At 70.9% G+C, this 56,956-nt stretch carries 51 protein-coding genes (1 of these 51 cut by a window edge); 34 read left to right on the forward strand and 17 right to left on the reverse strand.

What is annotated here, in order from left to right:
- Nucleotides 1-285 precede the first annotated feature (285 nt).
- Complete coding sequence (locus ABZ845_RS27190; protein WP_360984400.1) at nt 286-909, reverse strand: hypothetical protein; 624 nt, start codon at nt 907-909, stop codon at nt 286-288.
- 143 nt (nt 910-1,052) lie between these two features.
- Between ABZ845_RS27190 and ABZ845_RS27195 the strand changes: the two genes are divergently transcribed.
- A complete protein-coding gene (locus tag ABZ845_RS27195; RefSeq protein ID WP_360984403.1) occupies nt 1,053-1,562 on the forward strand; it encodes a GNAT family N-acetyltransferase in 510 nt (169 codons plus the stop codon).
- Nucleotides 1,563-1,633: 71 nt separating this feature from the next.
- Here the strand turns inward: ABZ845_RS27195 and ABZ845_RS27200 are convergent, their stop codons facing one another.
- Complete coding sequence (locus ABZ845_RS27200; protein WP_360984406.1) at nt 1,634-2,284, reverse strand: histidine phosphatase family protein; 651 nt, start codon at nt 2,282-2,284, stop codon at nt 1,634-1,636.
- 196 nt (nt 2,285-2,480) lie between these two features.
- A complete protein-coding gene (locus ABZ845_RS27205; protein WP_360984409.1) occupies nt 2,481-3,689 on the reverse strand; it encodes a pyridoxal phosphate-dependent aminotransferase in 1,209 nt (402 codons plus the stop codon).
- 87 nt (nt 3,690-3,776) lie between these two features.
- On the opposite strand from ABZ845_RS27205, the gene ABZ845_RS27210 reads away from it, so the two are divergent.
- Nucleotides 3,777-4,451, forward strand: a complete 675-nt coding sequence (locus tag ABZ845_RS27210; RefSeq protein ID WP_360984412.1) for a winged helix-turn-helix transcriptional regulator — start codon at nt 3,777-3,779, stop codon at nt 4,449-4,451.
- 64 nt (nt 4,452-4,515) lie between these two features.
- Here ABZ845_RS27210 and ABZ845_RS27215 read toward each other — a convergent pair whose 3' ends face one another.
- The 3 genes from ABZ845_RS27215 to ABZ845_RS27225 form a co-directional block, all read right to left on the reverse strand.
- A complete protein-coding gene (locus ABZ845_RS27215) occupies nt 4,516-5,385 on the reverse strand; it encodes a hypothetical protein (protein ID WP_360984415.1) in 870 nt (289 codons plus the stop codon).
- Nucleotides 5,386-5,387: 2 nt separating this feature from the next.
- A complete protein-coding gene (locus ABZ845_RS27220) occupies nt 5,388-6,653 on the reverse strand; it encodes a VWA domain-containing protein (protein WP_360984418.1) in 1,266 nt (421 codons plus the stop codon).
- Between the two features lie 194 nt (nt 6,654-6,847).
- The gene (locus ABZ845_RS27225; RefSeq protein ID WP_360984420.1) at nt 6,848-7,723 is read right to left on the reverse strand and encodes a LuxR C-terminal-related transcriptional regulator; all 876 of its coding nucleotides are present in this window, start codon (nt 7,721-7,723) and stop codon (nt 6,848-6,850) included.
- Nucleotides 7,724-7,966: 243 nt separating this feature from the next.
- Between ABZ845_RS27225 and ABZ845_RS27230 the strand changes: the two genes are divergently transcribed.
- Nucleotides 7,967-9,523 (forward strand): AMP-binding protein, encoded by a 1,557-nt coding sequence (locus ABZ845_RS27230; protein ID WP_360984423.1) that lies wholly within the window; start codon nt 7,967-7,969, stop codon nt 9,521-9,523.
- A gap of 80 nt (nt 9,524-9,603) precedes the next feature.
- On the forward strand, nt 9,604-11,319 hold the full coding sequence (locus ABZ845_RS27235; RefSeq protein WP_360984426.1) for a hypothetical protein: 1,716 nt from the start codon (nt 9,604-9,606) through the stop codon (nt 11,317-11,319).
- Between the two features lie 51 nt (nt 11,320-11,370).
- Here the strand turns inward: ABZ845_RS27235 and ABZ845_RS27240 are convergent, their stop codons facing one another.
- On the reverse strand, nt 11,371-12,894 hold the full coding sequence (locus tag ABZ845_RS27240) for an IucA/IucC family protein (RefSeq protein WP_360984429.1): 1,524 nt from the start codon (nt 12,892-12,894) through the stop codon (nt 11,371-11,373).
- Between the two features lie 76 nt (nt 12,895-12,970).
- On the opposite strand from ABZ845_RS27240, the gene ABZ845_RS27245 reads away from it, so the two are divergent.
- A complete protein-coding gene (locus ABZ845_RS27245) occupies nt 12,971-14,470 on the forward strand; it encodes an IucA/IucC family protein (protein ID WP_360984432.1) in 1,500 nt (499 codons plus the stop codon).
- 88 nt (nt 14,471-14,558) lie between these two features.
- Here ABZ845_RS27245 and ABZ845_RS27250 read toward each other — a convergent pair whose 3' ends face one another.
- From ABZ845_RS27250 to ABZ845_RS27260, 3 genes are all read right to left on the reverse strand, one after another.
- Nucleotides 14,559-15,521, reverse strand: coding sequence for an alpha/beta hydrolase (locus ABZ845_RS27250; RefSeq protein WP_360984435.1), 963 nt, complete (start codon nt 15,519-15,521; stop codon nt 14,559-14,561).
- Nucleotides 15,522-15,920: 399 nt separating this feature from the next.
- Nucleotides 15,921-16,319 carry a VOC family protein gene (locus tag ABZ845_RS27255; RefSeq protein ID WP_360984438.1) on the reverse strand — a complete coding sequence of 133 codons (399 nt, stop codon included), beginning with the start codon at nt 16,317-16,319 and terminating at the stop codon, nt 15,921-15,923.
- Between the two features lie 131 nt (nt 16,320-16,450).
- Nucleotides 16,451-17,494: a YafY family protein gene (locus ABZ845_RS27260; RefSeq protein WP_360984441.1), complete on the reverse strand. Its 1,044-nt coding sequence runs from the start codon at nt 17,492-17,494 to the stop codon at nt 16,451-16,453.
- A gap of 200 nt (nt 17,495-17,694) precedes the next feature.
- Between ABZ845_RS27260 and ABZ845_RS27265 the strand changes: the two genes are divergently transcribed.
- Both ABZ845_RS27265 and ABZ845_RS27270 read left to right on the forward strand, forming a co-directional pair.
- Nucleotides 17,695-18,609: a HipA family kinase gene (locus ABZ845_RS27265; protein WP_360984444.1), complete on the forward strand. Its 915-nt coding sequence runs from the start codon at nt 17,695-17,697 to the stop codon at nt 18,607-18,609.
- Between the two features lie 14 nt (nt 18,610-18,623).
- On the forward strand, nt 18,624-18,935 hold the full coding sequence (locus ABZ845_RS27270; RefSeq protein WP_360984447.1) for a SelT/SelW/SelH family protein: 312 nt from the start codon (nt 18,624-18,626) through the stop codon (nt 18,933-18,935).
- A 1-nt stretch (nt 18,936) separates the two neighbouring features.
- On the opposite strand, the gene aceB is transcribed toward ABZ845_RS27270, so the two are convergent.
- Entirely contained in the window at nt 18,937-20,556 is a 1,620-nt protein-coding gene (gene aceB / locus ABZ845_RS27275; RefSeq protein WP_360984450.1) for a malate synthase A, read from the reverse strand.
- 256 nt (nt 20,557-20,812) lie between these two features.
- The gene (locus ABZ845_RS27280) at nt 20,813-21,421 is read right to left on the reverse strand and encodes a nucleotidyltransferase family protein (RefSeq protein WP_360984453.1); all 609 of its coding nucleotides are present in this window, start codon (nt 21,419-21,421) and stop codon (nt 20,813-20,815) included.
- Between the two features lie 211 nt (nt 21,422-21,632).
- Between ABZ845_RS27280 and ABZ845_RS27285 the strand changes: the two genes are divergently transcribed.
- Nucleotides 21,633-21,920: a DUF5955 family protein gene (locus ABZ845_RS27285; RefSeq protein WP_360984456.1), complete on the forward strand. Its 288-nt coding sequence runs from the start codon at nt 21,633-21,635 to the stop codon at nt 21,918-21,920.
- Between the two features lie 33 nt (nt 21,921-21,953).
- On the opposite strand, the gene ABZ845_RS27290 is transcribed toward ABZ845_RS27285, so the two are convergent.
- Together ABZ845_RS27290 and ABZ845_RS27295 are read right to left on the reverse strand one after the other, a co-directional pair.
- Nucleotides 21,954-22,586, reverse strand: coding sequence for a response regulator transcription factor (locus ABZ845_RS27290; RefSeq protein WP_360984459.1), 633 nt, complete (start codon nt 22,584-22,586; stop codon nt 21,954-21,956).
- Entirely contained in the window at nt 22,583-23,797 is a 1,215-nt protein-coding gene (locus ABZ845_RS27295; protein ID WP_360984462.1) for a sensor histidine kinase, read from the reverse strand. Before ABZ845_RS27295 ends, ABZ845_RS27290 begins: the two co-directional genes overlap by 4 nt.
- Nucleotides 23,798-23,931: 134 nt before the next feature.
- Here ABZ845_RS27295 and ABZ845_RS27300 point away from each other — a divergent pair, with 134 nt between their 5' ends.
- Nucleotides 23,932-24,975 (forward strand): ABC transporter permease, encoded by a 1,044-nt coding sequence (locus ABZ845_RS27300; protein ID WP_360984464.1) that lies wholly within the window; start codon nt 23,932-23,934, stop codon nt 24,973-24,975.
- Nucleotides 24,972-25,640: an ABC transporter ATP-binding protein gene (locus tag ABZ845_RS27305; RefSeq protein ID WP_360984467.1), complete on the forward strand. Its 669-nt coding sequence runs from the start codon at nt 24,972-24,974 to the stop codon at nt 25,638-25,640. The genes ABZ845_RS27300 and ABZ845_RS27305 overlap by 4 nt, the downstream gene beginning before the upstream one ends.
- A 23-nt stretch (nt 25,641-25,663) precedes the next feature.
- On the opposite strand, the gene ABZ845_RS27310 is transcribed toward ABZ845_RS27305, so the two are convergent.
- Nucleotides 25,664-26,461: an IclR family transcriptional regulator gene (locus ABZ845_RS27310; protein WP_360984470.1), complete on the reverse strand. Its 798-nt coding sequence runs from the start codon at nt 26,459-26,461 to the stop codon at nt 25,664-25,666.
- A gap of 336 nt (nt 26,462-26,797) precedes the next feature.
- Here ABZ845_RS27310 and allB point away from each other — a divergent pair, with 336 nt between their 5' ends.
- From allB to ABZ845_RS27340, 6 genes are all read left to right on the forward strand, one after another.
- Complete coding sequence (gene allB / locus ABZ845_RS27315) at nt 26,798-28,138, forward strand: allantoinase AllB (RefSeq protein ID WP_360984473.1); 1,341 nt, start codon at nt 26,798-26,800, stop codon at nt 28,136-28,138.
- A gap of 71 nt (nt 28,139-28,209) precedes the next feature.
- Nucleotides 28,210-29,343, forward strand: coding sequence for an allantoicase (gene alc, locus ABZ845_RS27320; RefSeq protein ID WP_360984476.1), 1,134 nt, complete (start codon nt 28,210-28,212; stop codon nt 29,341-29,343).
- Between the two features lie 52 nt (nt 29,344-29,395).
- On the forward strand, nt 29,396-30,214 hold the full coding sequence (locus ABZ845_RS27325) for an AIM24 family protein (RefSeq protein WP_360984479.1): 819 nt from the start codon (nt 29,396-29,398) through the stop codon (nt 30,212-30,214).
- Nucleotides 30,215-30,620: 406 nt separating this feature from the next.
- On the forward strand, nt 30,621-31,067 hold the full coding sequence (locus ABZ845_RS27330; protein ID WP_360984482.1) for a MarR family transcriptional regulator: 447 nt from the start codon (nt 30,621-30,623) through the stop codon (nt 31,065-31,067).
- A gap of 299 nt (nt 31,068-31,366) precedes the next feature.
- Nucleotides 31,367-32,812 carry an alkaline phosphatase family protein gene (locus ABZ845_RS27335; RefSeq protein ID WP_360984556.1) on the forward strand — a complete coding sequence of 482 codons (1,446 nt, stop codon included), beginning with the start codon at nt 31,367-31,369 and terminating at the stop codon, nt 32,810-32,812.
- 176 nt (nt 32,813-32,988) lie between these two features.
- Nucleotides 32,989-34,824: an alkaline phosphatase family protein gene (locus ABZ845_RS27340; RefSeq protein ID WP_360984485.1), complete on the forward strand. Its 1,836-nt coding sequence runs from the start codon at nt 32,989-32,991 to the stop codon at nt 34,822-34,824.
- 570 nt (nt 34,825-35,394) lie between these two features.
- Here the strand turns inward: ABZ845_RS27340 and ABZ845_RS27345 are convergent.
- Nucleotides 35,395-35,787, reverse strand: a complete 393-nt coding sequence (locus ABZ845_RS27345; protein WP_360984487.1) for a ribonuclease domain-containing protein — start codon at nt 35,785-35,787, stop codon at nt 35,395-35,397.
- Between the two features lie 503 nt (nt 35,788-36,290).
- On the opposite strand from ABZ845_RS27345, the gene ABZ845_RS27350 reads away from it, so the two are divergent.
- Complete coding sequence (locus ABZ845_RS27350; protein WP_360984559.1) at nt 36,291-37,508, forward strand: histidine kinase; 1,218 nt, start codon at nt 36,291-36,293, stop codon at nt 37,506-37,508.
- Between the two features lie 134 nt (nt 37,509-37,642).
- Nucleotides 37,643-38,416, forward strand: a complete 774-nt coding sequence (locus ABZ845_RS27355) for a response regulator transcription factor (protein WP_360984490.1) — start codon at nt 37,643-37,645, stop codon at nt 38,414-38,416.
- A gap of 19 nt (nt 38,417-38,435) precedes the next feature.
- Here ABZ845_RS27355 and ABZ845_RS27360 read toward each other — a convergent pair whose 3' ends face one another.
- Nucleotides 38,436-39,446, reverse strand: coding sequence for a Gfo/Idh/MocA family oxidoreductase (locus ABZ845_RS27360; protein ID WP_360984493.1), 1,011 nt, complete (start codon nt 39,444-39,446; stop codon nt 38,436-38,438).
- Nucleotides 39,447-39,574: 128 nt separating this feature from the next.
- Between ABZ845_RS27360 and ABZ845_RS27365 the strand changes: the two genes are divergently transcribed.
- The 16 genes from ABZ845_RS27365 to ABZ845_RS27440 form a co-directional block, all read left to right on the forward strand.
- The gene (locus ABZ845_RS27365; protein WP_360984562.1) at nt 39,575-40,324 is read left to right on the forward strand and encodes a GntR family transcriptional regulator; all 750 of its coding nucleotides are present in this window, start codon (nt 39,575-39,577) and stop codon (nt 40,322-40,324) included.
- 175 nt (nt 40,325-40,499) lie between these two features.
- On the forward strand, nt 40,500-41,504 hold the full coding sequence (locus ABZ845_RS27370) for a sugar ABC transporter substrate-binding protein (RefSeq protein ID WP_360984496.1): 1,005 nt from the start codon (nt 40,500-40,502) through the stop codon (nt 41,502-41,504).
- Entirely contained in the window at nt 41,501-42,577 is a 1,077-nt protein-coding gene (locus ABZ845_RS27375) for an ABC transporter permease (protein WP_360984499.1), read from the forward strand. Before ABZ845_RS27370 ends, ABZ845_RS27375 begins: the two co-directional genes overlap by 4 nt.
- Nucleotides 42,574-43,470, forward strand: coding sequence for an ATP-binding cassette domain-containing protein (locus ABZ845_RS27380; RefSeq protein WP_360984502.1), 897 nt, complete (start codon nt 42,574-42,576; stop codon nt 43,468-43,470). Before ABZ845_RS27375 ends, ABZ845_RS27380 begins: the two co-directional genes overlap by 4 nt.
- Before the next feature lie 97 nt (nt 43,471-43,567).
- Nucleotides 43,568-44,713 (forward strand): ROK family glucokinase, encoded by a 1,146-nt coding sequence (locus ABZ845_RS27385; RefSeq protein WP_360984505.1) that lies wholly within the window; start codon nt 43,568-43,570, stop codon nt 44,711-44,713.
- Entirely contained in the window at nt 44,710-45,297 is a 588-nt protein-coding gene (locus tag ABZ845_RS27390; RefSeq protein ID WP_360984508.1) for a sugar kinase, read from the forward strand. The genes ABZ845_RS27385 and ABZ845_RS27390 overlap by 4 nt, the downstream gene beginning before the upstream one ends.
- A gap of 106 nt (nt 45,298-45,403) precedes the next feature.
- On the forward strand, nt 45,404-48,217 hold the full coding sequence (locus tag ABZ845_RS27395; protein WP_360984513.1) for a DEAD/DEAH box helicase: 2,814 nt from the start codon (nt 45,404-45,406) through the stop codon (nt 48,215-48,217).
- The gene (locus tag ABZ845_RS27400; protein ID WP_360984516.1) at nt 48,214-50,172 is read left to right on the forward strand and encodes an SWIM zinc finger family protein; all 1,959 of its coding nucleotides are present in this window, start codon (nt 48,214-48,216) and stop codon (nt 50,170-50,172) included. The genes ABZ845_RS27395 and ABZ845_RS27400 overlap by 4 nt, the downstream gene beginning before the upstream one ends.
- Nucleotides 50,173-50,403: 231 nt before the next feature.
- A complete protein-coding gene (gene pcaC, locus ABZ845_RS27405) occupies nt 50,404-51,720 on the forward strand; it encodes a 4-carboxymuconolactone decarboxylase (protein WP_360984519.1) in 1,317 nt (438 codons plus the stop codon).
- A gap of 71 nt (nt 51,721-51,791) precedes the next feature.
- Nucleotides 51,792-52,427: an MBL fold metallo-hydrolase gene (locus tag ABZ845_RS27410; RefSeq protein WP_360984522.1), complete on the forward strand. Its 636-nt coding sequence runs from the start codon at nt 51,792-51,794 to the stop codon at nt 52,425-52,427.
- A gap of 35 nt (nt 52,428-52,462) precedes the next feature.
- Nucleotides 52,463-53,242, forward strand: coding sequence for an exodeoxyribonuclease III (locus ABZ845_RS27415; RefSeq protein ID WP_360984525.1), 780 nt, complete (start codon nt 52,463-52,465; stop codon nt 53,240-53,242).
- Between the two features lie 129 nt (nt 53,243-53,371).
- A complete protein-coding gene (locus ABZ845_RS27420) occupies nt 53,372-53,812 on the forward strand; it encodes a DUF6278 family protein (RefSeq protein WP_360984528.1) in 441 nt (146 codons plus the stop codon).
- Between the two features lie 187 nt (nt 53,813-53,999).
- Complete coding sequence (locus ABZ845_RS27425) at nt 54,000-54,743, forward strand: amino acid ABC transporter ATP-binding protein (RefSeq protein WP_360984532.1); 744 nt, start codon at nt 54,000-54,002, stop codon at nt 54,741-54,743.
- 76 nt (nt 54,744-54,819) lie between these two features.
- Entirely contained in the window at nt 54,820-55,713 is an 894-nt protein-coding gene (locus ABZ845_RS27430) for a glutamate ABC transporter substrate-binding protein (protein ID WP_360984565.1), read from the forward strand.
- A gap of 33 nt (nt 55,714-55,746) precedes the next feature.
- Nucleotides 55,747-56,391, forward strand: coding sequence for an amino acid ABC transporter permease (locus tag ABZ845_RS27435; RefSeq protein WP_360984535.1), 645 nt, complete (start codon nt 55,747-55,749; stop codon nt 56,389-56,391).
- On the forward strand, nt 56,388-56,956 hold the 5' portion of the coding sequence (locus ABZ845_RS27440; RefSeq protein WP_360984538.1) for an amino acid ABC transporter permease. It continues 322 nt past the right edge of the window; 569 of the gene's 891 nt are visible here — the first part of the coding sequence; its start codon is at nt 56,388-56,390; its stop codon lies beyond the right edge, outside the window. The genes ABZ845_RS27435 and ABZ845_RS27440 overlap by 4 nt, the downstream gene beginning before the upstream one ends.

The raw sequence follows: 56,956 nt of genomic DNA on the forward strand, positions 1-56,956 counted from the left end.
CGCAATCTGGCACAACTTCCAGACCGGCCAGGCGGTCAGCCGCTCACTGACCGCCTTCGATCACTGACCGTATTTGGACAGACTCGTCTAGGGTGGAGCGGTTCAAGGATTGGCATGTATGGGTCATGGGAGGGTAATGTTCCGGGTCGAGTGCGGGGCGCCACGTCACGACAACTCGTCCGTGCCTAAGGGCTCGTACGAGGCGGCTCGACGCCGATGCGTGCCTCGCTCGGGTCCCCCGCTCCATGCGGGAGCTCACCGTCGACGGGCGAGCGGCGATAGCCTTCACATACGGCGGGGCGACGCCAGTACGTACCTCGTGCGGGTCCTAGTGTCCGTGTGTTCGCTCACCTGCCAGCCCGTTCTCTCCAGGGTGGCCGCGCACGCGCGCAGTGCCGTCGGATCGTTCTCGTGGACCGCCACGGCCTCCGGCTGCGCGGTCGCGCGTACCCGGTATCCGTCGCCGTCTCCCGCCGCGGGCCGGTGCCCCGCGGCCTCCAGGGCGAGTGCGGCGGCACGCACCAGATGCTTGCGCTCCCAGCCGCACGGCCGGTCCGTGGCGCCGCCCGGATTGGTCATCCGGCGCAACTCCACCAGGCCCTCCCAGGCGCTGCGCACCTCGCGCAGCCGGGCGGGGGTGGTGTCCCCGGCGTCCTCGCCGCCGACGCGGGCGGCGAACACGCCGGAGTCCGAGGCCGCGGGTTCCGGGGCCGCGTCCCTCGCGGGTGCCTCCCGTATGCGGTGACCCGCCGGAGTCAGGAAGTACGCGTGCGGCGGGCGCGGATGCCGGAAGGCGAGGCCCTTCTTCACCAGTCCCGCGAGCTGCGCCTCCGTGCCCCGCAGCCGCCCGGTGCCGGGATCGGCGGCTTCGACGACACGCCGTTGCGCCGCACTCGGTTGTCGTGTCATGGCTGCTCCTCCCCGTTGCCCTCCGCGACTGTGCGTCCGCGGTCACCCGAAGACTACGACCGGGGTCCGACAGCGCCGCCGGTGACGACCGCGTCCGCGGAATCTCCGTTGCGCAGAGGGCACATCCAGGGCATCGTCCTCGCGTGATCGAACTGCGTTCCCTGGGACCTGATGACTGGCGGGTGTGGCGCGAGCTGCGACTGGCCGCGCTCGCCGAGGCGCCTTACGCCTTCGGCTCGACGCTGGCGGAGTGGCAGGGGGAGGGCGACCGGGAGGATCGCTGGAGGGGGCGTCTCGCCATCCCCGGTTCTCGCAATGTCGTCGCGGTGGGCGGTGAAGGTGCCAGGGCGGTCGGCATGGTCAGTGGTGTCCCGGACGAGAGTCCGGACGCCGCGGGGTTGATCTCAATGTGGGTCAGTCCAGCTGTCCGAGGTCACGGAGTGGGCGACCGCTTGATCGGCGAGATCGCGGCGTGGGCCGTTGAGCGGGGGGCCAGGATCTTGCGGCTGTCGGTGATGCCGGACAATCGCGCGGCCCTCGCCCTCTACGAGCGTCATGGCTTCGTGGACACCGGAGAGCCGGGCGACCTGCTGCCCGACGGCGTGCGCAGGGAGTTGGTCATGGCGAAGGATCTTGGTTCCGCATCGTCGTAGTCGTCGCGGCCAGGGTCTTTCGCGGCCTCAGCCCGGGTCGGAGCGGCCGGTTCTGATGCTCGATGCACGGATCAGCGGTCGTCGAGCCCCGCCTCCCCCTCCGACAGAGACCCATGCGAACAGTACGAGTCCGGTCTGACGTTCCACCCGGACACGACATGGCGTCGGTGTTCCGTGCCGAGGCGGCTGATCGTCCCGGTGGAGAGCTGGAACATGGCCCCGGCCGAGGCGGGCAGCCCGAGGCGCCGGGCGGTCAGGACGCGCAGGAAATGGCCGTGCGAGACGACGACCACGCTGCCCTCCGCGTCGCCGAGCGCCGCGTCGATCACGGCGAGCATCCGCTCCGCGCGTGCCCCGACCTCTTCCAGGCTCTCACCGGGGTGCTCGGGCGGGCCGGGCGCGACGCCGTCCGTGAACAGGAACCAGTCCGGCTGGGTCCGGTGGATCTCGACGGTGGTGACTCCCTCGTAGCCGCCGTAGTCCCACTCCGCCAGGTCCGCGTCGACACGGGCCCCGCCGATCCCGGCCAGCCGCGCGGTCTCGTGGGCCCGCTGGGCCGGGCTGACGAACGCCGCCGCGATGTGGTGCCGCGCGATCAGCGGGGCGAGCCGCCGCGCCTGCTCACGGCCCTTCTCGGTCAGCGGAACGTCGGTCCAGCTGGTGTGCCGGCCGGACAGCGTCCATTCGGTCTCACCGTGCCGGACGAGAATGAGGTCGCCCACGCCGTGCCCCTTCCGTGCCCTTCTCTCCGGTTCCGCTCTCTCCGGTTTCGCTCTTCAGCACCGTGGCACGGCTCCGGGCGGCCCGCAGGACGGACTGGGCCAGACGGCTGGGCCCCGCGCCGGGCGGGAACCGGTGGTCGCCCTGGTGCCCTCGACTCCCTGTCCCTGGGCAGGAGGCCGGGCGGGGAGTCTGCCGCTACTGGCGGTACCCGCTGAGGAAGCGGCCGATGCGGCCGATCGCCGCCTCCAGGTCGTCCGCGTAGGGGAGGGTCAGGATGCGGAAGTGGTCGGGAGTCGGCCAGTTGAAGCCCGTTCCCTGGACGACCTGGATCTTCTCGCGCAGCAGCAGGTCAAGGACGAATTTCTCGTCGTCGTGGATCGGGTGCACGTTCGGATCGATGCGCGGGAACGCGTACAGCGCGCCCTTGGGCTTCACGCACGTGATGCCGGGGATCTCGTTGAGCTTCTCCCAGGCCCGGTCGCGCTGTTCGCGCAGGCGCCCGCCCGGTGCGGTCAGCTCGCCGATGGACTGGCGGCCTCCGAGCGCTGCCTGGATCGCGTACTGCGCCGGGGCGTTGGCGCACAGCCGCATGGAGGCCAGCATCGTGAGGCCCTCCAGATAGTCGCGCGCGTGCTGCTTCGGGCCCGTCACCACCAGCCAGCCGGAGCGGAAGCCCGCCACCCGGTGGGTCTTCGACAGTCCGCAGAAGGTGAGGACGACCAGGTCAGGGGCGAGTGAGGCGACCGAGTGGTGTACCGCGTCGTCGTACAGGATCTGGTCGTAGATCTCGTCCGCGAAGACCATCAGGCCGTGCCTGCGGGCGAGGTCGAGGATTCCCGCCAGGACCTCCTTCGGGTAGACCGCGCCCGTGGGGTTGTTGGGGTTGATGATGAGCACGGCCTTCGTACGGTCCGTGATCTTCGATGCCATGTCGTCCAGGTCCGGGTACCAGTCGGCCTGTTCGTCGCAGAGGTAGTGCACGGCCTTGCCGCCGGCGAACGTCGTCACGGCCGTCCACAGGGGGTAGTCCGGGGCGGGGATGAGGATCTCGTCTCCGTCCTCGACCAGCGCCTGTACGGCCATCGAGACCAGTTCCGAGACGCCGTTGCCCAGGAAGACGTCGTCCACGCCGACCTCGAGACCCCGCTCCTGGTAGCGCTGGGCCACGGCGCGGCGCGCGGAGAGGATGCCGCGTGAGTCCGTGTAGCCGTGCGCCTGCGGGAGCATCCGGATCATGTCCTGGAGGATCTCCTCGGGCGCCTCGAAGCCGAAGAGCGCGGGGTTGCCGGTGTTCAGGCGCAGCACGCTGTGGCCCGCCTTCTCCAGCGCGTCGGCGTGCTCGATCACCGGGCCGCGGATCTCGTAGCAGACCTCGCTGAGCTTGCTCGACTGCCGGAACTCCATGAGTCGCTTCCCCTCCGCCAACTGGTGATACTTGGTTTTACCAAGTGGCGGCTTGGAAAGTCCAACACCTTGTCTAGACTGCGTCCCATGTCACCTCGCCGAAGCTACGACCAGTACTGCTCCACGGCCCGCGCTCTTGACGTCGTCGGCGACCGCTGGACCCTCCTGATCGTCCGTGAACTGCTGGCGGGACCGCGCCGCTACACCGACCTGCACGCGGACCTGCCGGGCGTGAGCACGGACGTCCTGGCTTCCCGGCTGAAGGACATGGAGCGCGACGGGATCGCCACGCGCCGCCGGCTGCCTCCGCCCGCGGCGGCCTATGTGTACGAACTCACCGAGCGCGGCCGGGACTTGCTGCCGGTGCTGCAGGCGCTCGGAGTCTGGGGCGCGTCCGCGCTGGCCGAGCGCAGGCCTACGGACGCGGTGCGCGCGCATTGGTTCGCGCTGCCGCTGCTGCGCCTGATCGAGGGGGACGAGGGACGCGAGGGGGAGCAGCTGGTCGAAGTCCGGCTGGAGGAAGGTGTGTTCCATCTGTGGGTGGGGGCCCAGGACGGTCGGGTGTACGGAGACGGGGCGGCGCCGCGGGAGCCCGACGTCAGGCTGACCCTTGATGTGGACACCTGCGAGGAGCTCAGCCACGGCGCTTTGACGCTTGGTCAGGCTGTGCTGGACGGGAGGGTCGTGGTGGCGGGGGAGGGCGCGCTCGCCGAGGCACTGTCAGGGAAGCGGCGGCCCGTTGAGCCGCTGCCCGCGCACTGAGGGCAGTCGCGGAAAGGCCCGCCGGTGGGTGCGACGGGCCTCTCATGCGGGTCTGCGGTGGGCGTCAGGCGCCCGGCGGAACCCGGTAGGGCCGTCCCGAGCCGCGTGTCAGCGCATAGCCGCCGATCCCGGCGAGGGCCGCGAGGACGCCGCCGATCGCGGTCCACACCCAGCGGTCCGACCACCAGCCGGAGGTCCAGCCGTCGTCGGGCTTCAGCGAGGACAGCGTGGCCCCGTCCGAGTCCGAACCGGACGACTCCTGCGAGGTGGTGGCGATGCCCGGCACCACGGGCTGGGACAGCGAACCGTCCACCGCCGCCGAACCGCCCATGTCCTTGGAGTCCACCTGGACCTGGGCGTTGGCCGGGAGCCCCAGATCGGCCGGGCCAAGACCCACGGCGGTCAGCCTGATGTAGTACGTGCCCGGCAGCGGGGCGTCGTCCCACGGTTCCGCCCAGGCGCGAACCGTGCGCAGCGTGCAGGACAGGTCGACGGACGCCGCGTCCTGGGCGACGGTGCGCGTCTGCGCGCCGTACTGACACGCCTGGCGGCGCCGCAGTCCGTCGTACACATCCAGCTGCCAGGTCTGCGAGCCGCTCCGGGACGTCGACGGCAGCTTCACCGTGGCCTTCACGGTGGGCCGCTGCTCGGCGTCCGCCGGGAACGACCAGTACAGGTAGTCGCCCGTGGAGGCGCTCGCCGTGGCCTGCCGGCCCTGCTTGATCTCCGTCGCCGTACGGAACGACGTACCCGCCGAGGTCGGCGCTGCGGCGCTGTCACCGGACGAGTCGCCCGAGGGGCTCGCGGAGGGGGAGGCGTCGGCGGCGGCCGGGTGGGCGGCGACTGCCGGGGTGAGGACGGCGCCGCTCAGCAGGGCCGCCGCGGTCAGGATCCGTCCGAGCCGCGCGATGCGCGCGAAGGGTGCGATACGCATGATCAGTTGCTCCTCCAGATCGCGATCCGCCAGCGCGACACCCAGCCCCACACCAGACCCGCGAGGAATCCGGTGAGGACCAGCGCCCCGAGCAGCCACCAACCACGCCCGAGGCCGAAGGAGGCCACGTCGGCCGCCTGGTCGGGGCCGTCCACGACGTCGACCGTCAGTTCCAGCGGCATGCCCGGCGTGGTCTTCACACCGGCTGCCGGGGAGAAGGAGTCGGCGACCTGGAGGCACACCGTCTCGGCGGGTGCGTCCTCGTCGTCGCTCTTCGCCTTCGGGTAGCGCAGGCCCGTCGACATCACGTCCGTACGGCCGGAGCCGGTCGCCTCGCCGCGCACGATCTCACGTCCGTGTGTGGTGAGCGCCCGCAGCGTCACTCCGTAGTCGGGGCTCACCTGGCGGTCGTCGGAGACGCTCACCGAGGCACGCAGTTCCTGACCGGGCTTCACATCCACGCGATAGAAACGGTGTTGCGCGAACTCCTCGCGGTCCGTGAAGAGGCCGGACTTGAGGGCGGGAGCCGTGGCGCACTGCGCGGTGCCGTCCACGGCGACCGGGGTCACCACCTTGTGCGCCGTACGGTCTACCAACTGGTTGACCTTGTCGGAGAGCTGCTCCTTGTGCTGCACCGAGGTGTACGTGCCGCCGGTGGCTTCGGCGATGCAGCTGAGCTGCTTGTTGAGCTTGCTGTCCGGGACCAGGCCCAGTGTGTCGATGGTGAGTCCGACGCCCTTGGCGGCTATCTCCCGGGCGACCTCGCAGGGGTCCAGCGGGGCGCAGGTGTCCTCGCCGTCGGTGATGAGGACGATACGGCGCGAGCCGTGGCCGCCGTTGAGGTCGTCCGCCGCCTTCAGCAGGGCCGGACCGATCGGGGTCCAGCCGGTGGGCTGGAGCGTGCCCACGGCCGTCTTGGCCTGGGCGCGGTTCAGCGGTCCCACCGGGTAGAGCTGTGCGGTGTCCTTGCAGCCCGTCTTGCGGTCGTTGCCCGGGTAGTTGGCCCCGAGCGTCCGGATGCCGAGCTGTACCTCCTGCGGTGTAGAGTCCACGACCTCGTTGAAGGCTTGCTTGGCCGCGTCCATGCGTGAGCCGCCGTCGATGTCCTTTGCCAGCATCGAACCGCTGACGTCGAGGACGAGATCGACCTTGGGGGCGTCCTGGGCGGTCGTCTCGTCGGCGACGGCGCCGGCCGGGACGGCGATCCCGGCCGCCAGGGCGGCGAGCAGGGCGCAGACTCCTACCGCCAGCCGTTGTCTTGTGATCATCGGCGGATCCTATTGACCGGAGGGGCGGGTTCCAAAACGAGTGGTCAAACTCCTGAAGTCCGGTCGAGGAGACATGGGGGCCGGAGGCCGGGGTGCCGGAGTCGGCGTCGACCGGTGGACCACGTTGTACGGTGATGACCACCGGGACGGCATCGCGCCACACACGGACGCGTTCGGAGTGCGGACGGCACGCTCTACGGGAGCAGCCCGTACCGGCGTGCCGTGACGACGGCTTGCAGCCGGGAGTCGCACCGGAGTTTGCGCATCGCGCTGCGGAGGTGGCTCTTGACGGTTTCCAGCCCGATGCCGAGATCGGCGGCGATGTCGGCGTTCCTTTGCCCCAGGCCGACGCAGGCGAGCACGTCCAGTTCGCGGGGCGAGAGGGGGGAGGGGGCCGGTGTCCGGGTGTCCTGACTGCCCGGGGAGACGGCGGCGAGCCGCTCGCATACCGAACTGATCTGTGCTCGCAGGTCACTGTCCGCCACGTTCTGCGCCAGAACCCGCAACTCCGCGTACGCGGCGCGGACGGTCTCCCACTCGGCCTGTGTATCGCCACGCTGCGTATCCGGTTCCTGCGCACGGTCGTTCAGCCAGGCGCAGCGACGGGCGAGCTCCTCCTCGACGGCAAGTTCCTGTTCGAGGACCCGGGCGGCGTCCGTGACGGCTTGGATGGTCCGGTCGCCGAGCGGAAGTGACTCGCGGATCGCCGCGTAGAGCACCGCGCGGGAGGTGTGGTGCACGACCACGGGTACGGCGACCATGGCGCGGAGTCCTTCGGCCGCGATCACGCTGTCGTAGTCGTGGCTGATCCGGCTGGCGTTGAGGTAGTCGTGGAGGGCGATCGGGCGTCGCAGTGCGGCCACTTTGCCGCCCAGCCCGCGGCCGAAATCGAGCGCTACTCCTCGCAGTGCGCCCATCGTGTGGCCGCTGAAGGCCGCCAGCCGGACCTGCCGGTCACCAGCCACGACACCGCCGAAGGCAAGGGGCACGCCTGTCGCGTTGCGGATGACCGAGAGTGCCTGGTGGGTGAGGGTGTCGCTGCGAGTGCCGGTGCTGCGGTGCGCGACCACGACGCCTCCCCGTCCCGACCGCGCTGGGTGGGCGCGCGGTGCCTCCCTCATCGGAGGGTATCGCGGTTCGCGGGGGAGGCGTGATCCTCGGCTCATCCGTTTCGACGGCGATTTCCGGACGGCAGGAGGGCCGAGGTGACGATGGACAGTGCGGAGCGACGTCTGGATCATTTCCTGGGTGAGGTCAGGGGGCCGGATACCCGCCCGGCCGAACTTTTGTGCGATAGCCATCCGCCGGATGCGGTGGCATTCACCGTCGTCGGGGCCGATCTGGCCGGCCGCGACCTGACGTACGGCTGGCTGAGGACCCGCTCGGAACAGGCTGCCGCCGCGTTGGCCGCCTTGGGGGTGGGCCCGGGGGATCGAGTCGCGACCCTGATGGGCAAAGGCGCCGACCTGGTCGTGACCCTGCTGGGTATCTGGCGCCTGGGCGCGGTTCACCTTCCGCTGTTCACGGCGTTCGGTCCGTCGGCGATCGCCGCCCGGCTGTCGGCCGGCGCCGCGAAGGTCGTGGTGTGCGACACCGGGCAGCGCGCCAAGCTGGAGTCGATCGTAGAAGGCATGGGCGCGCCGATGTGGCATGTCGTGACCGCCGATGCGTCACCTGGCGCGGAGGCGGAGCCCCACGGGCTCGACGCGCTCCTGGACGCGCAGCCGGCCGGCTTTCCGGGGGCCGTGCGTGAGGCGGGGGATCCGCTGGTCCTTCTGTTCACATCGGGGACGACGGGCGCGCCCAAGGCGGTTCCGGTCCCGGTGAGGGCGCTTGCCGCGATCGGCATGTACATGGAATACGGGCTGGACGTGCAGCCCGAAGACGTGTTCTGGAACGCCGCGGACCCCGGCTGGGCCTACGGTCTTTACTACGGCATCCTGGGCCCGCTCCTGACCGGGCGGCGCAACCTCCTCCTGCGGGCGGGCTTCGATCCCGAAATGACGTGGAAGGTCCTGGCGGACTACGGGGTGACGAACCTGGCGGCGGCGCCCACCGTGTACCGCGCCTTGCGTGCCAAGGAGGAACGCGCACCGCGGGGTCTGTCCTTGCGGGCATGTTCGAGCGCCGGCGAGCCGCTGGACCCCGGGATCATCGCCTGGGCGGAGCGACGGCTCGGCGTCCCCGTCCGTGATCACTACGGTCAGACGGAACTGGGAATGGTCATCGTCAACGGGTGGCATCCCGGTGTGCGCCGCCCTCTGCGTGCCGGGTCCATGGGAGAGGCCATGCCCGGGTTCCGGGCCGCCGTACTGGCCGCCTCCGGCGTCGACGAGGCGGCGCCCGGAACCCTGGGGCCGGTGGCCATCGACACGGCCGCAAGTCCGCTCATGTGGTTCACCGGATACACCGACGCCCCCGAACGCACCGCGTCCCGCTTCAGCGCCGACGGCAGGTGGTACCTCACCGGCGACCTCGGCAGGTGTGACGAGCAGGGTTACGTCTACTTCTCCACGAGGGACGACGACGTGATCTTGATGGCGGGTTACCGCATCGGCCCCTTCGAGGTCGAGTCCGCTCTGACCTCCCATCCCGAGGTGGTGGAAGCCGCAGTCATCGGTGCACCGGACCAACTGCGCGGCGAAGTCGTAGAGGCGTACGTCGTCTTCCGCGAAGAGACCGCCGTCACACCGGAACTGCTGCACGAGCTGCAGCAACACGTCAAGAAGCACTACGCCGCCCACGCCTACCCCCGCACCATCCATCCGGTCACCGGACTTCCCAAGACCCCGAGCGGAAAGGTGCAGCGGTTCGCCCTGCGCGAGCAACGCCGGAAGCAACTGGCCGGACCCCGCGAGGACGGCGGATGAGGCGACGGACGAGCTGTCATCGCCGCGAGACGGCGCACTTCGCTTCTGCTCCCATGACCCTTTGAGGAGGTCTTCCACCGATGAACGTCCACACACTCCGGCGGACGATATGGACCACGGCCGCGGCAAGCGCGATGGCCGTGTCCCTTTCGGGCGCACCAGCTGATGCGGCGGCCCGCACCACCTGGTACGTCAGCGCTACGGCGGAGGCCGGGGGCTCCGGTTCCTACCGGGCGCCGTTCCATACCCTGGCCGACGTCGAACGGGCCTCGCGCCCAGGCGACACCATCATCGTCCTGCCCTCTCCCGCGAGCAGTCCGCCGCTGGACGGCGGTATCGCGCTCAAGCCCGGCCAGAAGCTCATCGGCTACGGCCCCAAGGTCACCGCCCAGGCCCTGGCCGCCGCGCCCAGGATCACCAACTCCAGCGGATCCGGTCATTCGGGCGACGCGGTCGAGCTCGCCGACGGCGCGGAGGTCTCCAATCTAGTCATCACCGGCGCCCACCGCGGCGGCGTCTACGGGTCCGACGTGACCGGCGTCCAGGTCCACGGCAACGACATCTCCGGTACGAACACCTCCTGCACCGCCGGCTTCTTCATCAAACCGTTCACCTACCCCACCACCACGGCGGGCGTGGGAAAGTCCAAGCCCGAAGGACACACCAACGGGTGGGCTGGCGTCATGGTCGACGAAGAGCATGCGCGTGGCTCGGTGTCGATCAGCGACAACGTCGTGCACGACGGAGCGTGCGGAGACGGCATCGATCTACGCATATCCGGCACCGCTCACACACACGCGACCGTCACGAACAATCTCGTCACCCGGATGCGCAACGGCGGGGACGAGGACTCCCTGCTGGCCATCGGCATGGCGACCACCGACACCGCTCGACTCGCAGCCGACCTCACCGGCAACACCGAGAGATCCAACGGGGCTTCGGAATCGGATTCAGAAGGGATCTTCGCCTACCCCGGCGGTGCCTCCACCCTCATGGCGGACATCCATCGCAACACCTTCGAACACGGTGTCGGCGGGACCAGCCCCAGCGGGCGCAGCGCGAACGGCATCGAGTTCGTCACCCTCGACGGAAATCCCCACGCGAGCGTGACCGTCGCCGACAGTACTTTCTACGACGACCCCGGCGACATGGTGCAGGAGCTCAACTGGGGGGTGAACTCGGCCATGCGTCTCACCCTCGACCATGTGACCGTCTCCCACACCACCGGAGCCGGTGACATAGGGACCCTGCCGTTCAACAACGGTGACTGCCTCCTGGAGAGCAACGGCGGGTCCGGAACCACCACTTCCCTCCTCATCGCCCACAGCCGGCTGACCGGCTGTGCGAACAACGGCCTTACCGTCCACAGCAACGTCGTCAACGGCAATGCGCCGGCCAGTGACCTCGCCTTCACGGTCGACGACAGCGTGATCCGCGGCAACCGCGCGCACAATCTGCGGGTGAACAACCTCACCCGGCTCACCCGGCTCACCGGCGTGGTCCAGAACAGCGACCTGAGCCACAGCCAAGGCGACAACACCGCGTTCGACCAGAACCACGCCGCGACGACCAGCAGCACCATCGATCTGGGCGGCGGAACACTGGGCAGCCGCGGCCACAACTGCCTGGACTCCGCAGGCCGCTACGCCGCCGAGACGACCTCCTACGACATCATGGCGGAACACGACTGGTGGGGCCGACCCAGCGGACCCATACCCGGTCAGACGGCCATGATCGACGGCACCATCACCACCGGTTTCCCGCTTGACCGCCCCACCCACCCCTGCACGGGGTGACATCGCAGGGGGCGAGGACGGCCGAGCCCGCTGACCGGAGTGGTCGTCGCATCAGGACAGCGGGTTCGGCAGCAGGGTCCACTGGTCCCCGGGCCGTTCCGGGGACAGCCGCATCAGCGTCAACGCCTTGGTGGGAAGCGGCGCTTCACGAAGGGCCGTCACATCGGAGGTGTGCGGCAGCTCCCGTACGGCGGTCCGCAACGCCTCGCGCAGGACGGGTGCGGAACCCGCCGTCGAGGCCAGCGCACCGGCCACGAGCGAGCCGAACAGCTTGCGGCGCAGCGCCGTCTCGTCATCCGTGACCATCCGTGCGGCCAGGCCGTCCGGAGCCGTGACACCGTGCCGGTTGAGCCGTGCCGGGCTCACCCGGATGTCGGCGAGGTCGCGGTAGACCAGCCGTCGTGGAGAGCCGTCGGGCGCGAGCATGACCAGCAGGTTCTGGCCGTGCGCCTCCAGCGCCACGCCCATGTCCAGCAGCCGCAGGCCGACGGCGAGGGCCAGCCGAGTGAAGCCGGCCAGCCAGGCGGGCGAGGAGGGCAGACCGGTGAGGGGAAGGGCGGCCACGGGTACGACGCGCTCTCCGGCCGCCGTGTCCGCGTACGACTCCGGTGGCTCCCGCAGGACCGCCGCGAGGTCGGGAGAGTGGGCGCTGATGGCCCCCAGGGTGCGGGTGACGTGCAGGAGGCCGTCGGTGCGCGCCGCGACCGATTCCACGAAACCGGAGACCGTGAGCGCGGTCTCGACCGACGCGATGGAGATGTCACGCACGGAGGACGTCAGCCGTGCGCTGAGCGTCGTCTTCACATGCGGGCCGTCGTACGGGCCGTCGAGCGCCCCGTCATACGGCAGGGCGAGGGTCCGCAGCGACATGAGCGGGCGCGCGTCCGGGCCGTCCTGCGCCGTCGCGCCGAGCACATGCGCCGTCTGCCAGGGGTGCACCGGGATCAGCGGGCACTCCCCGTCCCACAGCCATTTCGGCCAATCACCCCGTACGAGGCAGTCGTCCACGGGCAGCAGGCCCAGCCTGACCACGGGCCGGTGCTCGGGGCCGTACGCCAGTTGCTCGGCGACGGAGAAACCAGGCCGGGAACGGCAGTTGGGGTGATACGGGTGCCCGTCTACCACCCGCTGCTCCCACTCCCGGCTCGACACCGGTTCGGACGCGCCCAGTTCCTGCTGACCGGCCCGGGACAGCGCCAACGAGGCCGTGCTGTGGTCGAGTTCGGCGGCGAACCCCGCGCCGTGGGGCACTCCGAGCGCCGTCATCAGCTCCGCCGGACGGTCGTACACCCGTTTCTCCAGCCGCACCTCGGTGACGTACGCGGCGGTGGCGTACGGGTCGGCGGGCGGGCCGTGCAGCCGTCGCCCGTCCGACAGCCGGAGCGTGAGTCCGTCGGCCGTCGGCTCCCGCTGGGCGATCCACAGCAGGGGCTCATGGGCCAGCGCACGCCACAGCCTGGTCAGCACGGCGGCGCGAGCGCCGGGGAGCGCGGAGGCGTACGAGGCGGCGAGGCTCGGCCGTACGGCATCGAGTTCACGGGCGAGCCGTGTCTCGGCGGAGCAGGATGGGTACACGGTCGGGCTCCTCACGGAGTGGATCGTCCTGGAAGATCACCACTCATACTGATCGTCAGTGCACCGTACGGAACGAATGGATCGCGTGTACCCCATGCACCCCAGGGACGAGGTCCCCGAGCGCGCCGACGCCTACGCGGCGGCGCCACTGCTCAACTGCCTGCTGCGGGAGGCGGCGGAGCCCACCGGCGAGCCGGGTGTCCACCGCCTGCGCGCGGGCGGGGGGCTGCTGCGCGTACGAGGTGGACGCCGGCCCCGCGACCCCGAACTGCGCATTGACGGGCTCTGGCACCCGCTCACCCACGCCGAGCTGGTCAAACTCACCGCCGACGAGCTGCGCCAGGCGACCGGGGTGTCCAATCCGGAGCTGCCCGTCGAGATGCTCGACAGCCGGGACGCGGTGGCCGCGATCCTCACCGCCCGGACCGGTGCGGCGGCCCCGGACGACCCCTATCTGCGCTCCGAGCAGTCCCTGATCACCGGCCACCCCTGCCATCCCGCCCCCAAGGCGCGCGGCGGCGGCCCGGTGGCGAGCTGGCTGCCGTACGCGCCGGAGGCGCACGCCCGTTTCGCTCTCACCCTTCTGGGCGTACGCGAGGACGCGGTCGCCGAGGAGGGTGACCTGACGGCGCTCGACGCCCTCGGCACCGCCCCGCGCGGCTATCGGCTGCTGCCCGCGCACCCCTGGCAGCTCGGCCTGGTCGCGGGCCGCCCCGAGATCCGGGAGGCGTTCGACGACGGGCGCCTGCTCCGGCTCGGCGAGAGCGCGCGAGCCGTGCTTCCCACGGCGGCGATCCGGACGGTCTACGCCCCACAGGACGACCTGTTCCTGAAGTTCAGCCTGGAAGTGCGGATCACCAACGACATCCGTCGGCTGTGGCGCCACGACCTGCTCGACCTGCGCCGCAAGGACGGGGCGGCGGCGAACGCGTTCGGGGCGTCGCAGAGCCCGGCGGCCTGGCTGAGCGACCAGGGCTACCGTACGGCCGGTTTCGCCTTCGAGGAACTGGCCGTCCTGGTCCGTGACGGTCTGCGCCCGCATGTCCTGCCCGGCGCCACCCCGCTCCTCGCCGCCGCCCTCGTGGAGGACTTCGAAGGCAGCCCGCTCGGCCCGCCCACGGACCCCTCGGCCTGGTGGACGGCGTATCTGCGCCAGGTCGTCCCGCCGGTCCTGGAGGCGTTCGAACGGCACGGCGTCGTCCTGGAGGCGCACCTTCAGAACACGCTCGTCGCGGTGGACGCGACAGGTCTGCCCGTACAGGCGCTCTTCCGGGACGCGGAAGGGGTGAAGCTCCTGACGGACGTGTCCCGCGAGGCCGGGTGGGAGCGGCTCGTCTACTGTCTGGTCGTCAACAACCTCACGGAAGTGGCCGCACTGCTCGCGGAGCACCACCCCGGCTGGAACCCCTGGCCCGCGGCCCGCGCGGAACTGGCCCGCCACCCCGTTCCCGAGATCCCGGCCCTGCTCGCGTCACCCACCCTCCCCGGCAAGACGAACCTCCTGCTGCGCTGGACGGGCGCCGATGGCGCGGACGCACGCTATCTGCCGCTGCCCAACCCGCTCGCCTGCCGCTGAGCGCCGGGGCTCGCCCGGTCGGCCACGGGGTCTCATACGACTCGGCCAGGCAGGTGCGTGCGGAGCCGGCCGCCGAGCCCGCGCGGCCTCAGGGGCAGGCCCTGAAGAACTCGATGAGCGCCGTGGTCACTTCGTCCGGGCGTTCCTGCTGGGTCCAGTGTCCGCAGCCCTCCAGCTCGATGGGCTCGCGCACCAAGCTGGGCATCAGGCGGGGGAGGTTCTGGATGAGTTCGGGTGTGCCGGGGAAGGCGGGCACGAGGTCACGGTCGCCGTACATGTACAGGGCGGGCGTGGTGACCATGGCGTCCTGCCAGGGGGCGGTGAGCTCCCAGTTGCGGTCGAGGTTGCGGTACCAGTTGAGGGCCCCCGTGAAGCCCCGGGAGAAGCTCTCCGTGAGCGCGTCGAGGTCGTCCTCGGTGAACCACTCCGGCAGTACCTCGGGGTCCGCCATGGAATCGAGCCAGCCCTTGTCGGGGTTCACCAGCGGCTGCTTGACCTCGCCGGAGCGGGAAGCGGCGGCGGACGCCGAGTAGAAGAGCTTCCGCAGGGCGGTGCGTACGTCCCTGCCGAACTCGGCGTCGGCGACACCGGGCCTGTTGAAGTAGTTCCAGTAGAAACGGCCGCCGAACCTCTTCTCCATCGCGACGAGCGGAGGCTCCTTCCCCCGGAACGGCGGCGGCACGCTCAGACCGGCCACCCCGCGCACCAGGTCCGGGCGCAGCAGCGCGGTGTGCCAGGCGACAGGTGCGCCCCAGTCGTGGCCGACGACATACGCCCTCTCCTCACCGAGAGCCCGGATCAGTCCGACGACATCCCCGACCAGGTGGAGGATGGTGTACGCCTCCACGTCCTCGGGATGGTCACTGCTCCCGTAACCGCGCTGGTCGGGGGCGACCACACGGAAGCCCGCCTCGGCCAGCGGGCCGAACTGGTGGTGCCAGGAGTGCCACGACTCGGGGAATCCGTGCAGGAGCACCACGAGGGGTCCGCTGCCCTGCTCGGCGATGTGGAGCCGAATGCCGTTCACGTCCATCATCCGATGCTCAACCATGAGCACGAGCGTACGCGACGCGATCTTCGGCCCCGCGGAAGGCGAAGCTGCCCTGCCTCCCGCGGGGCACGGTGAAGGCCGCTGGGTGTCTGACGTTCCGGTTGTGAGAAAGCCGTTGCGCCGGTTCGGGGGCACGGATGAGATCTACCAGCGACATGACCTTCAACTCCGCGAGTGGGAAGCCGTGTTCACTGAACGCCTCACCGTCCGTCGCGCAACCGGCCCGGCCGCGGACCGGTTACGCCACACCCCGCCCGCCACTCGCTGGCAACGGGTGACAGGTTCTGCCGCGTGGACTCCCTCTTCGGGAGGAAGTGACATCGGCTGGGCGTCGGCATGGCGTGAAGCCCGCCACCGCAAGGCAGGCAGGAATCGCCCTCGTTGACGAGGGAGAGCACTTCAATGCCCGTACCGCGTGATTGCTTCCGGTGTGACCGGGGTGAAGAAGTTGACCAAGTTGCCGTCCGGGTCCCGGAACAGCAGCGAACGGTTTCCCCACGGCATGGTCGTCGGCTTGTTCACCACGTCTATGTCGAATTCCTTGAGCCTGTGGTATTCGGCGTCGACGTCGGCGACGCGGAATTCGATGATCACGCTCTGGTTGGTTGCCGGTGGGGGCGCCTGCTCACCGAGCGTCTGGACCGTACGGGTGCCGGCCAGCGCGAGGGTCGCGCTCGGTGTGATGATCTCGGCGAAATCGTCGGTGGACCATTTCGCTGTCACTCGGGTGGCGGTCTCATAGAACTCGACGATTCGGGCGACGTCCCCGGTGATGATGCGAATCGAAGCAAAGTACATGGAAATCTCCAGTGAGAGGTGATGTTCTCTGAGGCGGACAGTACGGTCGATACCGGACAGGAACCGCCCGGTATTCGAAAAATCTTGGGCCGAACGGACCTTCAGCGCGGCTGTCCCTCGGACGGTCAGGACTACGACGGCTGTGCCGACGACGGTGGTGCTGACGTCGGTGGTTCGGCGTCGGCGTATGCGGAGAGCCGACGGGCCAGGTCGCGCACCTGGTCACGCAGGGCATCGGGATGTTCGACGGCGAAGGGACGGTCCAGCCCCGCCAGCAGGGCAGGGAGCCAGTCCAGCCGTTCGGCCCGCAGCTTGACCCGCACCCAACCGGATTCGTCACCCGTCCCGGAGCTTCCATGTGGCGCAGGCCCGGCCGGAATCCCGGTCACGGTGGCGATCCCGGCCGGGAGGCGAGAGCGGATGTCATCGGCTGTGCCGTGGACCCGCAGTGAGACCTCGTGGAGATGGGGAGCCTCCGCGATCCCGGAGAGCACCCGGGCGGCCGGATCGAACCCCGAAGGCACGTCGAAAGCCCCCGCAAGGGCCGTCGCATTCTCGATCCGGTCCAACCGGAAGGTGCGTACCTCGCCGCTCGCGGAATCCGCTCCCGTCACGTACCAGCGCCCGGAGTGGGCGACGATCCCGTACGGGTGGACGGTGCGTCGGCTGTGCCGCCCCTTCCAGGCTGTGTAGTTGAGGGCGACCGGTCGGCGGTGGCGGGCGGCCTCGGCGAGCAGCAGCAGGGTCTCCGTCTCCGGCGTGACCGCCGGACGGGACGGAGCGGTGAAGTCGAGGGTCGCCAGGAGTGCGTCCAGCCGGCGGCCGAGCCGTTCGGGCAGCACCCTGCGAATCTTGGCTGTGGCACTCTCCGTTGCCGCTTCCGGGGCTGCCGCCAGCCCGGCCCGTCGGCCCGTCACCATGCCGAGCAGTACGGCCAGAGCTTCCTCGTCGGTGAGCATCAGCGGCGGCATCCGGTAGCCGGGGGCAAGGTGGTAGCCGCCGTACCGGCCACGCACCGAGCGGACCGGGATGTCCAGGTCGATCAGGTGGTCGACGTAGCGCCGGACGGTGCGCTCGTCCACACCGAGCCGGTCCGCCAGGTCGGCAACGGTGCGGGTACCGCCGGTCTGAAGGATCTCCAGGAGAGCAAGTACCCGGGAGGTCGGTCGGGTCATGCGCGCGATTATTCATCGAATACCGGACAGATTCCGCCCGGTATTCGCTGCGGTATGTGTCCTGGCGCCTCCCGGAGGCAGGAAGCGTCCCACCAGAGCGCCGCATGACCTGTCGCGCCGTGCTCGGCTCGGGCACTCAACCCTGACCGTCACGCTTGCTTACTATGCTCACTGCATGCCGCAGGCCGGAGGAGACGAGCGTGCTGAGAGAGGTCGCTGCCACCCGCTACATCGCGCCCCTGAGGTCCGGCGGTTCCGTGCCCGGCATCGTCGAGGCCGATGATCTGGGGACGTACGTCATCAAGTTCACCGGCTCGGCGCAGGGCGTGAAGGCGCTGGTGGCCGAGGTGATCGTCGGGGAGCTGGCGCGCGGGCTGGGGTTGCGGGTGCCCGAGCTGGTTCTCGCACAGTTCGATCCGGCCCTCGCCGCGCACGAACCGCACCAGGAGGTGCGCGATCTGCTGGACGCGAGCCCGGGGCTCAACCTCGGCATGGACTTCCTGCCGGGCGCACGCGACTTCACCCCCGAAGTCGCCGCCGCCTGCACGGTCGATCCGGTGGAGGCCGGAAGGATCATCTGGCTCGACGCGCTCACCGTGAACGTCGACCGCACCGTGCACAGCTCCAACCTCATGGTCTGGCCCACCTTCGGCACCGCGCCCCCCAAGCTGTGGCTCATCGACCATGGCGCCGCCCTCGTCTTCCACCACCGCTGGGACGCCTCGGCGCCCGAGAAGGCGTACGACTTCCGCCATCACGCCCTCGGCCACTTCGCCCCCGACACGCGGGCCGCCGAGGCCGAACTCGCGCCCAAGGTGACCCGGGACCTGCTGCGGGCCGTCGCCGAGGAGGTACCGGACGCCTGGCTGGCGGGGGAGCCGGGCTTCGCCTCGCCGGAAGAGGTACGCCATGCCTACGTGGACTACCTCGCGGCCAGGGTCAAGGCGTCCGAGGCCTGGCTGCCCACCGACTTCCCCACTCGTGAGGAGGTCGCCGCCGAGGAGGCCCGGCGCGCGGCGCGCACCCGGCGCGGGCGTCCGGACTGGCTCAAGCGGGTCCCGGACCTGCACGGCAAACCGGCCGCGCAACAGGACTGGTCGGTGCACCTGGGATGACAGGGAGGACGGGGATGGCTGAGACGACCGGGGTGCCGGGCATGCGGCGCGTTCACCGCGTCCAGATCGAGTACTGCACACAGTGCCGCTGGCTGCCCCGCGCCGCCTGGCTGGCACAGGAACTGCTCACGACGTTCGAGACCGAGCTGGCGGAACTCTCGCTCAAGCCGGGCACGGGCGGTGTCTTCATCGTGCGGGTGGACGGGGAGACGGTCTGGGACCGCCGTGAGCAGGGCTTCCCGGAACCCACGGCGGTCAAGCGGCTGGTACGCGACCGAGTGGCCCCCGGGAAGTCGCTGGGCCACTCGGAGCGCGCTCAGGACTGAGTCAGCCGGCGAGCTGCTCGTACGCGGGCAGCGTCAGGAAGTCCGCGTAGTCCTCGTCGAGGGCGACCTTCAGCAGCAGGTCGTGGGCCTGCTGCCAGTGGCCCGCCGCGAAGGCGTCCTCGCCGAGCTCGGCCCTGATGCTCGTGAGTTCCCCGGCTGCGACCCTGCGGGCCAGCTCCGGGGTCGCCTTCTCGCCGTTCTCGAACTCGACGCCCGCGTTGATCCACTGCCAGATCTGCGAGCGGGAGATCTCGGCGGTGGCCGCGTCCTCCATGAGGTTGAAGATGGCGACCGCGCCGAGGCCGCGCAGCCATGCCTCGATGTAACGGATGCCGACCTGGACGGCGTTGACCAGGCCCGCATATGTCGGCTTGGCGCGGAGGGAGTCGACGGCGATCAGATCGGCCGCCTTGACGTCCACGTCCTCGCGCAGCCGGTCCTTCTGGTTCGGCCGGTCGCCGAGGACCCGGTCGAAGGACCGCATGGCGATCGGCACCAGGTCGGGGTGGGCGACCCAGGAGCCGTCGAAACCGTCGTTCGCCTCGCGGTCCTTGTCCGCCTTGACCTTCTCGAACGCGACCCGGTTGATCTCCTCGTCGCGCCGCGACGGGATGAACGCCGCCATGCCGCCGATCGCGTGCGCACCGCGCTTGTGGCAGGTGCGGACGAGGAGTTCGGTGTAGGCGCGCATGAACGGGGCGGTCATCGTGACCGCGTTGCGGTCGGGCAGGACGAACCTCGGCCCGCCGTCACGGAAGTTCTTGACGATGGAGAAGAGGTAGTCCCAGCGGCCCGCGTTCAACCCGGAGGCATGGTCGCGGAGTTCGTAGAGGATCTCCTCCATCTCATAGGCCGCCGTGATCGTCTCGATCAGGACGGTGGCGCGGATGGTGCCCTGCGGGACGCCGAGGTGGTCCTGGGCGAAGACGAAGACGTCGTTCCAGAGGCGGGCCTCCAGGTGCGACTCCGTTTTCGGGAGGTAGAAGTACGGTCCCTTGCCGAGGTCCAGCAGGCGCTGGGCGTTGTGGAAGAAGTACAGACCGAAGTCCGCGAAAGCGCCCGGCACCTGCTGCCCGTCCACCAGGAGGTGCCGCTCGTTCAGATGCCAGCCGCGCGGACGCATGACGACGGTCGCCAGCTCCTCGGCGGGGCGCAGGGCGTACGACTTGCCCGTGCCCGGGTCCGTGAAGTCGATGTTCCTGGTGTAGGCGTCGATCAGGTTGAGCTGGCCGAGGACCACGTTCTCCCAGGTCGGCGCGGAGGCGTCCTCGAAGTCCGCGAGCCAGACCCGGGCGCCCGAGTTGAGGGCGTTGATGGTCATCTTGCGGTCCGTGGGGCCGGTGATCTCGACACGGCGGTCGTCCAGGGCCGCCGGGGCGGGCGCCACCTTCCAGGAGTCGTCCGCCCGGATCGCGGCGGTCTCGGGAAGGAAATCGATCGTCGAGGTGCGGGCGATCTCGGCGCGGCGCTCCGCCCTGCGCGCGAGCAGCTCGTCACGCCGCGGGGTGAACCTGCGGTGCAGCTCGGCCACGAAGGCGAGGGCCGCATCGGTGAGGACCTCGTCCTGCCGCGGCAGGGGCTCGGCGGCGACGACGGCCGGCGACGGCGCGGGTGCGGACATGAGCTGTCACTTCCTTCGGCGAGCTGACATTTCGGCGAGCTGACATGAGGACGCGGACCCCGTGAGGCCGCGACACCACGATCCTGCGATGTGGAGGCACGGGGTGCCAGGGGCCCCGATACGCCCTGCGGCGCCCCGGTGAGGGGTCCCGCGCTTCTGAGCAGTGGATACTAGTTTCCTCATGGTGGAAGTTCAATGATCTGTTGATGTCGAGATTCTCAGCTTCGAGGCAAGGTGGCGCTCAGTGCCACCCCGTTCACTCAAGGTGGACCAGGTCGTCCTCCGTGTCGATGTCGTGGGGCCTTGCCACGTCCCCGCACTCCACCAGCGTGATCGTGTCCTCATGGGCCTTGAGGTAGGCCCGCGCCCCGCGGTCTCCCGTCGCCGCCGCCGCGGCGCCGGCCCAGTGACCGGCGCCGAGCAGGACCGGATGGCCGCGTACTCCCTCGTATGCGGCGCAGACCAGCGACATCTCGTCCTCCTGGGCGGCGAGCACCCGGGCCACCGCCTCCGGTCCGATGCCCGGCTGGTCCACCAGCAGGACCAGGGCCGCCGAGGCGCCCGTCCCGGCGAGCGAGCCGAGCCCGGCGCGCAGCGAGGAACCCATGCCCTGCTCCCAGTCCGGGTTGTCCACCAGAACACAGCCGGTCAGGTCCGCCCGCTCCCGTACGGCCCCTGCCGCCGCCCCCAGCACCACATGGACCCGACTGCATCCGGCCGTCCGCAGAACGTCCACGGCCTGCTCCACGAGGGGCCGTCCCCGGTGTTCGAGCAGCGCCTTGGGCCGTCCGCCGAGCCGCCGTCCGCCGCCTGCCGCAAGGAGCAGCCCGGCGACGGGGGTCTTACGGTCTTCGTTGCGCGTCATACGTCCTGCATACCGGACAGGACGCCGACCTCATGGTCTCCTTGGGCTGAATTTCGGTCCGTATGGTGGCGCCCGGCGCGCCGGGTGGCGTTTACTGACCGTCCTCGGTACCCGACTCAACGCCACGACGGGCCGGGCCGCGTGTCGAAGCCGTGCGCACGAACGGGTGCGAGGGGGGAGAGCTGTGTTGCGGAGCTTGGGGCAGAGGCCAGTGACCGGCAGCGAAGAGGACCCGAGGGTGGCGGGGCTGCGGACCGCCGTCTCGCGGCTGCGACGTGAACTCGCCGCGCACCCCGGCGAGTTCGCGGACCGCGGCATAGCCGAGGACGAACTCGCCGCCCTCGCCGCGATGGCCGTCGGCGGCGCCCCCGAGATCCCGCGCCTGCGCAGCTCCCTGTTGTTGATCGCCGGGGCGATCGGCTCGGTCAGCGCACTGAACAGGGGTCTCGCGAACGTACGCAGCGCGGTGGATCTGTTCGGCGAGCCGCCGCGCGTCTGAGGGCACGCCGTACGCGTCCCCCGGGAGCCGTGCCTACCCCTGGCGTCTGATCACGCCCCGTTCCGATGCCACCGCCACCGCCGCCGTACGCGAGTCGACGCCCAGCTTGGCGTAGATATGGACCAGATGGGACTTCACCGTCGCCTGGCTCAGAAAGAGCCGTTTGCTGATCTGGAGATTGGACAGCCCGTCCCGGACCAGTTCCAGGACCTCCAGTTCACGGCGGCTGAGCGCCGCCGCGGGCGTGCGCATGCGCTGCATCAGCCGGTCGGCGACCGCCGGGGCGAGGGCCGAGCGGCCGGCGGCGGCCGTGCGGACCGCGGACGCCAGTTCGTCGGGCGGGGCGTCCTTGAGGAGGTAGCCCGCCGCGCCCGCCTCCACCGCCGCGAGGATGTCGGCGTCCGTGTCGTAGGTGGTCAGCACGAGGACGCGCGGTGCCTGCGTATGCGCGGTGATGGCGGCCGTGGCCTGCGCCCCGTGCATCCCTCCGCCGAACTGGAGGTCCATCAGGACGACGTCCACGCCTCCCGCCGCCGCGAGCTCCACCGCCGCCTCGGCCGTCGCGGCCTCCGCCACGATCGTGAAGTCCGCCTCCGCGCACAGCACGGCGCGCAGTCCGGCGCGGACGACGGGGTGATCGTCCGCGAGGAGCAGCCTGATCGTCATGCCGCGCTCTCCACGGCGGCTCCGGCCCCACTCGTGCCCGTCGGGGTGCCCGTCGCAGGGAGCGGGAGCGTCACCGCCACCGCCGTGCCCTCACCGGGCGCCGACTCCACCGTGAGTGAACCGCCCAGCGACCGCGCGCGGGCCCGCATCGCAGGCAGCCCGAAGCCGCCCTCCGTGTCACGGCGCACCGCCTCGGGCGCGAAACCGGACCCGTCGTCCACCACGTCCAGGGCCACCGCCGTCTCCATGAAGCTCAGCGTGATCTCCACACGCGTGGCCCCCGCGTGCCGCAGGGTGTTGGCGAGCGCGGACTGCGCGATACGCAGCAACGCCACCTCGTAGGCAGTGGACAGCTCCACCGGGGTGCCGCTCACCGAGAACGCCACCTTCGGGGCACCGACGGCCGCGGTCGCCGGCGCGCACAGCCGCCGTAGCGCACCCGTCAGCGAGCCGCCCTCCAGACCCGGTGGCGCGAGGGCGCGTACAAAGCGGCGGGCCTCGGCCAGATTGTCCTGTGCGGCCGACCGGGCCTGCTCGATGTGCGGGGCGGCCTCGGACCCTTCCGGCAGCAGCCGCTGGGCGGCCCGCAGGAGCAGCTGAATGCTTGACAGACCCTGCGCGAGGGTGTCGTGGATCTCGTACGCCAGCCGCTCGCGCTCGGCGAGCACCCCCGCCGCCCGCTCGGCGTCCGCGAGTTCGGCGCGGGTGGCGATCAGCTCCTCGATCAGCTCCTGGCGCCGTTCGCTCTCCCGGTACAGGGCCTCGTAGCCGAACACGGTGGCCACCGCGACGGCCGCGCCCAGCGACGGGCCGATGAAAACTCCGGGAGTGAGGTGCGCGCCGTGCACCAGGAAGCTCGCGATCGCCGCGGCGGCGGTGAGGGCGACCGCGGGCAGACCCCAGCGGGCCGGCAGCAGATGCAGTTGCAGGAAGTAGAGCGGGAACGCTGCCCACAGCCCGTCGGGGGAGAGCGCGAGAAGCACCAGCCAAGCGGCGCTCAGCGCCGCCAGCCACACCGTGGCCGTGCGCCGGGAACGGCGCACCGCCGGGCTGAACGCACCCCAGGCGAAGACCGCCCCCGTGCCGAGCGCCGCCGCCACGGTGGCGGGACCCTGCGCCCGCGTCGCGGCGAGGGCGAGCAGTGCCGCGAAGAGCGCGTAGAGGCAGAGCCGGAGGATGGTGACGACGGAGGAGTACGGGCGCAGGTCCATGGCCCGTCCAGCGTAAGCGGCCCCGGTCCTGCGCCGGTCAACCGAAAGGTTGAAAACGACCGCCCTCCTTCGGCGCGGGCGAAGCGTGCCGCGGGGCGATGCCGCGCCCCTCCCCGGCGCCGCAGGGTGGGGGCATGTTCGTCGCATGGAGAGACCTGAGGTTCGCCAAGGGGCGGTTCGCCCTGATGGGAGCCGTGGTCGTACTGATCACCCTGCTCGTGGGCCTGTTGTCCGGGCTGACCGCCGGGCTCGCCCGGGAGAACACCTCGGCCGTGCTCGGGCTGCCCGCCGACCACCTCGCCTTCGCCGCGCCGCCCGCCGGACGGCCGGTGTCCTTCAGCGGATCCCTTCTCCCGCCGTCCGCGTGGCGCACCTGGGCGACGCGGCCCGGTGTCGTCTCGGCGCAGCCGGTGGGCATCCGCACACTGGACGCGAGTGCCGGGGACCGCACCGCGGCGGTCTCCGTCTTCTCCGTGCCCCCGGACGCGGGCATCGCGCCGCCGGGTGTCGGCCCCGGCCGGGTGGTCCTCAGCGAGAAGGCCGCAGCGCAACTGGACGTACGCGCCGGGGACCGTGTGCGGATCGGCGGTGCCGGGCAACTGGTCGCCGCGGTCGCGGGCCACGCCTCCTACAGCCACACCCCCGTCGTCTGGTCGGTTATTGAAGGAGACCGGGCCACCGTCGTCGCGCTGCGCACGCGCGGTGCCGATCTCGGGGCCGGCGACCGGGCGGCAGGCACCCGCACCCTGGCCCGGCAGGACGCGCTGTCCGCCATCGGCTCCTACACCGCCGAGAACGGCTCGCTGCGGCTGATGCGCGGCTTCCTGTTCGTGATCTCCGCGCTGGTCACCGGGGCGTTCTTCACCGTGTGGACCATCCAGCGGTCGGCCGACATCGCCGTCCTGAAGGCACTGGGCGCCTCCACTGCGTATCTGCTGCGCGACGCGCTCGGCCAGGCCGTGCTCCTGCTCGTCACCGGGACGCTGACCGGCGCCGCGCTGGCCGCCGCGATCGGGGCACTGGCCGGGAGCGGCGGTGACGTTCCGTTCGTCCTGGACGCGCCGACCGTTCTCGGGCCGTCCGCGGTGATGACCGTCCTCGGCGCACTCGGTGCGGCCCTGTCCGTCCGGCGGATCACCGCCGTCGACCCGCTGACCGCCCTCGGGAGCGCCCGATGACCCTCGTACTCGACGATGTCACCCTCACCTACCCCGACGGAGACGGACGGCTCACGGCGCTCGACGCGGTGGGCCTGACCGTGCCCGCCGGTACCACGACCGCCGTCGTCGGCCCGTCCGGCTCCGGCAAGTCCAGCCTGCTGGCCGTCGCGGCGACCCTGGTCACCCCGGACCGGGGACGGGTGCTGGTGGCCGGTACGGAGACCAGGGCGCTCGGCCGTGCCGAGCGGGCGGCGCTGCGGCGGCGCGAGATCGGCATCGTCTTCCAGCAGCCCAACCTGCTGCCGTCGCTGACCGCGCTGGAGCAGCTCCAGGTCATGGCGGACATGGAGGGGCGGCGGCGCCACGGCGCGGACGGTGACCGGGCCCGGGAACTGCTGGCCGCGGTCGGGCTGTCCGGACAGGCCCACCGGCGTCCGCACCAGCTTTCCGGAGGCCAGCGGCAGCGGGTCAACATCGCCCGCGCACTGATGAACGAGCCGTCCGTGCTGCTGGTGGACGAGCCGACCAGCGCCCTCGACCATGAGCGCGGCGCCGCCGTACTGGACCTGCTGCTGTGTCTCACGCGCGAGCGCGGCACGGCGACGGTCCTGGTGACGCACGACCGCGCCCACCTCGCCGGGGTGGACGCGGTGCGGGAGATGACGGACGGGAAGCTGGAGTGATCCCCGGGGGAGCGGGGCGGCGGTCAGGCTCCCGCGCCTGAGCTGGCCAGAGCCTCCGACAGATCCGCCGCCACCTGCTGGAGCACCGGCACGATCTTCTCCGTGGCCGCGTCCGTGACCCGGCCCGCCGGGCCGGAGATGGAGATCGCCGCGGCCGTCGGGGAGCCGGGCACGGACACCGCGAGGCAGCGGACCCCTATCTCCTGCTCGTTGTCGTCGACCGCGTACCCGGCCCGGCGCACGTCCTCCAGCGCGGCCAGGAACGCGTCCGGGGTGGTGATCGTCTTCTCGGTCGCGGCGGGCATGCCCGTACGGGCGAGCAGGGCGCGCACCTCGTCGTCCGCGACACCGGCGAGCAGCGCCTTGCCCACGCCCGTGGAGTGAGGGAGCACCCGCCGCCCCACCTCGGTGAACATGCGCATCGAGTGCTTGGACGGCACCTGCGCCACATAGACGACCTCGTCGCCGTCCAGCAGGGCCATGTTCGCCGTCTCGCCGGTCTCCTCCACCAGACGCGCGAGATACGGGCGAGCCCAGGTGCCCAGCAGCCGGGAGGCGGACTCGCCGAGCCGGATGAGCCGGGGGCCGAGGGCATAGCGGCGGTTGGGCTGCTGGCGTACGTAACCGCAGGCCACGAGGGTGCGCATCAGACGGTGGATGGTGGGCAGGGGCAGCCCGCTGTTCGCGGACAGTTCGCTGAGGCCGACCTCTCCGCCCGCGTCGGCCATCCGCTCCAGCAGGTCGAAGGCGCGCTCGAGGGACTGGACGCCACCGCCCGCGGCGGACTTGGCGGTGGAGTCGCTGGCGCTGGACGTCGGCACGGCGCGTTCCTTTCGGGGCTGGCGGAGGGGCAGCAGCCTACCCGGCGGCCGATCGGCCCCCTGCCGGTATGTACCTAAGTGCTGTTGATACGTGCTGTTGGTGCGCACGGCTGGACACGCAGTGCCGGACACGCACGGCTGATACGTGCTGTTGACACGTGCTGTCACGCCACGTGCTATTGAACGAAATCCTAATTCCGTCTTGTGGAATCGTCCAGAGAAGGGCGGCGGACGGGGTCATCGCGGCTGTGTGCCCTTGACGGCGCGGGGGAGGGGGAGAAGACTTCTTCAACAGAACGTTGAATCAGGTGGCTGCGGCGGCAGAGAGGTGCCCGGGTGTCCGAAGCTGAACTGGTGCTGCGCTCGACGCGCGTCATCACTCCCGAAGGGACGCGCCCCGCATCGGTCACGGTCGCCGGGGGCGCGATCGCGGCCGTACTGCCGTACGACGCGGATGTGCCGGCCGGAGCCCGTCTGGAGGACTTCGGCGACGACGCGCTGCTGCCCGGACTGGTCGACACCCACGTACACGTCAACGACCCGGGCCGCACCGAGTGGGAGGGCTTCTGGACCGCCACGCGCGCCGCGGCGGCCGGGGGCATCACCACCCTGGTCGACATGCCGCTCAACTCCCTGCCCCCGACCACGACCGTCGACCACCTCCGGGTCAAGCGGGAGGTCGCGGCCGCCAAGGCGCACATCGACGTCGGGTTCTGGGGCGGCGCCCTGCCCGACAACGTCAAGGACCTCAGGCCCCTGCACGACGCGGGTGTGTTCGGTTTCAAGGCGTTCCTTTCGCCCTCGGGCGTGGACGAGTTCCCGCGCCTGGACCAGGAGCAACTCGCCCGTTCGCTGGCCGAGATCGCCGGATTCGGCGGACTGCTCATCGTGCACGCCGAGGACCCGGACCACCTGACCGCGGCCCCGCAGCAGGGCGGCCCGAAGTACGCGGACTTCCTCGCCTCCCGGCCCCGAGGCGCCGAGGACACGGCCATCGCGAACCTGATCGCACGGGCCAGGCTCCTCGACGCGCGCGTGCACGTACTCCATCTGTCCTCCAGCGACGCGCTGCCGCTGATCGCGGCGGCCCGGGCCGAGGGTGTGCGCGTCTCCGCGGAGACCTGTCCGCACTACCTCACCCTGACGGCCGAGGAAGTCCCGGACGGGGCAAGCGAGTTCAAGTGCTGCCCGCCCATCCGCGAGGCCGCCAACCAGGACCTGCTGTGGCAGGCACTCGCGGACGGCACCATCGACTGCGTGGTCACCGACCACTCCCCGTCGACGGCCGACCTGAAGACCGCCGACTTCGCCACCGCCTGGGGCGGCATCTCCGGACTGCAGCTGAGCCTTCCCGCGGTGTGGACGCAGGCGCGCAGGCGCGGGCACGGGCTGGAGGACGTGGTCCGCTGGATGTCCGCGAACACGGCACGGCTGGTGGGACTCCAGGCGCGCAAGGGCGCCATCGAGGCGGGCCGCGACGCCGACTTCGCGGTGTTCGCGCCCGACGAGACCTTCACCGTCGACCCGGCGGCCCTCCAGCACCGCAACCGGGTGACGGCGTACGCGGGCAAGACCTTGTACGGCGTCGTCAAGTCCACCTGGCTTCGCGGCGAACGCATCACCGCGGGCGGTGACTTCACCGAACCGAAGGGCCGCCTCCTCAGCAGAAACCACTGACGGCCGCTCCTGCCGAGCCCGCCCCGAGGCGGTCGGCGGCGAGCCGACTCCGAAAGGAAGACCTGATCACTGTGACGGCGATCCCCCGCTTCACCGGCGACGCGCACCCCTACGGCGGCGGTGACCCGTACGCGGACTACCGCACCGCCGAGTTCCCCTTCACCCGGCTCGCCGACCTCGCCGACCGCCGGCTCGGCGCGAGTGTCATCGCCGCCAATGACGAGTTCTTCGCCCAGCGCGAGAACCTGCTGGTGCCGGGCCGCGCGGAGTTCGACCCGGAGCACTTCGGGCACAAGGGCAAGATCATGGACGGCTGGGAGACCCGGCGCCGCCGCGGGGCCTCCACGGAACACCCCTGGCCGACGGCCGAGGACCACGACTGGGCCCTGGTACGGCTCGGCGCGCCCGGCGTCGTCCGCGGCATCGTCGTCGACACGGCCCACTTCCGCGGCAACTATCCGCAGGCCGTGTCCATCGAGGGAGCGTGCGTTCCGGGCTTCCCGTCGCCGCGGGAGCTTCTCGGGGACGGCGTGAAGTGGACGACCCTCGTTCCGCGCACCCCGGTGGGCGGCCACGCGGCCAACGGGTTCGAGGTGTCCGCCGAGCAGCGCTTCACACACCTGCGCGTCAACCAGCACCCGGACGGCGGGATCGCGCGCCTGCGCGTGTACGGCGAGGTCGTGCCGGACCCCGCGTGGCTGGAGGCACTGGGCACCTTCGACACCGTCGCCCTGGAGAACGGGGGCCGGGTGGAGGACGCATCCGACTTCTTCTACTCGCCCGCCGGCAACACGATCCTGCCGGGCCGCTCCCGCCAGATGGACGACGGCTGGGAGACCAGGCGCCGGCGTGACCGCGGCAACGACTGGATCGGCTACCGGCTGGCGGCGCGGGCGCAGATCAGGGCGGTCGAGATCGACACGGCGTACCTGAAGGGCAACGCGGCGGGCTGGGCGACGGTGTCCGTCAAGGATGGAGAGGACGGGGAGGGTGAAGGGGCCGGGCAGTGGCGCGAGATCGTCCCGCGCACCCGCCTCCAGCCCGACACGAACCACCGCTTCGTCCTTCCGGAACCGGCCCTCGGCACACACGCGCGCGTGGACGTCTTCCCGGACGGCGGGATCTCCCGCCTGCGCCTGTTCGGCTCCCTGACCGAGGAGGGCGCCGCACGGCTGGCGGCACGCCATCAGGAGCTGGGCGGCTGAGGGGCCCGGTGGGGCCGTGGAACTCTTCGGTCCTCCGCCGCGTTCTCCCGGCGTGACTCTTCAGCAAGAAATCGTCGGCAACGCCATGCAGATGGCGGTCGTCAACCTGCAGCCCGGGCAGACCGTGTACTGCGAGGCGGGAAAGTTCCTGTTCAAGACCACGAACGTGACGATGGAGACCCACCTCTCCGGCCCGTCGAACAACGGGGGCCAGCCCCAGGGCGGCGCCGCCGGGAGCGGCATGGGCGGCTTCCTCCGCCAGGCCATGGGCACCGCCATGCAGGTCGGCCAGCGGGCTCTCGCGGGGGAGTCCCTGGCGTTCCAGTACTTCACCTCGCAGGGCGGTGAGGGCACGGTCGGCTTCGCAGGTGTGCTCCCCGGCGAGATGCGCGCGCTGGAACTGGACGGCACGCGCGCATGGTTCGCGGAGAAGGACGCGTTCGTGGCCGCCGAGTCGACCGTCGACTTCGGCATCGCCTTCCAGGGCGGGCGTACCGGCATGAGCGGCGGCGAGGGCTTCATCCTGGAGAAGTTCACCGGGTACGGCACGGTGATCATCGCCGGAGCGGGCAACTTCATCGACCTCAACCCCGCCGACTTCGGCGGCCGGATAGAGGTCGACACCGGGTGCGTCGTCGCCTTCGAGGAGGGCATCCAGTACGGGGTCCAGCGCATCGGCGGCCTCAACCGCCAGGGGCTCATGAACATGGTCTTCGGCGGTGAGGGTCTTTCCCTGGCCACGCTGGAGGGCAATGGCCGGGTCATCCTCCAGTCCCTCACCATCGAAAGCCTTGCCAACGCCCTCAGAAAAGCCCAGGGCGGCGACAAGCAGGGCCCGACGGGCGGCCTGTTCTCAACCCACGCAGGCTGACACGACCGCCACCCGGACACGCACGCGCGGGCACGAAAACGACAACGTATAAGCAGGTGGCGACCCCGCCGGACCACGCTCGATGGGGGCGCGGGGAACTGCGCGATAGCCACAGCGGACCGGCAGACGGTGACGTGCGGGAACCTGCTCGATGGGGGCGCGGGGAACTGCGCGATAGCCACAGCGGACCGGCAGTCGGCGACGTGCGGGAACCTGCTCGATGGGGGCGCGGGGAACTGCGCGAGAACCACAGCGCACCCGGCAGTCGGCGACGTGCGGGAACCTGCTCGATGGGGGCGCGGGGAACTGCGCGAGAACCACAGCGCACCCGGCAGTCGGCGACGTGCCGGAACCCGTCCGACAGGGACGCAGCAGAAGCGTGCGCTGCGCACGCTACCCTTGCCGCATGGAGACAAGTGAAGTCGGACAAGAGATCGCGGACGCGCTCGGCATCCTGCTGAGGCGCACCACGCGCACCCAGCTGCACCAGCGGCTCACCGAGGGCATGGGCGAGGCGGTGGACGAACTGACGTACCCCGTACTCAGCGCACTGGCCCGGACGGGCCCCCGCAGCGCGGCCGATCTGGCCCCCGACGCCGGAGTCGATCGCTCAGGCGTCACCCGCCGCGCCACCCGGCTGGAGGACGCCGGCCTCATCCGCCGCGAGACGGACCCCGCCGACCGCCGAGCCCATCTGCTCGTGCTCACCGAGCAGGGCGAACGCGTCGTGGCCGAGCTGCGGGCGCGTCTGGCCGCTCAGATCGGGGCGAGCGTGTCCTCCTGGCCGCCGGGAGAGGCCGAGGCGTTCGCCCGGAACCTGCGTCGCTTCACGCTCGAAGGCCCGTTCGTCTGAGTGAAAGCCCCGCTCGTCCAGCGTGCGTTCGGCGCCCCGGCGACGCGCTCGATGATGCCGTCGGCGAACCCGGCGGATACTTCGGCCGGAACCTCACCTCTCCCAACAATCCAAGCATCGGCACCAGTTGGGCGACGCTTGCTGGTCGCGCGATGTTCACCGACGCCACCTGGCCGGTTCACCGACCGGTGTCAGGGTCGCCCCGTCGACCAAAACATGGCACGAGTGTCAGTTTCTGGCAGCGACAACGTCGATACGGTTGGGGGAGCGGGATCATGGCCAAGTCCGGATCAGGGGGAATGACCAGACGCCGTCTGCTGGGTTCGGCGGCCGGTGTCGCGGGCGCGTCCGCCGCGCTGTCGGTGCTGCCGCCGGGTCTGCAGAGGGCCGTGGCGGCGGGCGTGCCGCGCCGCGGCGGACTCGCGGATGTGCGGCATGTCGTCATGCTGATGCAGGAGAACCGTTCGTTCGATCACTACTTCGGAACCCTGGCCGGGGTGCGGGGCTTCGGTGACCCGAGGGCCCCTCGCCTGCCCAACGGGCGTTCGGTGTTCTACCAGCCGGATTCCCGGAGCGCGGACGGCTACGCGCTGCCGTTCCACCTGGACACGACCACCACCAGCGCACAGGCCATTCCCACGCTCAGTCACGCCTGGGACGTGCAGCACGAGGCGTGGAACGGCGGCCGGATGGACCGCTGGCTCCCGGCTCACCGCGCGGCCGACGGCGGCAACGGCCCGCTGACCATGGGCTATTACACGCGTGAGGACATCCCGTTCCACTACGCCCTCGCGGACGCCTTCACCATCTGCGACAACTACTTCTGCTCCGTACTCGGTCCGACCTGGTCCAACCGCATGTACTGGATGACCGGCTCGATCGATCCCTCGGGAGCGTACGGCGGCCCGGTCATCGACAACGTGGCCCCGACCCCGTTCCGCTGGAAGACCTACGCCGAACAGCTCCAGGACGCCGGAGTGAGCTGGAAGGTGTACCACAACAACCCGAACAACCCGTACAACATGCTGTCCCACTTCGACAGCTTCCAGAAGGCCACGGCCGGGAACCCGCTCCACGATCTCGGCACAGCCCCGCAGACACCCGGCTCCACGTTCGAGGACGACGTGGCCAATGACCGGCTGCCCGCCGTTTCCTGGCTGCTGCCGACCGCCGCCACCTCCGAGCACCCCAACCATCTCCCGGCGGCCGGAGCGGACTTCGTCGCCGGCAAGATCGAGGCCATCGCGTCCAACCCCGAGGTATGGGCGAAGACCGTCTTCATTCTCAACTACGACGAGAACGACGGCCTGTTCGACCACGTGCCGCCGCTCACGCCTCCCGAGGGAACCCCCGGCGAATACGTGAACGGCCTCCCCATCGGCAGCGGCTTCCGCGTACCGTGCGTCATCGTCTCGCCCTGGACCGTGGGCGGCTGGGCCGCCTCCGAGCCCTTCGACCACACCTCGGTGCTGCAGTTCCTCGAGTGCTTCACGGGTGTCCGAGCCGCCAACCTCACCGACTGGCGCCGCCGCACCTTCGGCGACATGACCTCCGCGTTCCAGTTCCACACCAGGCCGGAGCAGCCGCCGTCCCTGCCCGCCACGGCCGACCAGCTCGCCCTGGCCCAGCAGGAAGTCGCGACCCTGCCGCCGCCGACCGCGCCCGGCACCGGTCAGTCCTTCCCCCGGCAGGAACCCGGCCACCGCCGTCACACGCCTGACGGCCCGCCCCCTGGACGGCGGTAAACCCCACCCCGGCCTGCGGCAACGCGGGTCCGTGACAACGCCGGCCCGTGTTCACGTGATGACCGTGACGACTTTGCGGGCTTCTGCCCGCGAACCCAAGGCGGGGCGTCGTGTTCCCCGCTGATGCTTATGCACCGAATGGAAATGAGAGGCGGCACGTGGCCGTGAATCAGAGTGTGAAGAGACGGAATCCGGGCGCGAGAACCCGGCGAGGGCTGCTCGCCGCACTGGCGGCGGTGACGGTGCTCGGGTCCGCCGTACCGGCCGCGGCGACGGGGCGGGACGGCAGGCATGGGCCGGAGCGCACCGAGACTCCGGTCAAGCACCTGGTCGTGATCTTCGACGAGAACGTGTCGTTCGACCACTACTTCGGCACCTACCCGGTGGCGGCGAACACCGACGGCACGCCGTTCCACGCCTCGCCGAGGACGCCGAAGTCGATCGACACGCTCAGTCGGGCGGGGCTCCTGACGAACAACCCCAACCAGTACGCGCCCAGGCGGCTGAGCTCCTCGCAGGCGGTGACCTGCGACCAGAGGCACAACTACAGTCGCGAGCAACTGGCCGCGAACGGCGGCAAGATGGACCAGTTCGTCCAGTACACCGACTCGGGCAAATGCTCGGGTGGCCTGTACTACGAGCCCGGTCTGGTGATGGACTACTACGACGGCAACACGGTCACCGCGCTGTGGAACTACGCCCAGCACTACACCCTGAACGACCGTTCCTTCAGCTCCACCTACGGTCCCTCGACTCCAGGCGCGCTGAACCTGATAGCCGGCCAGACCCACGGTGTGATCTCGATGGATCCGGCTTCGGGTACCCAGGACCCGAAGCAGACCAGCGTCCCCGATGCGAAGGCCGTCGCCTCGCCGGACGCCACGGGCGTCGGCACCGTCATCAACGACCCCGACCCGGCGTTCGACGACTGCTCGGGCAACGACCACTCCAGCACCGACGCGCTGGCCGCGATGCAGGGCCGCAACATCGGTGACCTGCTCAACGCCAAGGACGTGACCTGGGGTTGGTTCCAGGGCGGCTTCCGCCCCAGCACGGCATGGGACGGACAGCAGGGCCACTACGCCAAGTGCGGCGGTACCACCCACGCCAACGTGGCGGGTAACTCCTCGGTGGACTACAGCCCCCACCATGAACCGTTCCAGTACTACAGGTCCACCGCCAATCCCCACCACCTGCCCCCGGCCTCGGTCGCCGAGATCGGCCACGACGGCCGGGCCAACCACAACTACGACCTCACCGACTTCGACGCGGCGCTGACCGACGGCAACCTTCCCGCGGTGAGCTTCCTGAAGGCCCCGGAGTACCAGGACGGCCACGGCGCCTACTCCGACCCGATCGACGAACAGCACTTCCTGGTCTCGGAGATCAACAAGATCCAGCAGTCCCCGGAGTGGAGGGACACCGCTGTCGTGGTGGCCTATGACGACTCCGACGGCTGGTACAACCACGTGTACGCTCCGCTGCAGAACGGCTCGACCGACAACACCCCGGCGTCGGGCAAGCCCACCGACGCCTCCGCCTGCCAGGCGGCCTCGCCGGCTCTGGGCGGTCACCAGGACCGCTGCGGCCCGGGTCCTCGCCAGCCGCTGCTGGTGATCTCCCCCTTCGCCAAGGTCAACCACATCGACCACACTCCCACCGAGCAGGCCTCCATCACGGCCTTCATCGAGGACAACTGGCACACCGGGCGCATCGGTGACGCCTCGTTCGACCAGCGGGCCGGGTCCCTCGCCGATGCCTTCGACTTCTGCCACCCCAACGGCCGGCAGCTCCTGCTGAACCAGGACGGCTCGGTCAAGTCCCTCACCCGGATCCCGGCCCACCCCGTCCGCCCCCGGGCCGTGGACCTCGTCAACGCCGCTCCCGTGGCGGACACCGCCGCCGCCCCCTCCCCGCTGCGTCCCGCAGCGCTCGCCGGAGCCGTCGTGGCGGCGGGAGGCGCCGGATGGCTCCTCTCCCGTCGCAGGCGCCGTGGGCGGACCACCGCCTGAGAGCCGGCCGGGCTCGGGCGGCGGCATGGCCGCACAGAGCCGCTGACCGGCAGCCGGTGACCAGTGACAACCCTCGCGGGGGCGGCGCACACAGCCGCCCCCGCGTCCCGGCATCTCGTGCGGGTCGCATCCGGCGAGGCGGCCCTGATCGTGGCCGGTGGCACCTGCGGATGCCCTCGCTGAACGGGCGTATGACGCGGGCTGACCTGTCCGCCGCCGACGCGGTGCGTGACAAGACGCGCCTTGCCCCGGACCCGGCAGCGATGTGCGGGTACACGGGGCAAGGTGTTCTGCGTGAATGGACCCGGCCGCCGCGGAACCATGCCTTACCGGCACGGCTTCGCCTAGCGCCTCTCGTTCGGATCAGACCGGGCTCGCGGCCTGATCCGAGCGAAAGACCCTAGCTGCGGGCCGGGGTCCCGTCGAGTAGCGGGCTTACCTCACTGACCGGGTGTCACGTACACCTGTTCAGCGGTGCGTCCCCATCACCGGGGGCAGCTGGAGGCCGGCTGAACGCAGGGCCGGACCTCCAGCGAATGCGCACCGTCCTCGGACCGCGCCGTGGGGAACTCAGCAGCCGAAGTCGATCAGGTTGAACGTGGCGTAGTGGTCGGAGGTGTAGTAGTCCTCCTGGGACTTCTCACCGGTGACGATGCGCCGGGCACCGCGCGTGGGGGAGCCGGGGGTGATCACGGTGAACTCGTGATAGTAGCCGGGGGACTGGCTGGGCAGGACGCCTTCGTGGTTCGAGAAGACGGTGTCGTCCTGCGAGTACGGGAACGGGCCGTCCGACGCGATCAGGCCGAGCGTGTCGTCCGCCTGGGAGGGCAGCTGGCTGTGGCAGATGCTGCCGGCCGCGGCGGCCGCCGGGGTGGCGGTGGCGGTGACGGTACCGCCCGCCAGGAGGGCGGACAGGATGGCGCCTGCAGCGCCGATGCGAGTGACTCGTGGGGGGAATCTCATGCCCTCATGATGACGCGCGTAGATGATGGCATGTCAATGACAAACTCCCGGACTTCCCCCTCACGCCCCATGAATTTTCACGGAGTTAACCCGAGGCCGGGCGTCGTCACGTCATCCCCACACGTCGTACGCGGACCTTACGCGGACCCCGCACGGGAATCACCGGCCGCGGGGCGAACCGTGTCCTGCGGAAGTCCCGCCCCTTCAGGCGCGGGCATGCCGAAAGTCTTCGGTGCCGTGACTTTGGTCGTGGATCGAGCCGTGGGGGAGATGCCCGCGATCGCCCCCGCATACATTTGTCGCTCGTGAGCGCACATGACCAGACGGGCCCGACGATGTCCGGTATCGAGACCGCGACGGAGAGCCGGCGAACGGGACCGCGCACGTCGTGGGCGCTCCGGCCGCTTCGCGCCCGGCGGCCCGCTGCGCCTTCCGTGGCTGCCGCGCGACCCGTGCCCGCGCCCCTGTCGCCCCCGCCCGTCGCCTCCGCACGCCAGGCGGCGATGCTCTACGGCCTGCCCAGGCGCCGCTGGTACCTGCCCTCCGCCGTGATCGCCGAGCTCGACCCGGAGGCCGGCGGCCGACGGGGGCGTCCCCGCCGTACGGTGCGGGACTGGGCCGTCGACTTCGGGTGCTTCACCCTGGCCGTGCTCATCGCCCTGACGATGGTCCATGACCCGCAGACGCCGTCCTGGCTCAGGCCCGTCGACACGGGGCTCGGCGCGCTCGGCTGCGCCGCCGTCTGGTTCCGCCGTCGCTGGCCGCTCGGGCTCGCGCTGGCGATGATTCCGGTCGGTCTGGTGTCGAGCACCTCGGGCGGCGTCGGCATGATCGCTCTCTTCACCGTGGCCGTTCACCGGCCCTTCAAGTACTCGGCATGGATAAGCGGAGTCGAGCTCGCGATCATCCCGCTGTACTACTGGCTGCGCCCCGACCCGGACCTGCCGTACCTCGCCGTCGTCGCGGTCACCGTTCTGCTGACGGCGACAGTCGTCGGCTGGGGACTGTTCGTACGGTCCAAGCGGCAGCTGATGCTGAGCCTGCGCGACGGGGCACGGCGGGCCGAGACGGAGGCGGCGCTGCGGGCCGAGCAGGCGCAGCGGCTGGCCCGGGAGTCGATCGCGCGTGAGATGCACGATGTCCTGGCGCACCGGCTCACCCTGCTGAGCGTGCACGCGGGAGCACTGGAATTCCGCCCGGACGCGCCCCAGGAGGAGATCGCCCGGGCGGCCGGTGTGATCCGGGAGAGCGCGCACGACGCCCTCCAGGACCTGCGGGAGATCATCGGCGTGCTGCGGGCGGGCGACGGCGAGGAGGCGGGGCGCCCCCAGCCGACGCTGGCCGCGCTGGACGCCCTGGTCGCCGAATGCAGGGAGGCCGGTATGAAGGTCGTCCTGGAACACCGGGTCGCGGAACCGTCGACCGTGCCCGCCTCCGTGGGCCGCACCGCCTACCGCGTCGCCCAGGAGGCGCTGACCAACGCGCGCAAACACGCCCCCGGGACCGAGGTGACCGTGACGGTCGCGGGCACGCCCGGCGACGGGCTCACCGTGACCGTGCGCAACCCGGCGCCGCCCAGGGACGTGCCGCATGTGCCCGGGTCCGGCCAGGGCCTGATCGGGCTCACCGAACGGGCGACCCTGGCGGGCGGCAGCCTCGATCACGGCACCGGGAGCGACGGTGGCTTCCGGGTGCGCGCGTGGTTGCCGTGGACGGTGTGACGACCGCCGGGTGACGGTACGCGGGTCAGCCGGACCGTACGAGGAAGGCACGCGGGCGGCCCGGACCAGCCGGAGCGGATCGGAGTACGCCCACCGGGAGCGAATCAAGGGGCTGGATCATTACGGTAGGGGCCATGACCGCGATCCGACTGCTCCTCGTCGACGACGACCCCCTGGTACGGGCCGGACTGTCCTTCATGATGGGCGGTGCCGCGGACATCGAGATCGTCGGTGAGGGCGCCGACGGCAGCGAGGTCGAGCATCTGGTGGACCGCACCCGGCCGGACGTCGTCCTCATGGACATCCGGATGCCCACGGTCGACGGGCTCACCGCCACCGAACTGCTCCGCCGCCGACCGGACGCGCCCCAGGTCGTGGTCCTGACCACCTTCCACGCCGACGACCAGGTGCTGCGGGCGCTGCGCGCGGGCGCCGCCGGGTTCGTCCTCAAGGACACCCCGCCCGCCGAGATCCTGGACGCCGTGCGGCGGGTCGCCGCCGGCGACCCCGTACTGTCACCCGCCGTCACCCGCCAGCTCATGGCGCACGCCGCCGGGGCGCGGCCCGACACCCGGCGCGGCGCCGCCCGGGAGCGGATCGCGGAACTGGGCGAGCGCGAACGGGAGGTGGCCGTCGCCGTCGGCCGGGGCGCCTCCAACGCCGAGATCGCCGCCGAGCTGTACATGAGCGTGGCCTCGGTCAAGACGCATGTCTCGCGCATCCTCGCCAGGCTGGGCCTCAACAACCGTGTGCAGATCGCGCTGCTGACGTACGACGCGGGGCTGCTCGACGAGCACGGGCACGAGCACGGGGCGGCGCACGGCGACGGCCACGGGCGCGCCCCATGGCGCGGCGACGACCGGGGCCAGGGGCCGGGGCGCCGCGACGGTCACGGCCCCGGCCGCTGACCGGGAGCCCGGCCCCCGGTCAGCCAGGTATGCCGGGGATCTCACCGAGCTGCACCGGGCGCCGCTCACGGCGGGACAGCTCGCACGCCTCCGCCACCCGCAGGGCCCCCAGCGCCTCGCCGCCGTCGCACGGATTGGCGCGTTCACCGCGCACCACCTCCACGAACGCGGCGAGCTCGGCCTGGTACGCGGGCCCGAAGCGCTCCAGGAAGCCGGTCCACGGCTTGTCCGCGGGCGGCGGTCCGGCGGGCTCGGTGGATGTGATCGGCGTACGGTCGTCCAGGCCCACCGCGATGGTGTCCCGCTCGCCGGCCAGTTCCATGCGGACGTCGTAACCCGCTCCGTTGACGCGGGTCGCGCCGGCCATGGCCAGGGTGCCGTCGTCCAGCGTGAGCACGGCCGCCGCTGTGTCCACGTCATGCGCCTCGCGGTACATCGGCCCCCCGGCGTCGGAGCCGCTCGCGTACACCTCGGCGACCTCGCGGCCGGTCACCCAGCGCACCATGTCGAAGTCGTGCACGAGGCAGTCGCGGTAGAGGCCGCCGGAGAGCGGGAGATACCCGGGCGGAGGCGGCGCCGGATCGGCCGTCAGCGCGCGGATCGTGTGCAGCCGTCCGAGCTTTCCGGCGCGCACCGTCTCGCGCGCGGTGGAGTACCCCACGTCGAAGCGGCGCTGGAAACCCATCTGGAGAACCGTGCCCGCGGCGTCCACCTCGGCGAGCGCGGCCAGCGTCCCCGGCAGGTCGGCGGCGATGGGCTTCTCGCAGAACACCGGGAGCCCGGAGCGTGCCGCCCGGCTGATGAGTTCGGCATGGGCCGCGGTCGCCGCCGTGATGACCACGGCGTCCACGCCCCAGGTGAAGATCTCGTCCACGCCGGGCGCCGCGGTCTCGCCCAGACGGTCCGCGAGCGCATGCGCCCGCGCCGGGTCGACGTCCGTGACGATGAGCGAGCCGACGTCGCGGTGGCGGCTGAGCGTGGTCGCATGGAAGGTTCCGATGCGACCTGCTCCGATGAGTCCGATGCGCATGTGAACAAAGTGTCCGCGCCGCCCGCACCATGTCAATGACCTTGTCCACAGTTTGTCCGGACAATCGGACTACACGACTTCCCGTCAACAGGTCCCGGGGCTACGCTCGGGCCGTGCCCAAACCAGAAATGGACCCGACCGCCGCGCTTCAGCTCAGCGTCGACCGGAACAGCCCGGTACCGCTGTACTTCCAGCTGTCCCAGCAGCTGGAGGCGGCGATCGAGCACGGGCTGCTGACGCCCGGGAGTCTCCTGGGCAACGAGATCGAGCTGGCCGCGCGCCTCGGCCTGTCCCGGCCCACCGTCCGCCAGGCCATCCAGTCCCTGGTCGACAAGGGGCTGCTCGTACGCCGCCGCGGCGTCGGCACGCAGGTCGTGCACAGCCAGGTCAAGCGCCCGCTCGAACTCAGCAGCCTGTACGACGACCTGGAGGCGGCCGGGCAGCGCCCCGCGACCCGCCTGCTCGTCAACACGACCGAAGCCGCGTCCGCCGAGACCGCCGCCGCGCTCGGAGTGGCCGAGGGTGCGGATGTGCACCGCATCGAGCGGCTGCGCCTCGCGCACGGCGAGCCGATGGCGTACCTGTGCAACTTCCTTCCGGCGGGCCTGCTCGACCTCGATTCCGCCCGGCTGGAGTCGACCGGCCTCTACCGGATGATGCGTGCGGCGGGAATCACACTGCACAGCGCCCGGCAGACCGTGGGCGCCCGCGCCGCCACCGAGGCCGAGGGCGAACGGCTCGGTGAGCTCGAGGGGGCTCCGCTGCTCACCATGCAGCGCACCACGTTCGACGACACGGGCCGCGCCGTGGAGTTCGGCACCCACACCTACCGGGCCTCGCGTTATTCGTTCGAGTTCCAGTTGCTCGTACGCCCCTGAAAATCCGGGCGGCGTCCAGCCGGCTCCGGTCCTGCGCGCCCGAGCCCCGATGCCGCCCGCCCGGCCCCTGACCTGGGACGTCCATCGGCGGCCGGTCAACCGTGATGGTCCAAGTCGGTGATACTTGGTAGTTCGAAGCGACTACGCAGGGACTACGCAAGAAGGGCACAGCCTCGTGGCACGGACTCGGACCTGGGCAACCATCGCGCTCGCGGGAGCGCTCGGCCTATCCCTCGCGGGGTGCAGCAGCCACGGCGGGAAGCGCGCCGAGGAAGCCCGTGAGGCCGCCTCCGCCCAGGGCCGTGCCGCGGTCGACACACCGCGCTGGACCTTCGCGATGATCACGCACTCGGGAGACGGCGACACCTTCTGGGACATCGTGCAGAGCGGCGCCAAGCAGGCCGCCGTCAAGGACAACATCAACTTCCTCTACTCGCACGATGCGAATGCCCAGCAGCAGGCCCAGCTCGTGGACGCGGCGATCGACCAGAAGGTCGACGGCATCATCGTCACCCTGGCCAAGCCCGACGCGATGAAGGCCGCCGTAGCCCGCGCCGAGAAGGCGGGCATCCCGGTGGTGACGGTGAACTCGGGCTCCGCCCAGTCCAAGGCGTTCGGCGCGCTCACCCACATCGGCCAGGACGAGACGATCGCGGGCGAGGCCGTCGGCGACGAGCTCGACAAGCGGGGACGCAAGAAGGTCCTGTGCGTCCTGCACGAGCAGGGCAACGTGGGCCACGAGCAGCGCTGCGCGGGCGTGAAGAAGACCTTCCACGGCACCGTGGAGAACCTCTACGTCAACGGCACCGACATGCCGGACGTGCAGTCCGCCATCGAGGCCAGGCTCCAGTCGGACAAGTCCGTCGACGCGGTGGTCACCCTTGGTGCCCCCTACGCCGACACCGCGGTGAAGGCCAGGTCCGACGCCGGCAGCAAGGCGGAGATCGACACCTTCGACCTCAACGCGAAGGTCGCGAGCGAGCTGACGGAGGGAACCCTCGGGTTCGCCGTCGACCAGCAGCCCTACCTCCAGGGCTACGAGGCGGTCGACCAGCTCTGGCTCTACAAGTACAACGCCGACACCCTCGGCGGCGGCCGGCCGGTCCTGACCGGACCCCAGATCGTCACCAAGGACCAGGCCGCCTCCCTCGAGCGCTACACCGAGCGGGGGACGCGATGACGACCACGGCACCGGCGTCCACGCCCACGACCGGCCCGCAGACGCCGCTTCGGGCGGCGGACGAGCGGCTCCTGAGGACCTCGCCCCTGAAGCGGCTCCTGGCCCGGCCCGAACTGGGCTCCGTGGTGGGCGCCCTCGCCGTGTTCCTCTTCTTCTCCCTCGTCGCCGACAGCTTCCTGCGGGCCTCGAGCCTGAGCACCGTGCTGTATGCGGCCTCGACCATCGGCATCATGGCCGTACCGGTCGCGCTGCTGATGATCGGCGGCGAGTTCGACCTGTCCGCCGGTGTCATGGTGACGTCGTCCGCCCTGATCTCGTCCATGTTCAGCTACCAGATGACCGCCGACGTATGGGTGGGCGTCGGCGTCTCCCTGCTGGTCACCCTGGCGATCGGCGCGTTCAACGGGTTCATGCTGACCCGTACGAAACTGCCGAGCTTCATCGTCACCCTCGGCACCTTCCTGATGCTGACCGGCCTGAACCTCGGCTTGACCAAGCTGATCAGCAGCACCGTCTCCACCAAGTCGATCTCCGACATGGACGGCTTCTCCTCGGCCAGGGCGGTGTTCGCCTCCACGCTCACCCTCGGCGGCGTGAACTTCAAGATCACCATCCTGTGGTGGTTCGCTCTCGTCGCCGTCGCCTCCTGGATCCTGCTCCGCACCCGGGCCGGTAACTGGATCTTCGCGGTCGGCGGCAACAAGGACGCCGCCCGCGCGGTCGGCGTCCCGGTCGGCAGGACCAAGACCGGCCTCTACATGGCCGTCGCGTTCGGTGCCTGGGTCTCCGGACAGCACCTGCTGTTCTCGTACGACGTCGTGCAGTCGGGCGAGGGCGTCGGCAACGAGCTGATCTACATCATCGCGGCCGTCATCGGCGGCTGCCTGATCACCGGCGGCTACGGCTCGGCGATCGGCTCGGCGGTGGGCGCGTTCATCTTCGGCATGACCAGCAAGGGCATCGTCTTCGCGCAGTGGAACCCCGACTGGTTCAAGTTCTTCCTCGGAGCGATGCTGCTCCTCGCGACCCTGCTCAACGCCTGGGTCCGCAAGCGGGCGGAGGCCACGGCATGACGTACGACGCGACGCGGACAGCCGGCGCCGGCCAGGAAGCGCTCGTCCACCTCGAGGACATCGGCAAGCACTACGGGAACGTCCGCGCCCTCGAGGGCGTGTCCCTGGAGGTCCACGCGGGCCGGATCACCTGCGTTCTCGGCGACAACGGCGCGGGCAAGTCGACCCTCATCAAGATCGTCGCGGGACTCCACGGGCACGACGCCGGAACCCTGCGCATCGAGGGCGAGGAAACCCGCCTGTCCTCCCCGCGCGAGGCCCTCGACCGTGGCATCGCCACCGTCCACCAGGACCTCGCGGTGGTCCCGCTCATGCCTGTCTGGCGCAACTTCTTCCTCGGCTCCGAGCCGCGCAAGGGGACCGGCCCCTTCAAGCGGCTGGACGTGGACCTCATGCGGCGCACGACGCGGGAGCAGCTTCTGCGCCTCGGCATCGACCTGCGCGACGTCGACCAGCCCATCGGCACCCTGTCGGGCGGCGAGCGCCAGTGCGTGGCCATCGCACGAGCCGTGTACTTCGGGGCCAAGGTACTCATCCTCGACGAGCCCACCGCCGCGCTGGGCGTGAAGCAGTCGGGCATGGTCCTCAGATACGTGGCGGCTGCCCGGGACGCGGGTCTGGGTGTTGTGTTCATCACCCACAATCCGCACCACGCCTACCTGGTGGGAGACCGTTTCGTGCTGCTCAAGCGCGGCACGATGGTGGGCAGCCACACCCGCGAGGAGATCACCGTGGAAGAGCTGACGCGCCAGATGGCGGGCGGCGACGAACTGGACGATCTGCGCCACGAGCTGGAAAGCCGCACCCCGGTGGGCGCGCGGGAAGCCGCCGCACCGGCAGCATCGCAGGCACCACAGGACCCGCGCGTCACGGACGACGTGGAGGGCTCGTGAACCGGTACGAGGCCTCGGGATGTGAACCGGGGAGACCAGTGGGACGGGCGGGCTCCACGGTGCGGCCCGGCGGTGGCGTGAGGCAGAATCGGGGCCGATGAGCACCTACCGCGACCTCACCCACCGCGGCTCCGCCCGGGCCACCGTCCTGCGGACCGTGGGCACGCGCGAGCGCCGCTCCCATCTGTCGGCGCCCCGTGTTCCCACGGTGGGCATCGACATCGGCGGCACGAAGGTGATGGCCGGTGTCGTGGACGCCGACGGCAACATCCTGGAGAAGGTCCGCACCGAGACGCCGGACAAGTCCAAGAGCCCCAAGGTCGTCGAAGACACCATCGTGGAGCTGGTCCTGGACCTGTCCGACCGGCACGATGTGCACGCCGTCGGCATCGGTGCGGCCGGCTGGGTGGACGCGGAGCGCAGCCGCGTACTGTTCGCGCCCCATCTGTCCTGGCGCAACGAGCCCCTGCGCGACCGCCTCGCCGGACGGCTCGCCGTTCCCGTCCTGGTCGACAACGACGCCAACGCCGCCGCGTGGGCGGAGTGGCGCTTCGGCGCCGGACGCGACGAGGACCACCTCGTCATGATCACGCTCGGCACCGGCATCGGCGGCGCCATCCTGGAGGACGGCCAGGTCAAGCGCGGCAAGTACGGTGTCGCCGGTGAGTTCGGCCATATGCAGGTCGTGCCCGGCGGACACCGCTGCCCGTGCGGCAACCGCGGCTGCTGGGAGCAGTACAGCTCCGGCAACGCCCTGGTCCGCGAGGCCAAGGAGCTCGCCGTGGCCGACTCCCCGGTGGCGTACGGGATCATCGAGCACGTCAAGGGCAACATCGCCGACATCACCGGTCCGATGATCACCGAGCTGGCCCGCGAGGGCGACGCGATGTGCGTGGAGCTCCTCCAGGACATCGGCCAGTGGCTCGGCGTCGGCATCGCCAACCTGGCGGCGGCCCTCGACCCCTCCTGCTTTGTGATCGGCGGCGGCGTCAGCGCCGCCGACGACCTGCTGATCGGCCCCGCGCGGGAGGCCTTCAAGCGCCATCTGACCGGCCGCGGCTACCGCCCCGAGGCCCGTATCACGCGCGCCCAGCTCGGCCCCGAGGCCGGTATGGTCGGTGCCGCGGACCTCGCCCGGCTCGTGGCCCGCCGGTTCCGGCGTGCCAACCGGCGCCGCGTCGAGCGGCACGAGCGCTACGAGCGTTTCGCGGAATACCGCCGTACCGGAAAGGGGACGCTGTGACGGCCACCACGTCGATACCGCGCCCGTCGGCCCCGGCGGACGAGCCCATCAGGCCCCCGGAGGGCCGGTGGCACATGATCCGCCGCCGGACGCTGACTCTGCTGATCATCGGGCTGCTCATCGGCGTTCCCGCCGGCTACCTGATGATCTCCGCCGCCCAGAGCCGCGACAGCGGCAAGGACAAGGAGGCCAAGTACGAGGCGACCGGTCTCACGGCCGGCTGGCCCTCGCGCGTGCAGCGCCGCCTGTACCAGGTGATCATTCCCATGGACGCCGTGAGCGTCGCGTACTACGAGACGAACAACTGGAAGACCAGCCGTCTGTACGTGCAGTTCACCACCACCGACGACGGTCTGAACCGGTTCCTCGCCCATCTGAAGGCCACCCAGGCGTCGTTGAAGAAGGACGACATCGCCATCAGCACGCGCGACCGTCATGTCGTCGGCTGGAAACTCCCGACGCAGGGCTCCTGGTACGGCATGGTCCACGAGCAGAAGAACCCCGCGCCGACCCTGGACATCGTCGTCAACAAGACCAACCCCGTTCATCCCGTGGTGTACGCGGTCTCGCGTACGGTTCCCTGACCGTCCGGTCAGCCGCCCGGGGCCGACTGTCAGACCCCGCCCGTACAGTCGAAGACGATCGGTCCAACGGATCCGACGACGTGGCATGGCGGGAGGTGACCGGACGATGACAGGCACGGCCTTGCGGACGGCCGAGGCGGCGGTGCCCGTCCGGCTGGCCGCCGTCTTCCTGCCCGCGCCGGTGCCCCGCGAGGGCCGGGTGGCCTTCTGGGACCCGGAGGGCGCCTGTGTGCCGGGGGGCGTCACGGAGGAACTGACGGTCGTGCGACCGCACGGATCCGGAGTGCGCCGGGTCACCGTGCCCGCCCTGTCCCTGCCCGTCGTCGAGGCCCTGCCACTGCTCGTCCGCGCACGGCGCGATCCCGGCGCCCACCCCGCCACCGCCTGCTGGGGCGCGGCCACGCTGCACGCCCTGCGGCTCGTCGCGCGAGGGCGGCTGCTTCCCGGCCTCACCCCGGAGGGATACGACGCCTGGCGTGCCGGACCCCTGGAGCCGGACGACATCACCCACCTCAGAGCGGTGGCCGCCGCCCTGCCCCACGAGGGCCATGCCGTCCCGCTCCCGGGCAAGGGCGCGCTCATGCTGCCCGAACCCGAGCCCCTGGTGCGGTCGTTCCTGGACGCGGTCGCGGACACCTTGCCCCGCACCCCGGCCGGGGCCCACGCCGTGGGGAAGCCGTTCGCCGCACGCGAGCCGCAGCATCTGCCCCAGGCGCGGGACTGGGCTGCCGAGGTCGCCGCGGGCATGGACGCGGGCGTACGCATCTCCCTGCGCCTCGACCTGTCGGCGTACGACTTGTTCGACGACGGCGAGGGAGCCCGCCGCGCGGGCGCGGCGGTCGTGCAGGTGCACAGCCTCGCTGATCCGACCCTTGTCGTGGACGCCGTGGCGCTGTGGGCCGGTGAGGCGGACGAGGCGTTCGGCCCGCGCGCACGGGTGGACGCGGCCCTGGCCGTCCGCCGCGCGGCCCGGGTCTGGCCGCCTCTGGAACGACTCGCCGAGCAGGACGTCCCGGGCGTGCTGGCGCTGTCCGAGGAGGAACTGAGCGAGCTGCTGGGCGTCGAGGCGACCCGGCTGAGCGCGGCCGGAGTCGCCGTGCACTGGCCCCGCGACCTGGCACAGGACCTGAGCGCGGCGGCGGTCGTGCGGCCCGCGCCCGGCTCGGCCACCGACGGGACCGGCTTCTTCGAGAGCGAGGACCTCCTCCAGTTCCGCTGGCAGCTGGCCCTCGCCGGAGATCCGCTCACCGAGGCCGAGATGGACGTGCTCGCGGAGACCCACCGTCCGATCGTCCGGCTGCGCGACCGGTGGGTGCTGGTCGACCCGGCTCTCGTCCGCAAGGCCCGCAAACGGGAGCTGGGCCTGCTCGACCCCGTGGACGCGCTGTCCGCGGCGCTCACCGGCAGCGCCGAGGTCGACGGGGAGACGGTGGAGGCGGTGCCGGTCGGCGCACTGGCCGCGCTGAGGGACCGGCTGACGGCGGGCATCACCCCCGTGGAGCCGCCCGCGGGCCTCGCCGCCACGCTGCGGGACTACCAACTGCGCGGCCTGGCCTGGCTGGACCTCATGACCTCCCTCGGCCTCGGAGGCTGCCTCGCCGACGACATGGGGCTCGGCAAGACGATCACCGTCATCGCGCTGCATCTGCGGCGGGCACGCCGAGAGCCGACCCTGGTCGTCTGCCCGGCCTCCCTGCTGGGCAACTGGGAACGGGAGATCGCCAGGTTCGCCCCCGGTATCCCGGTCCGCCGCTTCCACGGCTCCGAGCGAACCCTGGACGACCTGGCCGGCGGCTTCGTGCTCACCACTTACGGCACCATGCGGGCGGCGGCCACGCGGCTGGCCGAACAGGCCTGGGGCCTGGTCGTCGCCGACGAGGCGCAGCACGTGAAGAACCCCTACTCGGCCACGGCCAAGGCGCTGCGTACGATCCCCTCGCCCGCGCGTGTGGCCCTGACCGGTACCCCGGTGGAGAACAACCTCTCCGAACTGTGGGCCCTGCTGGACTGGACGACCCCGGGGCTGCTCGGACCCCTGAAGGCATTCCGCTCCCGGCACGCGCGGGCGGTGGAGAACGGGGAGGACGACCAGGCGGCTCAGCGACTGGCCCGGCTGGTGCGTCCATTCCTCCTGCGCCGCAAGAAGTCGGACCCCGGTATCGTCCCCGAACTCCCGCCGAAGACGGAGACGGACCATCCGGTGCCGCTCACCCGGGAGCAGGCCGCTCTGTACGCGGCGGTCGTGCGCGAGTCGATGGCCGCGATCGAGACGGCGGACGGTATCGCCCGGCGGGGCCTGGTGCTCAAGCTGATCGGCGCGCTCAAGCAGATCTGCGACCACCCGGTGCTCTATCTGAAGGAGGACACCGCGACCGCCCCGGGCCTGACCACCCGCTCCGGCAAACTCGCCCTGCTGGACGAGCTGTTGGACACGCTGCTCGCGGAGGACGGCTCGGCGCTCGTCTTCACGCAGTACGTCGGCATGGCGCGCTTGATCAGCCGGCATCTCGCCTCCCGCGCGGTGCCCGTCGAGCTGCTGCACGGGGGCACTCCGGTGCACGACCGGGAGCGGATGGTGGACCGCTTCCAGAGCGGAGCCACACCTGTCCTCGTGCTGTCCCTCAAGGCCGCGGGCACGGGCCTGAACCTCACCCGTGCTGGTCACGTCATCCACTTCGACCGCTGGTGGAATCCGGCCGTGGAAGAGCAAGCGACGGACCGGGCCTACCGCATCGGCCAGACCCAGCCGGTCCAGGTGCACCGCCTGATCACCGAGGGCACGGTCGAGGACCGCATCGCCGAGATGCTGGAGTCGAAGCGCGCACTGGCCGACGCGATCCTGGGCTCCGGGGAGGCATCCCTGACGGAGCTGTCGGACCGGGAGCTGTCCGACCTGGTGTCGCTCAGGAGGTCGGCGTGAGCGGGGCGGGCAAGGAGCGGGCCGAGGCCGGGCCGGACGCGGGGGAGGAGGCGCGCCTCGCTCGGACGACCGGCGACGAGGAGCGCCCCGCGGACGCGGCGCGCCGTGCGCTGAGAGCGGCACGGGAACAGGAGGGCGAGCACGCGGCGGACGGGGAGCGGCGTGAGGTGGAGTCCTCGTCCCCTCACCACCGCCCCGGGGACGCGGCGCGCGCGGCGCTGCGGCGGGCGAACGCGGAACGCCGGAGTGCGGCGGGGGCTTCTCCGGATCCCGAGTCGGATCCCGAGTCGGATCCCGCGCCGGATCCGGAGCCTGCGCGGGCCCGCGACGTCGCCGCGACGACGGAACGTCCCGGAGACGCCGCGCGGGAGGCGTTGCGGGCCGCCCGGACCGAGGCGGAGCGAAAGCGCAGCGAGCCCGGGGACGCCGTCGACGCCGATGCGCGCGGGGCCGGGACACGGGGCGGTTCCGGTACCCCGAAGGCGCGGCAACGTCCGAAGGACACCCGTGCACGCGAGGTACGGGAACTACTCGCCGGCGCCTTCGAGCTGCCGTCGTCCGGTCCGTCGCGGGGTTCGCAGGCGCCCGTGGCACGCGACTGCGGTGGCGAGCGCGAGCCGTCAGCAGCGCCCTCGCGGGCTCGCACTGCTCCCGCGGAAGGGCCGCCCGCCCGCTATCCACGCTCCATGGCGGCCCCCGGCCGCGACGGCGAACTGCGCCGCACCTTCTCGGAGTTCCCACAGCGGGCCCCGGACGAGTCCCGCGGGTACGCAGAGACCTGGTGGGGCAACGCCTGGGTCGAAGCGCTGGAGCAGGGGGCCCTGGACGCGGCGCGCCTGGCGCGGGGGAGAAGGTACGAGAGCCAGGGGAACGTGGACTCCGTCACCGTCACGCCCGGTCTTGTACTCGCGTACGTCCAGGGCAGCCGCCCGCGCCCGTACCGGGTGCAGGTACGGCTGCGCACGTTCTCCGACGACGAGTGGGACCGTTTCCTGGACGCCGCCGCCGAGCGGCCCGGGCATATCGCCGCGCTGCTCGACAAGCAGATGCCGGAGTCCCTCGCCGAGTGCGGGGTCCGGTTGCTTCCCGGCCCGGGTGACCTCGAACCGCAGTGCAGCTGCCCCGACTCCGGGCACCCTTGCAAGCACGCCGCCGCAGTCTGCTACCGCACGGCGCGCCTGCTCGACCGTGATCCCTTCGTCCTGCTCCTGCTGCGCGGCCGTGGTGAGCGGCAGTTGCTCGACGCGTTGTCCCGGCGCAACGCGGCGCGCGCCGCCCGGGCCGCGCGGGAGAGGGGACCGGCGCCCGTTTCCGGCGTACGGGCGCGTGATGCCCTGGCCCGCGAGGCGCTGCCGCCGCTCCCCGCGCCGCTGCCGCCGCCCGCCCACCCCGAACAGCCGCCGGTATGCCCCGGAGTGCCGGGCGGCCCCGACCCGTTCGCCCTGGACCAGTTGGCCACGGACGCCGCGGCCCGAGCGCACGCCCTGCTGACGACCGGTCATGATCCGGTGACTGAGCTGACGTTGTGGCAGGACGCGGTGCGACTGGCCGCCGCCCGCCCCGGTTCGGGCCTCACCGCGGGAACCCGGGCGCTGTACGCGTCGCTGGCCACCGCCGCCGGTCGGACCCCGGGGGATCTGGCACGGGCGGTGGCCGCGTGGCGGCAGGGCGGGCAGCCGGCGCTCACCGTCCTGGAGGAGCCCTGGGACCCGCCGGCCGGCCGCTTCGACCGTGCCCGCCCCCTGCTGCTGGCCGCCGACCTCCCGGCGTTCCGGCCGTGGCGCAACCGCCTCACCCACCCGAAGGGCCATGTCCAGCTCCGGCTCGGACAGGACGGCCTCTGGTACGCGTACGAGTCGGAACCGGACCACGACGAGGACTGGTGGCCCAGAGGCACCCCGGACCTGGATCCGGTCGGCGCCCTGACGGGCCTCGGGGCGTTCGGGGAGGCGTGACCCGACGTCAGGGCTGAGCCGGGCCCGTCCGTACGTCGCTCGCGCGTCCTGCCTGGCCTACCTGGCCAGTAAGGATCGTTGGGCCGGGCACGCCAACGTGAAGACCACGAAGAAGTGTTATGTCAAGCCGGACGCAGAGGATCTGCGTGCGGCTGCCGCCACATGGGAGGGTCTGCACAGTGCTCCGACCCAGGCACGTGAGAATTTGTGAGATGTGAGAGTGTGAGTCGAGTGAGTGAGACGACTGCTGCACCCCTGCAATACCGCTTTGACGGGCCAGAAGACGCCCCGGTCCTGATCTTGGGACCTTCACTCGGTACAACATGGCACATGTGGGACCGCCAGGTCCCCGAGCTCGTGAAGCAGTGGCGTGTCTTCCGGTTCGACCTTCCCGGACACGGGGGCGCGCCCGCCTACCCGGTCGGATCCGTGGGAGACCTCACCGCGCGGCTTCTCGCCACCCTCGACGCGCTCGGTGTGCAGCGCTTCGGCTACGCGGGCTGCGCGCTCGGCGGCGCCGTGGGGGCCGAACTGGCGCTGCGCCACCCCGAGCGTCTCGCCTCACTCGCCCTGATCGCCGCCTCCCCGCGCTTCGGCACGGCCGACGAGTTCCGTCAGCGCGGTGTGATCGTGCGCTCCAACGGCCTCGACCCGATCGCTCGCACCTCGCCGGAGCGCTGGTTCACCGGAGGGTTCGCGGCGGCCCAGCCGGCGATCACCGAGTGGGCGGTGCAGATGGTGCGCACCACCGACCCCGGCTGCTACATCGCGGCCTGTGAGGCGCTCGCCGCCTTCGACGTACGGGCGGAACTGGGCCGTGTCGGCGTCCCCACCCTGGTCCTGGTCGGCTCCGACGACCAGGTCACCGGGCCCGCCGAGGCGAGGACCCTGGTCGCCGGGATACCGGACGCACGGCTCGCGGTCGTACCCGGCGCCTCCCATCTGGTGCCCGTGGAGCAGCCCACGGCGGTCACGGATCTGCTGGTCCACCACTTCTCGACCGCATGGCAGCCCGGCTTCGACGCGACCGGCCAGCTGACGGCGATCGCGGCGTCCCCGGTGAAGCCCGTGCTTGCCGGACCGCCGCCGATGGCACCCATGACACCGCCCGTGGCCGAGATCGGCCCGGCGGACCCGGTGGTTGCGAGGGGCCGGTCCGCGGACCGGGACGACCGGTACGACGTGGGGCTCAAGATCCGCCGGGAGGTGCTCGGTGACGCTCATGTCGACCGGGTGCTCGCCTCGGCGGACGAGTTCTCCGGGGACTTCCAGGAGTTCGTGACCCGGTATGCGTGGGGCGAGATCTGGGACCGGCCGGCTCTCGACCGGCGCATGCGCAGCATTGTCACGCTCACGGCCCTGGCGGCGGGCGGTCATCCGGAGGACCTCGCCGACCACACCCGGGCGGCCCTGCGCAACGGGCTGACCCCGGCGGAGATCAAGGAAGTGCTGCTCCAGACGGCCGTCTACTGCGGCGTCCCCGCGGCGAACAGCGCGTTCCGCGTCGCCCAGCGCGTCATCCGCGAGGAGACGACTCCGCAGGAGTGATCGTCAGACGGGTACCAGGACCACCGTGCTGAGCGCTGCCCCGGCCGCCCGTGCCGGGGCAGGATGGACCCATGAAGCTGACGAAGAAGTCGCATGCCTGCGTCCGGCTGGAGAAGGACGGGCGCACGCTCGTCATCGATCCCGGCACCTTCAGCGAGGAGGACGCCGCGGTCGGCGCCGACGCCATCCTGGTCACGCACGAGCACGCCGACCACTTCAGTGAGGACCGGCTGCGGGCCGCCATGGAGGCCGATCCGGGCGCCGAGATCTGGACCCTTGCCTCAGTCGCGGAGCAGATCTCGGCGGCTTTCCCGGGCCGCGTGCACACCGTCGGTCATGGCGACACGTTCACCGCCGCGGGCTTCGACGTCCAGGTGCACGGCGAGCTGCACGCCGTGATCCACCCGGACATCCCGCGCATCACGAACGTCGGCTACCTGATCGACGGCGGCAAGGTCTTCCATCCCGGCGACGCGCTGACCGTCCCCGGCCACCCGGTGGAGACCCTGATGCTTCCGGTGATGGCCCCCTGGAGCAAGATCGCCGAGGTGGTCGACTACGTCCGCGAGGTCAAGCCGCGGCGCGCGTACGACATCCACGACGCCCTCCTGACGGATCTGGCCCGCCCGATCTACGACCACCTGATCGGGACGCTGGGCGGCACCGACCACCTCAGGCTGACCCCGGGGGCGTCCGACGAGCTCTGAGCACGTTGTCACACCCGCCGGGTAGGTTGTGAGACATGCGCATCGCGACCTGGAACGTGAACTCGATCACCGCCCGCCTCCCGAGGCTCCTGGCCTGGCTGGAGAGCAGCGGCACGGACGTGCTGTGCCTGCAGGAGGCCAAGGTCGCCGAGGCACAGTTCCCGCACGAGCAGCTGCGCGAGCTGGGATATGAGACCGCGGTCCACGCCACGGGCCGGTGGAACGGGGTGGCGGTGCTCTCCCGCGTCGGCATCGAGGACGTGGTCAAGGGCCTGCCCGGCGACCCGGGCTACGACGGAGTCGAGGAGCCCCGCGCCCTCTCCGCGACCTGCGGCCCGGTCCGCGTCTGGTCGGTCTATGTGCCCAACGGCCGCGAGGTGGACCACCCGCACTACGCCTACAAGCTCCAGTGGTTCGAGGCGCTGAAGGCGGCGGTCGCGGGCGACGCGGGCGGCAGCCGTCCCTTCGCGGTCATGGGCGACTACAACGTGGCGCCGACGGACGACGACGTGTTCGACGTGGCGGCCTTCGAGGGCCTCACCCACGTCACCCCGGCCGAGCGCGCCGCGCTGGCCGAGCTTCGCGCGGCGGGGCTCACGGACGTCGTGCCGCGCCCGCTGAAGTACGACCACCCGTTCACCTACTGGGACTACCGCCAGCTCGGCTTCCCCAAGAACCGCGGCATGCGCATCGACCTGGTCTACGGGAACGAGCCGTTCGCCACGGCGGTCAAGGACGCGTACGTGGACCGGGAGGAGCGCAAGGGCAAGGGTGCGTCGGACCACGCGCCGGTGGTGGTGGACCTGGAGGTGTAGGGCGCGGTACGCCCCGGCGCCGACCGGCCGGACGCGGTGTCCGTGGTGTCCATGGCATTCGTGGCGTCCGGGCGGCGCGAATCGCGCGCCCTGTAGTACGCCCCGTCGCTCCGGTGCCACGCTGGAGGCATGGACATCCCCTTCCTGGGCAACTGGCGCAAGAAGCGCGGCTCCGGCTTCGGTGTCGCGGTGTTCTCCGAGGACGACGCCGACGCGGCCGGCATCACCGGACTCCTCTCCGAGTGCGAGCTGCTGCGCTCCCACGCCGACCAGGCGGGCGTGGAACTCGACGACTCCGCCGAATCGCTGGAGGCGCTCGACCAGCTCGTCCCGCGCTGGCGCGACGACGCGGAATCCCTGCCCTGGCTGGGCAATGACGCGGGCCTGTATCTGGGCACGGTCATCGTGCGCACCGTTGCGGGTGCCGCATGGGAGATCTGGCCGAACGGCCACCCCGTGGTACGGCTGCCCTCCGGCCGTGAGATCGACGTCGTCACCGACGGCCACACCTGGGCGTCCACCGGCGCCCCCGAGCTTTCACAGGTGTATGCGGAGGTGGCGGAGACCTAGGGTCTTTCGTTTGGATCAGACCCCATTCCCTGATCCGGCCTGATCCAAACGAAAGACCCTAGTCGCCCGACTTGTTCCTTATGCCATAAATACGGCTAATGCCCGAAAAGTGCGTGTCGGGTGTCCCGCCCGTTCATGTCTGGATAGCTTGCGGCACCTGGGGCATGGAACGAGTAGGGGGCCGGGCATGGCGGTCGATCCGCTGATCGAACTCGACGGCGTGAACAAGTGGTACGGCGACCTGCATGTCCTTCAGAACATCGATCTCACGGTCGGCAGGGGCGAGGTGGTCGTGATCGTCGGCCCATCGGGGTCCGGAAAGTCCACGCTCTGCAGAACGATCAACAGACTGGAGACCATCCAGTCCGGCACCATCAGACTCGACGGCAGCCCGCTCCCCGAGGAGGGCAGGGCCCTGGCCCGCCTGCGCGCCGACGTGGGTATGGTCTTCCAGTCCTTCAACCTCTTCGCCCACAAGACCGTCCTCCAGAACGTCTCGCTGGCCCCGGTCAAGGTCCGCCGCCGGGGGCGGGACTCCGCCGACGCGCGCTCCCTTGAGCTGCTCGACCGCGTCGGCCTCGCGGCCCAGGCGTCCAAGTACCCGGCCCAGCTGTCGGGCGGGCAGCAGCAGCGTGTCGCCATCGCCCGCGCCCTGGCGATGGACCCCAAGGTGCTTCTGTTCGATGAGCCCACCTCCGCCCTCGACCCCGAAATGATCAACGAGGTGCTGGAGGTGATGCGCCGCCTCGCCCGGGACGGGATGACGATGGTCGTGGTCACGCACGAGATGGGGTTCGCGCGCGCCTCCGCCAACCGCGTCGTCTTCATGGCCGACGGCCGCATCCTGGAGGACCGCACCCCGGATGAGTTCTTCACCCATCCACGCAGCGACCGCGCCAAGGACTTCCTCTCCAAGATCCTCAAGCACTGACCCGGGGTGCGGCAGAGTGCGAGTGAGACCCGTGACCCGTGGGAGCCGTGGGAGCCGTGCGACCGGCGCCGGACGTATGTGCCTCGTCCTGGCACTGCTCCTGTCCGCGGTGGCCGCCGCCTGCGGCAAGGCGGGCAGCCCCCCGACCAAGGGCCCCGCCACCGGCGAGCTGCCCGTCTACCAGGTGGCGAAGGGGTTCCAACTGCCCGACTCGCCCACCTGGCGGCGGGCGAGGAAGCGCGGCCACCTCGTCGTCGGCGTGAAGGAGGACCAGCCCTACCTGGGTGAGAAGAACCCCGCGACCGGCACCTACGCCGGATTCGACATCGAGATCGCCAGGATGATGGCGGCCTCGCTCGGGTTCGACCCGAAGACCGTCCGCTTCGTCACCATCGCCTCCGCGAACCGCGAGACGGCCCTGCAGAACGGGCAGATCGATTTCTACGTCGGCACCTACACCATCAACGCCCTGCGCAAGAAGCTCGTCGGCTTCGCGGGCCCCTACTACATGGCTGGGCAGTCCCTGCTGGTGCGCCGCAACGACAACCGCATCCACGGCCCTCAGGACCTCGACGGCAAACGCGTGTGCTCCGTCGCCGGTTCGACCCCGTACCAGCGCATGCGGAAGGACTACCCGAAGGCGGTCCTCGTCGCGTACGACACGTACTCGGTGTGCGTGGACAACCTGCTGACCTACCAGGTCGACGCGGTCACCACCGACGACGCCATCCTCATCGGCTACGCCGCGAAGGCGCCGGACGAACTCAAGGTCGTCGGCAGGCCCTTCTCGAAGGAGCCCTACGGCATCGGCGTCCCGCGCGGCGACAACGCCCTGCGCTTCGCGCTCGACGAAGCGCTCAGGGCACGGGAGAAGAACGGCGACTGGAGGAGGGCGTACGAGGCGACCCTCGGCCTGTCCGGAGTACCCGTGCCCACCCCGCCCCCCATCGACCGCTATCCGGCGACCTGAGCACCACGGCAGCGAGACAGCAGCGAGACATCCGTGAACGTACTGACCGACAACTTCTCCCTCTTCAGCGCGGGCTTCCTCGGCACCGTGGAACTCACCGTCTACTCCTCCCTGCTGGCTCTCGCCCTGGGCTCGGTGATGGCCGCGTTCCGGGTCGCGCCCGTGCGGTCCCTCAGGGTCTTCGGCACGGCCTGGGTGACGGTCCTGCGCAACACTCCGCTCACCTTGCTGTTCTTCGCGGTGCTGCTCGGCCTGCCGCGCTTCGGGCTTGTGCTGCCCTTCACGGTGTTCGCCGTCCTGGCGCTCGGCTGCTACACCTCGGCGTTCATCTGCGAGGCGCTGCGCTCCGGCTTCAACACCGTGCCCACCGGCCAGGGCGAGGCGGCCCGCAGCCTCGGTATGACCTTCGGGCAGACCCTGTCGTGCGTCGTCCTGCCGCAAGCCTTCCGCGCGGTCATCCCGGCGGTCGGCTCCATCCTGATCGCGCTCACCAAGAACTCGGCCATCGCGGGCGCCTTCAGTGTGACCGAACTGCTCGGCACGTACCGGCCGCTGAGCGAACTCGGCTACAACATCGTCTGGACGTTCATCTGGATCGCCGTCGGCTACCTCGTCATCACCGGCGTCCTGAGCGCGCTCTTCAATCTCCTGGAACGCCACTGGGGAGTCGCCCGATGACCGTCAAGACCGCCGCGGCCACGGCCCTCTACGACGTTCCGGGACCCAGGACCCGGAAGCGGCACCGGGTCTACGGCGTCCTGTCCACCGCCGCCCTCCTCGCCCTGGTCGCCTGGGTCTTGTATCTCCTGGCCGAGACGGGCCAGTTCACATACACGAAATGGATGCCTTTCGAGTACGTGGGCATCCAGAAGCTGCTGCTGCGAGGCCTCGGCAACACACTCAAGGCGTTCTCGATCGCGGCGGTGCTCTCGCTGGCCCTCGGCGGGCTCCTCGCCACGGGACGGCTCTCCGACCACGCGCCTGTCCGCCTGCTGTCCACGCTCGTGGTGGAGTTCTTCCGCGCCATGCCCCTGCTGGTGATGATCTTCTTCATCTTCGTGGCGCTCAAGGCCCAGCCGCTGCCGGCGCTGGTCGCGGGCCTCACGCTCTACAACGGCTCGGTGCTCGCCGAGGTCTTCCGCTCGGGGGTGAACTCCGTGGACCGGGGCCAGAAGGAGGCCGCCTACGCGCTGGGACTGCGCAAGACGCAGGTCATGTCGTACGTCCTCGCGCCCCAGGCCGT

The sequence above is a fragment of the Streptomyces sp. NPDC047022 genome (assembly GCF_040644155.1).
Taxonomy (GTDB): Bacteria; Actinomycetota; Actinomycetes; order Streptomycetales; family Streptomycetaceae; genus Streptomyces.

Excerpts from the sequence above, each read along its gene's own strand:
- ABZ845_RS27245 (WP_360984432.1), top strand. The coding sequence starts at position 12,971 with ATGGATCGCGTGTACCCCATGCACCCCAGGGACGAGGTCCCCGAGCGC.
- ABZ845_RS27425 (WP_360984532.1), top strand. The coding sequence starts at position 54,000 with ATGGCGGTCGATCCGCTGATCGAACTCGACGGCGTGAACAAGTGGTAC.
- ABZ845_RS27210 (WP_360984412.1), top strand. The coding sequence starts at position 3,777 with ATGTCACCTCGCCGAAGCTACGACCAGTACTGCTCCACGGCCCGCGCT.
- ABZ845_RS27395 (WP_360984513.1), top strand. The coding sequence starts at position 45,404 with ATGACAGGCACGGCCTTGCGGACGGCCGAGGCGGCGGTGCCCGTCCGG.
- ABZ845_RS27385 (WP_360984505.1), top strand. The coding sequence starts at position 43,568 with ATGAGCACCTACCGCGACCTCACCCACCGCGGCTCCGCCCGGGCCACC.
- ABZ845_RS27330 (WP_360984482.1), top strand. The coding sequence starts at position 30,621 with ATGGAGACAAGTGAAGTCGGACAAGAGATCGCGGACGCGCTCGGCATC.
- aceB (WP_360984450.1), bottom strand. The coding sequence starts at position 20,556 with ATGTCCGCACCCGCGCCGTCGCCGGCCGTCGTCGCCGCCGAGCCCCTG.
- ABZ845_RS27420 (WP_360984528.1), top strand. The coding sequence starts at position 53,372 with ATGGACATCCCCTTCCTGGGCAACTGGCGCAAGAAGCGCGGCTCCGGC.
- ABZ845_RS27380 (WP_360984502.1), top strand. The coding sequence starts at position 42,574 with ATGACGTACGACGCGACGCGGACAGCCGGCGCCGGCCAGGAAGCGCTC.
- ABZ845_RS27345 (WP_360984487.1), bottom strand. The coding sequence starts at position 35,787 with ATGAGATTCCCCCCACGAGTCACTCGCATCGGCGCTGCAGGCGCCATC.
- ABZ845_RS27280 (WP_360984453.1), bottom strand. The coding sequence starts at position 21,421 with ATGACGCGCAACGAAGACCGTAAGACCCCCGTCGCCGGGCTGCTCCTT.
- ABZ845_RS27220 (WP_360984418.1), bottom strand. The coding sequence starts at position 6,653 with ATGATCACAAGACAACGGCTGGCGGTAGGAGTCTGCGCCCTGCTCGCC.
- ABZ845_RS27415 (WP_360984525.1), top strand. The coding sequence starts at position 52,463 with ATGCGCATCGCGACCTGGAACGTGAACTCGATCACCGCCCGCCTCCCG.
- ABZ845_RS27215 (WP_360984415.1), bottom strand. The coding sequence starts at position 5,385 with ATGCGTATCGCACCCTTCGCGCGCATCGCGCGGCTCGGACGGATCCTG.
- ABZ845_RS27255 (WP_360984438.1), bottom strand. The coding sequence starts at position 16,319 with ATGTACTTTGCTTCGATTCGCATCATCACCGGGGACGTCGCCCGAATC.
- ABZ845_RS27250 (WP_360984435.1), bottom strand. The coding sequence starts at position 15,521 with ATGGTTGAGCATCGGATGATGGACGTGAACGGCATTCGGCTCCACATC.
- ABZ845_RS27290 (WP_360984459.1), bottom strand. The coding sequence starts at position 22,586 with ATGACGATCAGGCTGCTCCTCGCGGACGATCACCCCGTCGTCCGCGCC.
- ABZ845_RS27190 (WP_360984400.1), bottom strand. The coding sequence starts at position 909 with ATGACACGACAACCGAGTGCGGCGCAACGGCGTGTCGTCGAAGCCGCC.
- ABZ845_RS27350 (WP_360984559.1), top strand. The coding sequence starts at position 36,291 with ATGCTCTACGGCCTGCCCAGGCGCCGCTGGTACCTGCCCTCCGCCGTG.
- ABZ845_RS27355 (WP_360984490.1), top strand. The coding sequence starts at position 37,643 with ATGACCGCGATCCGACTGCTCCTCGTCGACGACGACCCCCTGGTACGG.
- ABZ845_RS27300 (WP_360984464.1), top strand. The coding sequence starts at position 23,932 with ATGTTCGTCGCATGGAGAGACCTGAGGTTCGCCAAGGGGCGGTTCGCC.
- ABZ845_RS27295 (WP_360984462.1), bottom strand. The coding sequence starts at position 23,797 with ATGGACCTGCGCCCGTACTCCTCCGTCGTCACCATCCTCCGGCTCTGC.
- ABZ845_RS27375 (WP_360984499.1), top strand. The coding sequence starts at position 41,501 with ATGACGACCACGGCACCGGCGTCCACGCCCACGACCGGCCCGCAGACG.
- ABZ845_RS27365 (WP_360984562.1), top strand. The coding sequence starts at position 39,575 with ATGGACCCGACCGCCGCGCTTCAGCTCAGCGTCGACCGGAACAGCCCG.
- ABZ845_RS27360 (WP_360984493.1), bottom strand. The coding sequence starts at position 39,446 with ATGCGCATCGGACTCATCGGAGCAGGTCGCATCGGAACCTTCCATGCG.
- ABZ845_RS27235 (WP_360984426.1), top strand. The coding sequence starts at position 9,604 with ATGAACGTCCACACACTCCGGCGGACGATATGGACCACGGCCGCGGCA.
- ABZ845_RS27335 (WP_360984556.1), top strand. The coding sequence starts at position 31,367 with ATGACCAGACGCCGTCTGCTGGGTTCGGCGGCCGGTGTCGCGGGCGCG.
- ABZ845_RS27270 (WP_360984447.1), top strand. The coding sequence starts at position 18,624 with ATGGCTGAGACGACCGGGGTGCCGGGCATGCGGCGCGTTCACCGCGTC.
- ABZ845_RS27305 (WP_360984467.1), top strand. The coding sequence starts at position 24,972 with ATGACCCTCGTACTCGACGATGTCACCCTCACCTACCCCGACGGAGAC.
- ABZ845_RS27205 (WP_360984409.1), bottom strand. The coding sequence starts at position 3,689 with ATGGAGTTCCGGCAGTCGAGCAAGCTCAGCGAGGTCTGCTACGAGATC.
- ABZ845_RS27260 (WP_360984441.1), bottom strand. The coding sequence starts at position 17,494 with ATGACCCGACCGACCTCCCGGGTACTTGCTCTCCTGGAGATCCTTCAG.
- ABZ845_RS27430 (WP_360984565.1), top strand. The coding sequence starts at position 54,820 with ATGTGCCTCGTCCTGGCACTGCTCCTGTCCGCGGTGGCCGCCGCCTGC.
- ABZ845_RS27410 (WP_360984522.1), top strand. The coding sequence starts at position 51,792 with ATGAAGCTGACGAAGAAGTCGCATGCCTGCGTCCGGCTGGAGAAGGAC.